The following is a 57,671-nucleotide window of genomic DNA, read 5'->3' as shown; positions in this document are numbered from 1 at the left end:
TATATGGAGATAGCTGATTCCAGCCTTGTAACTGTTGGGTGATTTGAGTAACTAAGGGCGAAATCTCCCAGCTAGTTAATTGGGGTGCGATCGCTGTATCCTGACAGAAGATAAAATAACCTTCCCGTAAACTCAGCAAGTCAAACAATGTCTCACAAATCAAGCGGTAGCCTATATTCTCGGCTATTTTCGGGCTGATGAAATTCTCCTCTAACAATAACCATAGATATTCATATTCTGAAGGATTATGTTCACCTAAGCTAGCAAGTTGCTGCTGCTCTAAACCCGTATCTACGCGATGATGGCGTAAATAATCATCAATTCGTGACAAACTATCCCCAGCTTGACAGTAGATAATTCGACCATTGAGAAAAAAGACCAACCAATAATGTTGCTGGTATTTCCCCGAATAATTAACCTCTGCATCTTCCCCCTCAGCCCTGTTACTCCCGTAAAAACTAGGAGCTTCAATCAAAAGTTGCCCAGTTCGCTGACCTAATTCAATCAATTGCAGAATACTGCGAATGTCAATTTCATTTAAATTTCCTTGCATTTAAGTTAGTCCAGAGTCAATAGTCAATAGTCATTAATTTTTCTCCCCTGCTTCCCCATTTCCCCATTTTTTCCACAACCTAGAGAATATATTTACCCTGAAGCTGTAAATTTCCTTAATAAAATTGAGATAAAGTTAGTGATAACACGGAAGTCATCGTAACCGCCACAAGTACACAATATTAAAGACAACAAGCTATTACCTGTTATAAAAATGAAGACGTTAGCATAACGTCTATAATTAGTTTTGTTTGTCTAATTTCGCTCATTTGTGGCGAAATTAGACAATTTAGCAGATTATATAAGGTATATCTCAAAACACAGACTTTTAAGTACACAAGAGGAAAAGCGGTGTGCTGTATTTAGCAGAAGTACAAAAGCAGAAGGGCGGCTTACTAGGTGGTAGTTCTAAAACTGAATTGAAACTCCTGGCTTGTCAGCGAACCGACCAGAATTGGAGTACTGTGTCGGAAGAAGTAATTGCAGCTGATGAAGCTAGTAAATTAAATGATGGCGCACTGGTTTTGGTGGAACTAACACCAAATCGCCAAGTGCAGAGGCTACAAGAAGCAGGTAGACCTCTGGTCAACATTTTGCAGAACTTTTCCCGACAATTAGAAAAATATAAGCTAAAAGAAGACGAAATTGACCAGTGGAAAGAGTCGCTGACATTCCAGGCCCAGGAATTGAACCGCCGGGAAATGGATATGGAGGCTCGGCTGGAACAGTTACACGAAATGGAAGATGAGTTCCAACGCCTAGAAGCGCAAAAACAGGAAGTGGACTCATCCCGCGAGCAAATTGAAAAGTTGCAAGCAGAAATTGAACGCAACCGCCAAGAATTAGAAGGTGCTTGGGAGCATTTACGGGGTGAACAGCGTCGCCTAGAGGAGCGTCTGCAAGAAGGGAATGTTTTGGATGCAGAGCAAACTAAGGAGATGAGCGAATTACTTGAGCGCTTGTCTAGTCGTATTGCTCCTACGGAAACTGTCAGAGAACACTTGCAGCAAGCTTTTGAATTAGTCGAAAAACAGCAAGCTACTCTTAATCCTCATTGGCAAAATCTCGAACAACAAAAAACTGTAGTTAATCAAAAGCAAGAGGAAGTTAGTCAACTAGAGCAAACATATAGCGATCGCCAAAATTCATTCAAACAAGCACAAGATTCTTTACACCAGCAAACTGCTCAATTAAAAGTAAATACAGCTTCTCTTGCAGGCAAACAAGAAAACCAGCGCATTCTCAAAGAGCAGTTACAATCTCAAGAAGCGTTATATCAACAGATTAACTCTTTGGCTGCCAGTTCTGGTAATATGATGCCTTTCCAAAAAGTTGATGTGCAAGCGCTGGAAAAAATGTCTTTGGATGAATTACAAAAGACAATTCAAGACTTAACAGATAAATTGCAAATAGATTCCAGCTTTGTCCATGACCAAGAACAAGAACTGACATATAAACAACAAACCATAGAAGAATTACAACAAAAAATTAAACAAGCATCTGCACAAGATTTGGTTAATTTGCAAACGGAATTGGCAGAGGAACAAGACTTGTATCAGATGCTCAATGAAACTTTAGTCGGACAACGGCGTAGTTTGTTAGCTAGGCAAAAGTATATTCAGCAACACCAAAATGTACTGCTACGGCGGCAAGGAAAACCTGTTGCAAGTAGCGAAGAAGATAATAGCATTGATTTTAGCCCGATTCTGTTACAAATCGAAACTCAGCGACAAAAACAATCCCAGGAATTACAGCAACTGGAACGAGAAATTGAACAGATGCGTGCGGCGATCGAGCTAGATCAAGGAATGCTGGATAATCAAGTTCATGACCTCGAAGAAAAGCAACAAGAACTGAAAAAGATAGAGTCTGATTTACTGTCTTTAAAAACAGCAACGGCTGAATGTTGGTGTCGGATCAATCTTTATCAAGAAGCACTACAACCAGTCCAAGATGGTGTAGATAAGTTACGCCAAAAATTGCAAGGAATTAGCGAATCTCTAGCTCAAGTTCAAGAGACAGGTGACTATCAATTACAAACTATTGCCGAGATTCGTCAGACTATTAATAGTTTAATACCTCAGCCTGAGTTGGTAGCATAAGAAGTAGAAGGAACTAGGGGCAATTCTCTAATTTTGAATTTTGAATGCGCGAATTTTGAATTATTTTGTCCCCAGTCCCTAATATTATCCAGTCGCCTTGGACTTGTGCGATCGCACCACCGGGAAAAGGATCAGTTTGTGAACGGTTGGGTGCGGTAATTAACGCTGTTAATTTCTCGATATGTTCAAAATTAGGCGCATCAGGCAGTATTTCCTGTAATACCTGCCGCATTACGCGCCGTTGCAACGCCAACGGTGCTTTTTGTAATACCCGACGGTTGAGGCGGAGTGGAGGAGATGGGGGAGATGAGGTAGGATTTTTGAATTTTGAATTTTGAATTTTGAATTTTGAATTGATTTGTCCCCAGTCCATCGCCTCTTCCTTCAACTGCTGCGCTAGTTGTTCTAAATACTCAACCTCTGCTTGCAATAATTCGGCGGTTTGGGCTATGGCTAATTCGGCTTGGGGGTTAAAATTTGTTTGTAGGTAAGGGATTAATTCTTGACGAATGCGATTACGGGCGTATTTTAAATCTTGGTTAGTGGAGTCTTCCCAGATGGGTAATTGAAACTCTTGGCAAAATTGTGCTGTTTGTTGGCGTGTAATTTCTAATAATGGACGCACTAACCAAATATTTCCAGTTATGAGACGTTGCCAAGTCAAGGCTTGTAAGCCATCTGCACCAGTACCACGCATTAAGTTATGTAGCAGAGTTTCGGCGCGATCGCTAGCTGTGTGTCCTGTAACTATATATTGGTAATTGTGGGCTTGAGCGATCGCACTTAAGGCTTGATACCGCCACTCACGAGCTGTAGCTTCACTATTAACAGGTTTATTTGCTGTTTCTAAATAAAAAGATACACCCCAGTTCTCAGCTAAATTTTTTACATGATGAGCATTAGCCTGGGAGTCATCACGCCAGCGATGATCACAATGGGCAATACCTAATTCCCATCCCCATTTGGGTTGTAAATCTAACAGCAATTTAATTAGACACAGAGAATCCTGACCACCGGAAACCGCCACTAATAGCCGTTGCTCAGGTTCAAATAACCGCCGCGATCGGATGGTACGATGTATCTTTGCATGAAGGTTAGTCCATACCATAATCTGGGGACTGGGGACTGGGGACTGGGGACTGGGGAAAGGAAGAAGCTTTTAATCTCTGTCAACTGTCAACTGATAACTGTCAACTGTCAACTGTCAACTGACAACTGCCTTCTTTCTTGACACTCCCCTGCCTAACCAAGTTTCGCTTTCGCTCACTTGCTTAAAAAGGCAGGGGATTCTTGGTTCAATGAGTCCACTTAGCGCCCGATTCCTTGCGGTATCTTGTGCTAGAGGTGGTTCTCTCCCCAAGCGTTAACTTTTGGTCTGCCCGACCATAGTTGCATTGCTGCAATATTTGTTTGGTAGAGACGCGATTAATCGCGTCTGCACAATGCTGTTCGTCTAGTACCTGTAAATCTTTTACCTACTTCCAGGTGATACTAGAACTACGAAGTAGAACCCCCTAGATTCATTTGTCAAGGTTCAGCGTCTGCTTATTAGGCAGCAATAGGGTTTTTTCAGTGGTTGATTACCCTTCCACAACCATATTCTACCAAAAGCCGTCCTATAAGGACGGGGTTTTCAACCCAAATTTTCGATAAGATATCAAACTGTGCCAATTTATCATTAATTTCCTCTAAGGGTGATTCGGGTTCGTCAGGACAAAATTCTAAAGCTAGCCTGACTTTGCCTTTTTTCCATCCTTGTGCGGTGAATTTTAACACTTCACAATTAATACCTTGAGTATATAAATTTGCTTCAGGTGTGCCATCTGCACCGATATATTCTTTAATTGCTGTAATTAAATCCCGGACTTTAAAGGTTTTAGCAATATCTAACTTATTAAAAGTGTCTGGTTCTATAGACACGACTTCATCGTGGTTTAATCTCTCGAATCCATCTACCATAATTATCTCCGTCCACTAAATTTACAATTTCTCCAGACTTAGTGGTTCATCCGTAATAAAATTATGATTTTGCTGTGTCTGTATAGACGCATCTCAACACTTGTTAAAGTTATTTGATTGTATTTTCTTTAGCGTTAGTTAAGCTTACCGTTCGCGATAGCGTGTCGTAGACAGACGCTATCGCGTTCGCGTAGGAGAAGGTATCGCAACACCAATTTCATTAAACTTTTGTCAAATTTAACACTTATTCTCTTAACATCATATATTTTTTTGCTTATCATATATTTAAAATATTGTCTACTATCAAAGTATGAGTTTTTACTTATGATTGTTAATCCATATAGGATAAATTACCAATGAAAATACGATATATTTTGTTTTTCATCTGTAAAAAGATAGAGATTTAGTCTATTACAATAGGGAAAATAATTCTTAAATATACTCTTACCATTTAATTAAATACTTAGATAGTGGCTATAGCTACTATCTATAAAGGGCGTAGAGTCAAGAAATAATCAAGAAAGAACTCAAGACTAAAGGCGCTTAGAGTAGTAATTTTTACTTAAGCCATCCTACACAGACGAGAGCAGCTTTCCTTGGACAACACCAAGGCTTAACAGCAGATAATTGAGAATTTAACCAGGATGAATCAATAGCAGTGATTCTACTAATACGAGCTAAATAAATGTCTTTTAACTTACCTGCAAATTTACACAATATAAAAGCTCAATGGGCTAGCCCTTTACCAGTAGAAGAGGGTATGTTGCTTCATCTGGCTGATGGTAGTATCTGCGCCTGTAACCATGAGGCTGAAATCATTTTGGGATACACCGCATCTCAAATACAAGGGCGAAATTTAAGCAATTTCCCTTGGCGAACGATTTATCCAGATGGGTTGCCTTTTTCTGCTCAAACGCATCCAGGGATGATAGCTTTACAAACAGGTCAGCCTTACCATCACGTTGTTATGGGCTTTTATAAACCACAAGGTAAATTAATCAGGTTATTACTTAACTCAACACCTTTATTTCAGACAGAATCTACCACAGCTTATGCTGTTGTTACTACCTTTAAGGAAATAGCCGAGGATTTTCCAGAACTTAATGATCATTCTGCCGCCAAGGCAGATAATGATGGATTGAGTCTACTTTCTTGTGATAATTACTTTTTTAACTGCTCAGTTGACTTATTGTGTGTTGCAGAATTGGATGGATACTTTAAACGGTTAAATCCTGCTTTTACGCAAATTTTAGGTTATTCGGCTGAGGAACTTCTAGGTTATTCCTTCATTCATTTGGTTCATCCCGATGACCGCGCTGCAACCGTGGCAGAATTGGAGACCCTGAAGAGGGGAAAAGCCACAGCTTATTTTAAAAATCGCTACCGTTGTCAAGATGGGTCTTATAAATGGTTGGAATGGACAGCCATACCGATTGTAGAAGCAAAATTAATGTATGCGATCGCTAAAGATATCACCCATCTTAAACAGATACAAGAGGCATTACGAGAACAGCAAAAACGAGTAGAAGCTGAACTACGTCGTAGTCAAAAAATCACCCAGATACAACTGGCAGAAATCGAAACCATCTATGCTTCAGCACCCATAGGACTTTGTTTTGTAGATACAAACTTAAGGTTTGTCCGCATCAACGAATATCTAGCGCAAATAAACGGCCGCCCTGTATCTGAACATATAGGGCGCACCATTCGAGATATCTTGCCAGAATTAGCAGACCAATTAGAGCCACATTATTGGCAAGTTATTGAATCTGGTGAACCAATTATGAATCAAGAAGTGTACGGATTCACTCATAGCCAGCCGAGTGTGAAACGTTGTTGTTCAATTAGTTATTACCCACTCAAACAGGAAGACGGGCAAATTCTCGGCATCAATGTCATGGTGCAGGAAATTACAGAACGCAAACAAAACGAGAATGCACTACGCCAAAGCGAGGAACGGTTTCGTTTAGCGATTAATCATATCCCCGATATATTTGTAATTTATGATGCTCAAGGTCGCATACAATACGTAAATCAAGCGGGAATTATTACCAGTGGAAAATCATTAGATGACTTTATCGGTCGTACAGATGATGAAGTTTTCCCACCAGAAATTACCAAAGCTTACTTACCCGTCCTCAAGCGGACAATAGAAACAAAAACTAGCCAAACTCAAGAGTGTACAATTACTTTACCAAGTAAACAACCTTACACAATTATTGTTCAGTATGTACCTTTGCTCGATAGTCAAGGGGAAATTCAGCAGATTCTCGGCATTACTTACGATATCACCGAGCGTAAACAGGCAGAAACAGCACTGCAAGAACTTATGCAACGGGAACAAGTAGCCCGCCAAGAAGCAGAAAAAGCAAACCGCATTAAAGATGAATTTCTCGCCGTCCTCTCTCATGAACTACGCACCCCACTAAATCCTATTTTGGGTTGGGCTAGGTTACTCAAAAGCGGCAAGTTAGATACAGCCAAAAGTGCTGAAGCTGTAGATATTATTGAACGCAATGCCAAATTACAAGTTGAATTAATTGACGACTTACTCGATATTTCTCGCATTTTGCGGGGTAAGTTGACTTTGAACATTACTAATGTCAATCTTAAATCGGCAATTTCCGCCGCTTTGCAAACAGTTCATTTAGCCAGCCAAGCCAAAGAAATTTATATAGAAACAGTATTGCCAGAAGAAATTGCTCCAGTTGTCGGTGATGCAGCACGCATACAACAAGTTCTTTGGAATCTTCTTTCTAATGCAATTAAATTTACTCCACCGTCGGGAAGGGTAGAAGTTCGGCTAGAGCAAGTCGGTTCAATGGCTCAGATCACAGTCAGCGATACGGGCAAAGGCATTAACCCAGATTTTTTACCATACATATTTGAACACTTTCGTCAAGAAGATAGTACTACTACGAGAAAATTTGGTGGCTTAGGATTGGGGCTGGCAATTGTCCGTCACTTAGTAGAATTACATGGTGGTAATATTGAGGCTAATAGTTTGGGTGTTGGACTAGGAGCAAGTTTCACCGTCAAACTACCTTTAATAACTGCTCATTCAGCAAATACCGATGATGAGGATAAAACAGATATACCCTTAGATTTAAGCGGAATTAAGGTTTTAGTCGTGGATGATGAGCCTGACTCGCTGGATTTTGTTAGCTTTGTGCTGGAACTATATAATGCAGAAGTTCAGACAGCATCATCACCTTTGGTAGCAATTCAAATATTACTCGCCTCAAAACTAGATGTTTTAGTCAGCGATATTGGTATGCCGGGAATGGATGGTTATGAATTTTTACGACAAGTGAGAACTTGGACTCCAGAGAATGGGGGGCAAATTCCCGCCATAGCACTAACAGCCTACGCGGGAGAATTTAATCGGCAACAGGCCATAACGGCTGGTTTCCAAATGCACATACCCAAACCGATAGAATCAAAAACTCTAGCAGCTGCGATCGCTCATCTTATCAGGAAGGAACAGGGTAAAGGTTACAGGGAACAGAGTTAGAAGCCTTTTCAAATAAATATTTTGATAATTAGATGAGGAAGGGGCTTTTGAGCCTGTCCCCTGTCTCCTACTCCAGATATTAGAAAAACCACCCATAAGAATGTAAACCTTTACCCAAAAGATTTACACCAAGGTAACAAATCCAAACAACAACGAAACCACTAGCGGCTAAAATCGCTGGACGACGACCTTGCCAACCGCGAGTAATTCTGGCGTGGAGGTAAGCGGCGAATACTAACCAAGTAATTAACGCCCAAGTTTCTTTAGGGTCCCAACTCCAGTATGAACCCCATGCTTCGTTTGCCCAAACTGCGCCAGCAATAATGCCAATTGTCAGCAGAGGAAATCCTAAACCGATGATGCGATAGCTGATGTTGTCTAGGGTTTCGGCAAGGCTCAGGCGTTGGGGTGAGAGGGTTTCGCTCTTTGTTAAGGTGGAAGATTGAGAAGTAGTAGCTAAATTTAATACAGCTGTGTTACCGTTGCCGTTGTTTTGGCTTTCCACACGAGCAAAACCATTACTTTCTACTGGTGGTGTTGGTTGGGTAACGAGTTCACCTGCTTTCAGCAAGCGGTAGCCGTTGGTGCGATAGCCACCGTTACCTACAGAACTGCCTTGTAATTGTATATTGTTACCACGAGTGACGACCAGAAATGCGATCGCCAGCAATGATCCCACCATCAAAGCCGCGTAACTCAACATCATGACACTGACGTGCATCATCAGCCAGTTGGACTTGAGCGCTGGCACTAAAGGTTCTGCCGCCTGCATCTCTGATGGTAGGGTCAACGTAGCAAAGGCAACAATGCACATAGCGACAGGGGCAGTAAATACACCTACTAAGCGACTGCGGCTAGAATTTTCAGCAATGAGATGAACTGTAGTAATTCCCCAAACCAGGAAAAACAGGGACTCATACAAATTACTCAAAGGAAAATACCCAGCCTCGATCCAGCGTGCGCCCAAGAGAGTAGCGATAGATAAATTGGCGATCGCCATTCCCGCCGTTCCCAAAGCATTGATAGCTGACAAACCAGGAAACGCCGCCCCTATCCAATAAAGCAGCATCGTCACAAACAAGACAGCAAACGAAGCATTATCCAACCAGTTCTGGAGTAAAACCAGATTCATAAAGTGTTCTCCGCAGTGGATTGTTGAAAATCATTTATTTTGACTGTTATGATCCTATCCGCTTAGTGAGTCATCACGCATGAATCAGTTATCAGTTATCAGTTATGAGTTGACAGTTGACAGTTGACAGCTATTAATTATCCTCCTCTGCTCCTCTGCTCCTCTGCTCCCCTGCTCCTCTGCTCCCCTGCTCCGTTCCCCTCCTGGGAGGGGCTAGGGGTGGGTTGCTCCCCATCTCCCCCCACTCCCCCACTCCCCCATCTCCCCCCACTCCCCACTTCCTCACCTCGAACTAGTTACAGCAGCCGAGTTATCACCTTTTTTCAGTGTTAGAAGAATATCGTAGCGGGTGCTGCGATTATCGCTCACAGCTGATGTTACTCCTATAGAACGTGTTGCTTGTAACAGAGTTTGTTGCTGAGGTATCAAAGCAGGTAAAGGAAAGTTTTTTGCTGTCTGTTCTACATCCAAATAAAATTGACCGTTTGTAGGATTAGGTTCATCTGGTACTGATTGTTGAAAAGCCGAACTGTCGGCGAGTGTGTTGTTGGGTTTGGGCAAAATTTTCTCGGTGATGGGTGCGCCTATTGATAAAAAAGCAACATCATCATCCAGCCAACCACGAGTAGCGGTGAGAGTCCCAAAGGGACTAATCCAATTGACAACGGGTTTACCCGCAACCGTAGCAGGTTGAATCTGGAACTGATATTGATTTTTCATCACATCATCTAGCTGTTTGATTGATGCTTCAGCCTGTTGGCGATCTTTGGCTTGAATCATCAATACTAAAGCAGCCCGAAAATTATCAGGTGAGTTTGGTTTAGGAGTTCCCGGAATCAGGGATACAGCATATTCTCCCTTCATCCATTTGAGTAAATCTTGTTCTAAATCCAGATTAGTTAGGGATTTTACGCCACTACGCAGTTGTTCTGGCGGAATGGGTGCTAGGGGATTACCTTTGGATGTTAAAACATAATCGCTCCACAGGCGTTGTAAATTCCCCCCAGACAGCATCATGATCGTTTCGACAGGGACACGATTTTGCATAGTCCCGGCGTTATTTTCTACCGTCAACACCCTTTGGCTGCGGGGATTGAGCCAAGAAACGCCTTTAATGCGTATCCCCTCTGGTTCTAAAGTTAAAGTCCCTGCTAGACCTTGATTGTTTTGCAGTTGCGCTAAAACTTGTGCAGGTAAAGCGCGGTTGGGTGCTACAGATGCTATTTTGGCAGCGTTGGGGACATTTAAGTAAAACTGAGCAAGAGGTTTATAACTGGCAATTTTAGAGAAATTATCGGCAAAACCTCCAGTATTCACCAATGTAGTTTTACTTTTATAAGCATCTATTGTTTTTTCAGCAACTTTAGAACTATCTGTAATTACGAGGAAACGGTTATCTATCAAAGCTGCGGAGAAATTTCCTCCGGTCTGTCCCTGACTTTGTTTGATAGTAATACCTTGATAATTATACTCGCTCCATTTACCTGAGTTGGTTGACTTTGGTTGTGTCAAAATACTCTTGGCTTTCTCCAGGTTATCTACTGGCAAAACCATCACCATCGACTGTTGGCTAGTGACAGCCTCTGCTGTCGATACTGGTTTAGCGGCGGATTTACTGAAATCTGGGGTTAAAATTGCTAAGGTGACTTCATCCCCCACCCACGGTTGAATGTCTTTCTCGAAGTTGTAACCGTGATTCGTTAAGAAGCGATCGCGTAACTGTAATAAATTTTGATTAACTAACGTTTGAGTTTCTTTTGTGCCAAATTCCTGCAATTTCTGCCATTGTTTGGGATCTGTAGTCAGAGAAACTGCAAATAAAGCATCTTGCGGAATAATATTTGCACCTACTAACAAATTTCTAGAGAATGGTTGTACTTGGTTAAACAACCAATAAGCTACTGCACCACCACCAATTAATAACCCAGCAGCCGAGAGTGTCAGTGCTAAGGATGGTTTCTTGATTTTCTTCATGGGAACAGACGAAATAGGCAATGTCATCAAACCCTACATCTCTTGGTTGCAAATTTTCTACTTGCTTGATTAATTAATTAAGCTAAAAGATTTTTCTGTTGATATATATATCGTTAGTTAACTTTTTTAGCACTATTGCTCCAATATTTGGGCAGATTATCTAGACATAGGTTTCTATCCTCATAGAGTCATAAGTGATAAATTAGTCATTATAATCACTTTGACAATATCAGGACTTACGCAACTGGCACATATAGTAGGGTGCGTCAGATGTGGAAATTCCCTTCATTTGTAAGAAATTATTGTGTCTGACGCACCCTACAGTTAGTTTGATTATGACACTTGCGTAAGTCCTAAATATAACTAACTGCCGAAAGCTGCAAGTTACAAGTATCTTGATTTACAGTTCATCTTTACACACAGACACAAAGTATATATTGTATTTAATTTTCCCTATTTTGACTTATAGCAAGAAACAGGGAACAGGAGACAGACTTAAAAGCCTCTTATTGTCTAGGTTTGATGATTAGTTAATTTCCTAACCTATATGGTGAAGGCGATATTATCTTTTGAGTTAAAAATTCAAATTGTCTATAGGTTTGGTAATTAGTTTAATTTAACGTTCTTGCTGCTTAACAGAAAATCGTTTTTTCCATCAGCATAGTTACTTAGATAAATGTTATAGTTTTGCTCTAATTTACCAAAGCATCACATCGATTATTTGTAGTGGCGCACATCTGTGCGCCACTACATCTGGTATCTGTCCGTCGCTCACTGTTCCTAGTGTGTAGGGCGTTACACTGCCCACCAAAACAATGATACGGTGAGCAATGCCCAACGCCACTTGCTTTAGGGCTTGCAAATAAAAAACATCCCCAATTGTCTTGTAAGATGGGTAGAACAGCCCGTTAGGGACTTCCATCTGTATTTGTTCAATCAGCCTCATTTTTATACTTTGCCATTGCCAGAACTCAACTGCATCGGCCCCAAGTATTTAGTTAAATAAGGTGAAAAAACTTCATAAATCAAGGTTAAAGGTTGCCCATGATGCCAAAACAGGTAATGACGACCCCAAAAAGGCCCATCCACACCAAATCCTGATTGCAAAGCATCTGAGTATCCATAATAAACCCCCCGCACATCTCGATATAACTCTGTACGAAGACGTGCTAGACTTGCCCAAATCGGTAGTGAACGATTTTGCAAATACTCATCCACATGACTAGCTTCCCACCAAGAGGTGGCATAAGCCAATCTCTGACCAGAAGCAGTACGTAGCCACACTTGCCGTCTTAGTCTTGGCCCTGGCACAGATTGGATTAAATCCGGTGCGCTATCTAAGTCCGTCCCAATTAACGACATATCAATGACATCGACCTCTGTCGGCTCACCTGTGAGTAATTCTAAATGCCTTGTGGGTGAGCCATCACCTAAAAGTAGCAATTGCCAAGCCGGAGCAAGTTGAGTATGAGGCAAACTATGCTTGATTACTTCCTCCCCACCTTGCCAAATAGGAGTGAGGCAATGCCATCCGGTCGGCAGTGTTGAGTTGTTGGTTGCAGTAAAAATCGCAGTCAATGTTCTTTACAAAAGTTCACCTATTACTATAAAAGCATAAATAGTCATTTGTTAGTTGTCATTAGTCATTAGTCATTAGTCATTAGTCATTAGTCATTAGTCATTAGTCACTGGTCAATAGTTATTCTCCCCTGCTCCGTTCCCCTCCTGGGAGGGGTCAGGGGTGGGTTACTCCTCTGCTCCTCTGCTCCTCTGCTCCGTTCCCCTCCTCTTAGGGGCTAGGGGTGGGTTGCTCCCCCATCTCCCCCCACTCCCTCATCTCCCTCATCCCCCTAATCCCCAGTCCCTAATACCCCAAAAGGTCAACAGCCAAGAGCATTTGCTTTTGGCTGTTGACCTTTTACTGTATTAACTAAAAATGCGGATGGCGAGACTCGAACTCGCAAGGCAAAGCCACACGCACCTCAAGCGTGCGCGTATACCAATTCCGCCACATCCGCGCGAGTTGTACAGTAAAACATGGTAACACATAAATAAGGGATAAAGCAATGTAAAACTAAAATTAATTAAACTTTATAAAGATTTAATCTTCCTAGTTCACAAATTCCCGAAGGAGGATACCAGACTAACAGAAATGTAATATTGCCACAAGTGATATTGAGAGGGGATTGGGGGAGATGGGGGAGATGGGGGAGATGAGGGAGATGAGGGAGTGGGGGGAGATGGGGGAGCAGAGGAGCAGAGGAGAATAACTATTGACAACTGACAACTGACAACTGAACTAAGTGCAATTTATTAAAGATGAGCTTGGGGTATCTCCTGTCATAATTTGAGATGATGCGGGCTGTGCCTACGCACTAAAGCCACTGAGATGGGGGACAATTTTTATCTACTGGTACTTGATATCAAAAACTAGAAAATGAAGTTTGACAAAATATTGATTGCTAATCGGGGAGAAATCGCGCTGCGTATTCTCCGCGCCTGTGAGGAGATGGGGATTGCGACGATCGCCGTTCACTCGACTGTTGACCGGAATGCGCTGCACGTCCAGCTTGCTGATGAAGCGGTTTGTATTGGCGAACCTGCTAGCGCCAAAAGTTATTTGAATATTCCTAACATTATTGCTGCGGCTTTGACGCGCAATGCTAGTGCGATCCATCCAGGTTACGGCTTTTTGTCGGAAAATGCTAAGTTTGCTGAGATTTGTGCCGACCATCATATCGCCTTCATCGGCCCCACTCCCGAAGCTATTCGTTTGATGGGGGATAAATCCACAGCCAAGGAAACCATGCAAAAAGCTGGTGTACCGACGGTTCCGGGTAGTGATGGGTTGGTAGAAACTGAGCAAGAAGGTTTAGCACTGGCAAAAGATATCGGCTACCCGGTGATGATTAAAGCTACGGCTGGGGGTGGTGGCCGGGGTATGCGGCTGGTGCGATCGCCAGATGAATTTGTCAAACTATTCTTAGCCGCCCAAGGTGAAGCAGGCGCAGCCTTTGGTAACGCTGGGGTTTATATCGAAAAATTTATTGAACGTCCCCGCCACATCGAATTTCAAATATTGGCAGACAATTACGGCAATGTCATTCACTTAGGAGAACGGGATTGCTCAATTCAACGCCGCAACCAAAAGTTACTCGAAGAAGCCCCCAGCCCAGCCCTTGACCCAGACTTGCGTAAGAAAATGGGTGAAGCTGCTGTGAAAGCTGCCCAGTTCATTAACTACACTGGGGCTGGAACTATCGAGTTTCTTTTAGATAGATCCGGTAACTTTTACTTCATGGAAATGAACACCCGGATTCAAGTAGAGCATCCTGTAACTGAAATGATTACAGGGGTGGACTTGCTAGTAGAACAAATCAGAATCGCCCAAGGGGAAAGATTGAGGCTGACTCAAGACCAAGTAGTATTACGGGGTCATGCGATCGAATGCCGCATCAACGCCGAAGACCCAGACCATGATTTCCGCCCAGCCCCTGGACGCATCAGTGGTTATCTTCCCCCTGGCGGCCCTGGTGTACGCATTGATTCCCACGTTTACACCGACTACCAAATACCCCCCTACTACGACTCTCTCATCGGTAAATTAATCGTCTGGGGGCCAGATCGTCAGACTGCTATTAACCGCATGAAACGCGCCCTCAGAGAGTGTGCCATTACTGGATTACCTACAACTATTGGGTTTCATCAAAAAATCATGGAACACCCTCAATTCTTACAAGGTCAGGTGTACACCAATTTTGTGCAGGAGATGAATATATAGGGGACTGGGGACTGGGGGCTGGGGACTGGGAAATGGAAAGATTTTTTCACAACTCAGCACTCAGCACTCAGCACTCCAAACTCATCGAGACAACATTGTTAGCAATCCTTGCTGACCTAACAGAACTTCTCTTAGCAGACTAAAGATACCTACCCAAATAATGGGGGTGATGTCAACACCGCCGATGGGTGGTACTAGTTTGCGTAGGGGGATGAGAAATGGCTCAGTAGGCCAGGCAATTAAATTCCAGGGTAAACGGTTGAGATCGACTTGCGGATACCAGGTGAGAATGATACGGAAAATAAACAGGAAAGTCATCACTCCCAACACCGGGCCGAGAATCCAAACAGTTAGGTCAACACCAGTCATCGATCTAAGCTCTATTGATAAATGAACAAAAACTTTTACCAGAAGCTGAAAACTTTAAGCTTTGTAAAGTATTTTCTCTTTAATTTTAACTAAATGCTGACACTTAATTGCTGGGCAGATGAGGAAGATGGGGGAGATGGGGGGATGAAAGAGAAGGAGAGCGTTACAACTGTCAAGTGACTAACGACTTCTCAAGGATTTGACACTCCCACGGCTATCAAAACATGGCTTACGCTCGTTTTGACATAAAGCCGTGGGATTCTTGGTTCATCCAGTCCACTTATCATAGTCAGTTACCCTTCTATGCCAGAGGTGGGTCTGTCCACAAGCTTTTTACTCCATTACAGAAGCCCGATCCGGTATGCCCTACCGTACGGTTTTGACCAATAAAATTTTGGTTTTCTGGTACTTGGTACTTGTTGGCGAAGCCTTCCCGAAAGGTAGATTTTACCTGTGCAGGAATGCTTGCACAGAACCCCCTATCTTCTCCCAAGGGGAGACGCTGCGCGAACAGTTTTCAAGGTGCGATGCCTCTCGGCTCTGGGTTTTTTAAGTGGTTGAATACCCTACCCACTAAAACAATGATAACATATTTGTAGCGCATAATGCGACACATATGAAAGAAAAGCATTTAAGTATAAGAGTTCCAGACAATGAAATGAGGATTCTAGACAAGTATGTTAAGAAAACAAAACGAACCAAAACAGACTTAGTTCGTGAATGGATTCGTTCTCTTGAGAAGATGACTGACGGAAGCTAAAGCTCCTACGCATTCATGAGGGCAGTTCCGTGGGCGGGTTTCCCTACTTCAGGAAACTACCCGTCCCACGGCTAAAAGCCGATGGGCTTTCTGCTCCCGAATCTGTAATACACTATTAGAATTATGATGAAGAGTGTAAAAAAAGGTATAGTTCTATGACTCCTTCTTTATCAAATTTCCTTTGGAGTTTGGCTTGGGGTACTTTGATTGTCGTTATCCCCGCTACAGTTGGTTTGATTTTCATCAGCCAAAAAGATAAAATCCAGCGTTCATAGTGTTTGTGGGAGTTATTTGACTCTCTGTAGTGTTGGTCTGTTAGCGTAGGCAAAGCCCGCCGAAGGCATCGCCTGCATCCTTATACCGGGAGCAAGCTATACTAAGCTGACAGGCTAAGCTTTTTTGGCTTTTGATTAACGGCTTCAAAGCTTCTTTGTCAGATGCTTTGAAGCTTAAATATTATATTGTGATGTTTACCGTAGTGATTTTAATTGTGACTCGCTAACATAGATTTGATATCGGGAAAAGAACAATGCTAAATTTTGGGCTGAACTCAGCCAGTGTTCTGGCTCAGGTAAATTTTGGAACGAACTCAGCCAGTATTCTAGGAATTTTCCTGGCTGTGGCTGGGGCAGCGCTGTATTTTCTCCGCACTGTGCGACCAGAACTGTCAAGAGACCAAGATATCTTTTTTGCAGCCGTGGGCTTACTGTGCGGATTTATTCTTGTTTTCCAAGGATGGCGGTTAGACCCAATTTTGCAATTTGGTCAGCTACTTTTGGTCGGGACAACGGTATTTTTCGCGGTTGAAAGCATTCGTCTGCGGAGTATAGCCACGCAACAAGCGAAACGCAACACTCCGATTGTGGATGATGAGCGACCAGTCAGTAAAAATTATTCTTATAACCGCAGAAAGTATGAGGCTGAGGTAGAAGACGATTATGCGCCTCTACCTTATGAAGACGAGGAAGAAGAAGAACGTCCAGTACGTGCTAGGATTCGTCCCGGTAAAGATGACCGTTCCTCCCGTGATAACTATTACGAGGAACAACCACCCCGGAGGGAACGCCGCAACACCACTGACAGAACAGAGTCAACAGATAGACCACGCCGCCGTCCTGCTAACCGAACCACAAGCCGAACCTCGGAAAGTTACGAACAGGAGGACTGGGGTTCACCTTCCAAGCCTGTAGATGATTGGGAAAGTTCTAGTAGTGAAGTAAGAAGACCTTCTCGCCGCAGTAATAACGTTTCTCCTCGCCCAGAAGTAGAGGAGGATACCCCACCACGTAGACCAAGAAAGCGCCGTCCACCTGCTGATACAAGTTCTTCTCGTAGAGATATTCAAGATGATGAAGCTATCCCAACTGATTATGTACCTTACAAACCCTTAGATGATTCAGATGAGGATTCGGGTAGCTCCACAAATTTTGACGATGTTTAAGGCGCTATGGATGTAAGCTTAAAGGCGGATAGAAACAAGTAAATATCTGAGGTGAAAAAATTTACTTCTCTGTTTCGGCTCCAGAATACAGTATATTGGAGCCTGATTTTTGGCTTGACTAGTTTGCTTGGCTCTTGCGGGTCTGGTGAGATTCCCCTTAGTCCTACTTCCCTGAATAGTCGCTACACAGAAGAGCAACCAGCCTTGAGTGGGAATGGTCGCTTTTTGGCGTTTATTTCTAGTCGCAATGGTGTTCATCAGTTACTGGTGTACGATTTACAACAGCAAAGTTTTATTCGTACACCAGGGTTAAACCGACCAGAGACAATTACTGAACGCCCAAGTTTAAGCTACACCGGACGCTACATTGTTTACATGACTAGTGACCAAGGTAGACCAGTAGTAGCACTGTACGATCGCGCCATCCAACAGTCACAAATCGTTACACCTACCTATCGCGGTTGGGTACGCAATCCCAGTATCAGCCCAGATGGACGTTATATCGTCTTTGAAACCGCCGCCCGTGGTCAATGGGATATCGAAGTTCTAGACAGGGGGCCGACTATTGAGTTAGATATTCCCAATGGGGCGACAGTACAGGAGTAGGGATTGGGGATTGGGGACTGGGGACTGGGGACTGGGGAGATGAGGAGGAAAGGGGAAAGGGGAAGGGGGAAAGCTTTTGCCTTTTCTATGGACTAATGACTAATGACTAATGACTAATGACCAAACGTTTTATTCCGATAATTGCTTGTTTGGGTTTAACTGGCTGTTTTGGCTATCCTCGGTTGGTGAGTTACCCTTTTGATCCGGGGGGGAGGAGTCTGAATAGTCTGGCTTCGGAACAGAATCCCCAGAGTTCGGGGAGGTATATTGTGTTTACTAGCGATCGCCGGGGTAGTCAGGATGTTTACTTGTTCGATACGCTGACGCAAAATTTGGTTGATTTACCTGGGTTAAATGCGCTAGATACTATCGCCTCTCATCCTAGCGTTTCCCAGGATGGGCGTTATGTGGTGTTTGCAGCTAGTCGTCAAGGGCGTTCGGCTATTTTTCTCTATGACCGCGAAACGCGACAATCACGCAATTTGACAAATAATCTCCAAGCGGAAGTCCGTAACCCCACTATTAGCGCGGATGGGACGACAATTGCTTTTGAGTCTAGCAATAATGGGCAGTGGGATATTTTAGTTTATAACCGTTCTGGGCAACCTGTGAATGTGCCGCAAGATCCAAGGTGAGGGATAGTTGACAGTTGACAGTTGACAGTTGACAGTTATCAGGTCACTAACACTGTTCACTGTCAATTGTCAATTGTCAATTGTCAATTGTTCACTGTCCCTACTCCGCAGTCGCGTTTTGTACGGCTTCAATGAGCGATCGCACTTCGGCTACACCTTCGGATGGTTCAAAGGATAGGGGGAATTTACCTTTGGCTATCATACGCAAACCTAGAGGGGCGATGCCGAGTAAGCCTCGCAGGTCTTTGAAGTAGTTACCGACTACTTGTAAACCAAATTGTCTCTCGTCTATCCACCCGCCTTCCTTGACTAACTCTACTAATACTTTGCGGTGGCGGATGGAACGACTGTCGCTGGCTTGTTTTTGGTCGAGGATTTCTTGTTTGATTTTGGTGATTTGCTCTAATGGGGCTACTTCCATTGGGCATACTGAATCGCAGTATAAGCAACGGGTACAGCCCCAAACGCCTTTTGTGCCTTCGTTGTAGTCTTCTAGACGTTGGGCGGTGTTGGTGTCGCGGGAGTCTGCGACCATGCGGTAGGCTTTGGCTAGGGCGTGGGGGCCGACGAAATCGGGGTTGACTTCACGGGCGTTGCATTCTGAGTAGCAAGCACCGCACATTATACAATTACCAGTTTGATCGAGGAGCGATCGCTCTGCTGGTGTTTGTAGAAATTCGCGTTCTGGTACTTGACGAGCTGCTGTACTCACATAAGGTGCTACTGCTTCTAAATTATTCCAGAAACTACTCATATCTACGACTAAATCCTTAATGACTGGCATATTGCCTAAAGGGGCGATCGTAATTTCAGGAATAGTATTTGCTGAGGATGAGATTTTTTCTAATCTGGCAAGTTCACTACCAACATTTTCCTTACAAGCTAAAGCCGAACGACCATTTATTCGCATTGCACAGCTACCACAAATGGTATTGCGGCAATTTTTGCGAAATGCTAATGTGCCATCTTGCTCCCATTTGATGCGATTGAGACAATCTAATATTGTATTGCCTGGTTCTGTCTCGATGCGGTAGGTTTGTACAACCGGGGCAGAATTTTGTTTTTGTCGAATGATTTTAAATAGAACTTCCATTTCCACCAACCAAAATCTAAAAATTCTCTCACCAACCTGGAAAATCTTCAGCCAAGGTTGGCGATCGCCAAAATTGAGCTATACTCTTGTTACTCTAATTCCTAGTCTACTGTTAACAGCCGTTAGGCAAAGAGTGACTGATTCTAGTTCCAGCATAACCATTAAAATTTTAATTGCAGCAGTACGGTAGATGATATTTTTGAGATTCTCACTAGCTGTATGCAAAAAAGTTAATTCTCTGCTTCTAATTGCATTTGCTGATTTGAGGCGATCGCCTCAAAGAGGTTCACTACATACTAGCTCAAGCTTCGTCCGCTTTTTAGGCAAAATATCCCATCTTAATGCTTTAATACTTATTGATAAATCTTGATGTCACAATCTGCAAGAGTGGTGAGCAAAAAAATCTTCACCTACAAATAGCCATGATCAAGTGCTTATATGATCATAGGCTTCCAGGCTGCTTTGCTCACTCATGGACTTTGTAATCAGGACTAGCAGCTAATAGCCTACACTTTGGACTCAGCCATCTATTAACTTCCTATACAAATAAGGATAATTATCAGTTGACAATTGACAATTGACAGTTGACAGTTGTTGATTAAAGGTTTAAGACTCCTCCTTTTAACGAGAAAAAGAAAAAAATTTCCATTTTTCCATCCTCTCAGGAGCGAGGGGGGGTAACTGCCAACTGTCCACTGTCCACTATTGAACCATCTTCCCTAATTCCTAGCCTTTCACCTCTGTCCACATTAGCTGAACAAAGTAAAAAAATTTCTGCCACTGCCTACGCCCCACTCCTTACTTTCATCAGATCCAATAAAATTACATTTTATTGTGTAGAAGCGTTAAAGCTGATAATAAACATCTAGTGCTGGCAAGAAACTGCTGGACAGATGTACAAGCATTATTCTTCCCACAGACAGACGTACAAAAACACAATCGTTTTTGCCTGGGGATAATAAACTAGGCTTTTCATCCTCCTGAATTTTTGTCCGCTCTCAATCGAGTAAATCTCAATTTATAACTCACTTGTCAAAACTACTCATCTAAATTTAGATTAATTTTTATAAAAGCCATAGTGCAATCATCACTCTCGCTCATAAACCCTAAATAAAATCGTCTCGGCTTTTTATTTTCATCCACTTGGCATTTTAGCTGAAAATTTATCTGCAAGTTATATTTAAAAATAAACAAATATTTTGCTATTATGAGTCCATGCTAGTATTTAATATAAAATTACGAAGTAACAAAACCAGAATCAACAGCTGTTATATCTGCTGCTACTACTGCTCTGTTTCTTCGTAACATAGAGACATGAAATTTCTTGTCTCTAGAGGCAGGACACAGCGAAAAAGGGTGTATGTCCATACCAAATTCCTAGACAATGCTGTCTAGAGCTGAAGAGGAAAAGTAGGGAAAACCTTACAACTCAAAAGCAACAAAGGCAAGCGCTAAAAGTGGAAAAACTGCAATTTCTTTGGTCTACGACTAGATTGTAGTAGAACCTGCACAATTTGTTATGGTGGCGCAAAGTTACACCAATACAGTAGTGCCAAAAGAGAAAAAAATTGCATTTCCGATGGCGAATTATGGTTAAAAGTGCCGTAAAATCACTGAAATTAGCGCCTCGGAAACTCATAGCCTCCTAGTCTGTTGTGGTTAAACACAATAGAGGCATTTGAGGCTAATGTCAGCAAGATTCACCCTTGACATTTAAAGTCCCCAGTAGGTTTTAGCAGATGCTAAAAATTTGAATACTGGCATGGGACGACATAATTTATCAGTTTGGAGAGAGTAAGGAAAATTTGAGCGTAATGACTGAAACTGCAACCGCCCCTTTAACTGGAAAAGCACTGCTAGCTAAGGTAAAAGAACTTTCTAATTTACCACGAAGAGAAAGAGCTAAACAGTGCGGCTACTATACCGTTACTAAGAACAACCAAGTCCGGGTTAATCTCACAGATTTTTATGATGCTTTGCTATCTGCTAGAGGTATTCCTCTGAGTCCAGAAGCACCAAAAGATGGTCGTGGTCGCGAACCGACATATCGGGTTAGCGTTCATCAAAATGGTCAAATTGTCATTGGTGCTACTTACACCAAAGCAATGGGGCTAAAACCTGGTGATGAATTTGAAATCAGACTAGGATACAAGCACATTCACTTGATCCAACTTGGTGAAACTGATAAGAAGCTGTCCCCGGACTTAGATATTGACGATACTGATGAGGAAGAGGAAGACGAGGAGTAATACCAATTCAAAATTCGTCTTGGAAAGTTTCCTACGGCGGGAAACCCGCCTACAGAACTTTCCGCAAAATTAAGCAAATTCAGATATAGGCTGATTTGAATGAGTGAGTGAATTTTGGAGAATTGGTGTAAATTCCATGAGTTGGGGATAAGTTAAAGTTATGCTTTTTACCCTATCCCTGATTAAATAATCATAGCGATCGCAAAAATTACGAATCGTGATGCGTAAAGCCGCTTTTTTCTAAAAGGGGGATATAAGCGGATGACCGAATAAATTCGGTCGTGATACCATAAGTATATGGGTAGGGCGTTGTCCACCGATGCTCGCTGATGTAAGACGGGCAAAGCCTGCAATCACTGTTTGAATCCAGAATCCCCGCAATTAAATTGCTGGGAGTGCGTCAAGATTAAGTCCTTGCAGAAATGCCTACTCTTAGTAGAGGCTTGAATCAGCCAAAAATTTATTCTGCAAGTAGTCTGTCGTGATTTTTGTGTTAAATTTGATGAATTTCGCTACGCCATCCCTCAACAATCTGCTGGCTTTAATGAAAGATGCTTCAGCAATAGTTGTGGTGATGGCGTTTTTTGTTAGCTGGTTAGGGTGCTGGTTGCCAATTGCCGCAATATCATTAAAATTACTGAATTGGCAACCGATAAAACCGCTACAACCAGAGCAAAAATTACCATTGATGGTGTCACTGTACTTATTAGCACCTCTGGTACTTTGGGGAATCATTTGGTTAACTAATAGTTCTTTTGCCAATTACGGCTTAGTAAGTAATATTGCTTTTTTGCGTTCCTTATTGCTGGGTTTTGGCTTAGGGGTGCTAAGTATAGCTATTTTATTTACCTGTCAAGTATCGTTGGGTTGGTGCTACTTTAAAGAGTTAAATATCCAGCAATTAGCATCAATCTCAATACCCATCTTATTGATAGCGTTGTTGGTAGGAGGGATAGAAGAATTAGTTTTTCGTGGTTTCCTGTTGACGGAATTGGCGCGAGATTATCCAATATGGACAGCAGCGATAATTTGTAGCTTGATATTTGCTGTTCTACATTTAGTTTGGGAACAAAGGGAAACTTTACCCCAAATACCGGGATTATGGTTACTGGGGATGATGCTGGTGTTGGCGAGGATGAGCGATCGCGGTAATTTAGGTATAGCCTGGGGATTACATTCGGCTTTGGTGTGGGCGATCGCTACTATAGATACAGCCCAATTAGTAACTTACACTGGTAAAGCCTCCGAATGGTGGACGGGGAAAAATCAAAAACCCCTAGCTGGGGTTGCAGGAATTATCTGTGTTTTGGGAACTAGCTTCATACTCTGGTTATTTTCTATGTTATGAGCCAGAAAACTTATGCTTTGTTTAAAGTCGTATATTTTTGATATCGAAAAAACCATTTTTCGATAGTAGATTGTAAGTCAGGCATTCATTACAAATTGCGGTTGACATATGTAACCCTATGGGTTACAGTAAAGTTAATCAACACCTAAATTAGCTTATCTACACTACACAAATCAGAATATCAACTTGTATATTCGATGCCATGTTAGAAAGCTTAAAATCTTTGGATTCTAAAAACTAGGCTTTTGTGTAGGTACAAATAACTATTTTTAATACAGGTGTTGATTATGATTCAAAGTTTTAAGCACAAGGGTATAAAAAAACTTTTTGAAGATGATGATAGAAAAGGTGTTAACCCGCAACACGCTGAAAAGCTACTAGATTTGTTGGATAGGCTGGATGCTGCGGCTGTGGCTGAAGATATGAGATTTCCTGGTTCTGGATTTCACCCTTTAATGGGAGATAGAAAAGGTGAGTATTCTGTCAGCGTTTCAGGGAATTGGCGTTTAACCTTTGAGTTTAAAAACGGTGATGCTTACAACGTAAATTACGAAGATTATCACTAGGAGTAATTCACGATGACCACGAAGAGAAAACCTAGACATCCGGGAGGTTTAATCAAGCGTCAGTATTTAGAGCCATTAAACATGACCAATACTGAGCTTGCAAATATTCTTCGTGTGTCTCGCAAGACAATTTCTGAGATAGTCAACGAGAAAGCAAGCGTCACACCTAATATTGCCTTAAGGCTGGCTGCTGCTTTCCAGACTACCCCAGAGCTTTGGTTAAACCTCCAGCAAAAATATGATTTATGGTGTGCTACCAATGAATCAGAGGATTGGAAAGATATATCTCCGATAAACTTCGCTTCTGTTTAGTCGTAAGTAAAGTTGCGGCTCTTTACTTGACGTATAAATACTTATATCTTAAGTAATGTAAACATTTTCTATACCTATCTTAATTAAAGTTAAATAATTTTTTATTGCCATACACAATTATTTAATTAATACTAGTATTTGATTGCTTTTAGTAAGCAAAGGCTAAAATGAGCATTTATAGTAATCAAGCTATCCGTTGGGATATTGGAACATTCAAAAATTTTAATAGTATTGTTACTTGGTGGAAGAATCAAAACAATCAAAAATTTAAAATTTATCATGTGACAGAATACAAACGAGTTTTTAATGAAAATACTCTCCAAGTAGCTTGGGAGCCAGTAAAATACAATGAAAAAGAAAACAAGATTGTTATTAATCCAAATTTAGAGCTAAATAATGGCTGGGCTTCTTTAACTTATAACGGAGAAGAGTCAATCAATGCCCACAGTATTGATTTGGATATGGAAAGAGATAATCTTTTTGTTTGGTTTGGAGAGCCACAGCAAGTAATTATTTTTGTTAAAGATAAACACTAACATTATAGATAAATACAAATATTACCTATTTAAAATTCCATTATTTAGCTTTAATATACTCAAGTGTATTTTAAAGCTAAATTGTGGTATCATTCTATAAAATAGTAAAATAAGTCAAAAAATATTTGTTTAGTTAAATACCTCTAATTCATGTTTTCGGCAACAGTTGTATTTAATGGATCTGCGATAAAGTAAATGTGTTAATTCAATAATTTGATATTTTTGCTTATGTTTAATTGTTATGTATGTGGATGCAATATCACCAAAAACAATACTTATAAAGAACACATAATACTCAACTCATTAGGTGGTAAATTAATTTCTCCTTCGATTATTTGTAACTCATGCGCTCCAAAGTTTGATCCTATAGACACAGCCCTTTCAAGTCAATTCAACTTATATGGATTGATGCTTAATATTGAAAGAGATAGAGGTAAAAATCCTCCGATTAAAGTAAAAGTTACTGGAACAGATAATCAAATTTCTTTAGATGCAGGAGGCAAGCCTGTTTTAATTAGTCCTATTATTCAAGAAAAGTCAGATGGTAACATATCAATTACTGTAAGAGATAAGAAAGGATTAAGAAAAATACTTAATGGACTTCAAAGAAAATTCTCTTTTACAGAAGATATTGAATCGATTATTAATCGAGCAAATAAGAGCGAAGAATATTTGGGTAAACCTGTAGATATTAATGTAGAAATAGGAGGAGAAGAATTATTTCGAGCTATATGTAAGATGATAGTTAGCTTCTATATGCAGAATGGTGGAAGCAGGCAAGAAATATTACACCTTCTCCCTTATATTTTACATGGAACCAATGAAGCCTTTGTGTCGTACTATTATCCTGACAAGGAAATTAATACTAAAAGTAAAATTTCCCAAATACTCCATCGCCTTTTTATAAAAGCAGTTGCAAACGAAAAAGTAATGTATGGCTATGTCGAACTTTTTAGTACATTTAAGTTTTTAATTTTAATGTCTGATAATTATACTGGCAAAGATTTTCAACATTCTTATGAATTTGACGTATTAAATAGAAATAAAGTTGAATCATCTATAAATATTAATTTGCCAAAAGACATTGTTATAGAAACTGTAAAAAATCAGAAAATTAATTTAAATAATTTCCATGATGCAATCCAAAAATTATGGCTATTTATAGTAGAAAAGCAAAGCAACGATTGCCTAAATGATATAATTCAAAATAGTATGAAAACTGCTTTTGAAGGTGTTACAGAAGGAGAAGTTGTCAATAATGAAGACTTTTACCTATTAATTGAAACACTTTCAGAAAATCTTGCTAAATTTTTGTCCTCAAGAAATCAAGGGTTGGAAGATTATCCAGATAAAAATATTGATTAGCAATCATTATAAACTTTTGTAGTAATTTACATATATCTACCAATTTGAAATAATCTCACCGCTTTAAATTTTTTCATTGGCGTAATATTTAGCCTTGTCCGTTGCCGTCTACTTTTATTTTTGCGCTCTCTAGGTCATTACACTAAAACGTTGGCTGATGCTGACCAGTAAATATAGTTTTTTCAATAATGAAAAATACGATCGCGCCACAATATACTACCAGCGCGATCGCTTTACTCTTAACATTAAACCTCTTGCCCCTATCAATTTATTCTCATTAAATATAATTAACAGTTAATTATTTTATATATATAAACTAATAACTTTAACAGATTTAGATTTACAAATAGGTTTCTCAGGCTTTTCTGCCGTGATTAATTCATCTACATTTCCGATTATCGCTGCGGACACATGAATTGCATCTATTCCACTTAATCCATTATTTATAAGCATTTCATTATACGCACATTCCAATAATGCTTGATTGCATTCTACCCATTCATTGACATTATCAAAAAATGTTTCGTAAAATTTAGCTTCTGCATTACTTTTATTTCTTATTGCATGGGTAAGGATTTCAAGCTTGACATAATAACTACATACAAAATAGCGATCTGAGCTTGTTAAGACGTTTAAAGCTTTTTGGCATATATCATTGTTATTATCTAATCTAGCCGCAGCTATTAATACACAGGAGTCTATGTAAGTCCGCTTCACTGGTTATTATGATCTTAATTTATACGGGTTCTTCTTCAATATATTTATTAAACTCATCTAAATTCATTAATGGTTCTCCAGATAGAATTATATCTTCTCTTATCTTTAATAAGCTTCTGCCTAATTCTGTTTCGCAATTTTTCCAATCCATTGCTCCCATAACAGAATTTATAAATCTTTGTATCGCCTTTTTGTTTTCTGATACTAATTCTTCAATTCCTTTCCACTCTTCAATGTTAATACTTTTGTTAAATTCTATAGCCTTTAAAGCAAAATCTTTTAAAAATTTGCGGGTATCTGAAGAATAAAAATCCCAACATTTTAATGTAGATTCTGCCATTAAATTTAAAGCATCAATACTTTTTTGAATACTGTTTGAATCCTCTAGGGATTCCAGCAGCAATTGTAGTGCTTTTGAAAAATTATTTTTTGCTATTATTAAATCCTGCTGTAATTCTTTAATTGATTTGCCTTTCCCATGAGCAATCTTTACATACTCATCAAATTTATTTTGCTCTTCTTTAGTTTTAGGACTGAAACCAGCATAACGATTTAGCATTTTTATGGTATTTTCAATGTCAGTTAATGTTTTATGTCTTGCTTCATCAGCATATTTTTTATCTAAAATGTTAATTGTCATAGCATTAATTTTAGAAAAATATAATATCAGTCTTATAACCAAATGCTTTTACTTCTGGTAAAAATTATCTTACATTAAAAATACGCAATTAGAAAAAACTTTTATAAAATAAAATCAAAGCTATGCCAATTGAAGAAAGTGAGAAACCTCTTGTGGTTAAGGTTAACGGTGCAGCCCAACTTGTTGTACAGGATGCCGAGGCTTATCAAAAGCTCTTGGATAGGTTAGAATATGCTGAAACGATCGCAGCTTTAAGTCAAGGGATTAAGGAAATCGAGCAAGGAAAAGGAGTCCCTGCAAAAGAAGCGTTAGAAGATTTAAAAAAAAGCATAAAATTTAACGTTAGCATCGCCCTTTGCATTGGCTGATGCTGACTAGCAAATATAGTTTTTTTAATAATGAAAAATACGATCGCGCCAAAATATACTACCAGCGCGATCGCTTGAGAATCCATGTTTAACTAAACTAGATGCAACTGATTGACAACAGCGTTAACTAAATGATGGGTGAGGGGGAGGCTATCAACTACCATTCCCAAACACAACAGCATCATGTAGGAGATGGAGAAGAGGAACAATTCTCTGGCTGTGGGGCGATCCTCTGGGTTATGCAGCAAGCGCCAGGATTTGCGGATGAATACTGCTCCTAGAGATAAGGCGATCGCAGCATAAACAACACCGCAAGATTGTAGAGGATACACCAATAATACAGTCGCGGCGACTGTAATCAGTGTGTAGTACCAGATTTGCTTGACTGTTGCCTGATTACCTTCAACAACAGGTAACATAGGGATGCCAACTTTGGCATAATCATCACGAATCATCAAAGCCAAAGCCCAGAAATGGGGAGGTGTCCATAAAAAGACGATGGCGAAAATTAACCATGCACTCCAACTGAGTGTACCTGTAACTGCTGCCCAACCAACTAAGGCGGGAATTGCCCCAGCAGCACCACCAATGACAATATTTTGGGTACTATGACGCTTTAACCAATGGGTATAGACTAAAACGTAAAAAATAATGCCTGATAATGCGAGTATAGCGGCAAGAAGATTAGCAAATACTGTTAGTAGAGTAAAGGATAGGACGGCGAGAGCGATCGCAAAAATTAGCGCATCACGAGGTTGCACCTTGCCGGATGGCATAGGACGATGACGAGTTCGTTCCATGTCATAATCAATATCCCGGTCATAAATGCAGTTAATCGTTTGGGCGCTAGCAGCCGCCAAAGTACCACCCGCCATAGTCACTAACAATAACACAGGGTCTACTTGTCCCTGAGCAGCAATCCACATACTCCCAGCCGTAGTAATCAACAACAAGGGAATAATGCGGGGTTTAGTTAGCTGGTAATAGCTTTGAATTACCTGGAGAAACGTTTCGTGGTGGCGACGAGAGACATTAGTCTCAATCATTTTGAGTATAATTCCTTATTTTCAACAACTTAGTTGCAGCCCAACTAATACCGAGTTGTAAGCAGTGGTGGTAACTATCGCTGGGGAGGTATGGGGGAATGTTAATTCGTAATTCGTAATTCGTAATTCGTAGTTAGGGAGCGCGGAGGGTGTTGAGTTGTCTTGTACCAGTTTCCTAAATTTTGAATTTTGAATTTTGAATTTTGAATTGATCCCCCACTCCCTCACTCTGCTTGAGTATTTGTAGCGGTGGCTGCTAAAGCAACTGGGTGGGTGTTGAGTTCCCGGTTTGCAGCCCAGTCGCGGAGGGCGAGAACGGTAAAAGCTACTAAAGTACCGAGCAAAGTAGCTCCTATCGCTTGGTGAGATACGGTTAGGGGTTCGACTTGGAGGTGTAAACGGAAAGTGGCAAATCCCACAAGGATTTGCAGAATTAACAATCCTCCAGCCATATTAGCCAATCGTCGCAAAGCTGGATGTAACGCTGGTGTCCGCCAGGAAATTAAAACCACTGCCAGAGTTGCTACTGTTGGGGGTACTAAGCCAAAAATATGGGTGTACATCACGCCGCAAAGTTGGGAACCTGCAAAGCATTGATGTAGCGCCCAGCGAGAGCCGACTAATGCACCTAAAAGACTTTGTACATAAACTAAAATCGCGGCGACTAAACCCACCCAAGGCAGCTTACCGACGGTTCCTGTGCCTTGATAGGGAGTGAGGGCTGTGCCGATGATTAGTAGAGTAGTAAAAAATAGCAACGCTGTTCCCAAGTGGGCGGTAACGATATCAAATCGTAATAATTCGGTGACGGTGAGTCCGCCCAGGATGCCTTGAAAGACGATGAGGAATAGGGCAAAAGTCGATGCCCAAGGCAACCAGGAAGGTAAATTACGCCGAGGCCACCAGGATAAACCAAATAAGGCGATCGCGGTTATGCCAATCAAAGCTGCATCTAGTCGGTGAAACCACTCCAAGAATACTTGCAGATTCATTTGCTTGGCTGGCACTAGTTCGCCGTAGCAGAGGGGCCAGTCTGGACAAGCTAACCCAGCATTCATCACACGGGTGGCAGAACCTATAGCCATTAAAATCAGAGTAGCTATAGCCATCTTCCACACCAAACGCCGAATCATATCCTTGGGCTTTTGTTGCTCTGCTGCCGTTTCATTTCGTTGTTCTAGAACAAATTCGCTCATTAACAATACCTTCTGCCCGCCCTTGGTAGAGCTTTAAATTTCTCTTTTCATAACCGACCCATCTCCACCCTAGCGTATACAACCGGATTTATTGATGGGTGTTTACTTATTACTTTTAACCACTACAGCGCTTGTTTGCCTCAAGCTTTAGGTATTTTTTAAGTTGTTATAAATTGATTAATCTTTAGTTAATTTGCAATTGCTAAATTTTCCTTAAAATTTTCCAAATATTGGCATCTACTCCCAGAAGTATCTAATAAATCTCTTTTACTCAAAATTTCTAATGTAGCCGAAAAAATTAATAAAGATTTCAGACCATTTATCCCCATATTTCATAGCCTAGACTACCTTAGTAAGTGAGATGCTTCGAGATAACGTAACCAATTGAGTTAAGTGAGCCGTGAAAATTCCAAGTTCAATCTGGACATTACTAATAGGCATCGGGTTAACCCTGGTCAGCCTTTGGTATGGTCAAAATCATGGATTATTACCTGTCGCCGCTTCTGATGAAGCCGATTTGGTTGATGGTCTTTTTAATACAATGATGACCGTTTCCGCAGGTATCTTTTTACTTGTTGAAGGTGTATTAATTTACTGTGCAATTAAATATCGGCGGCGGGCTGGTGATAATGAAGACGGCCCTCCAATCGAGGGTAATGTCCCATTAGAAATACTCTGGACAGCGATCCCCGCCATTATAGTGATCGGTATTTCTGTCTATAGCTTTGAAGTGTATAACGACATCGGTGGCTTTGATCCCCACGCCGTCCACGAAGCACCGATAACTCAGAGTTCGATGACAATGCCTGGAGCGGCGATCGCGGCAACTCTCAACGATACTCCCCCCAGCAATGCGCCCAACCTCAATCAAGAAAAATCTGATGAGGCTATGCAAGACCCAGCGACAGCCGCAGTCCGCAACGCCGACCAAATTCCCCAAAAGCAGGATGCCCCAGGTGTAGGTAGTGTAGCTCCCACCATTGGCCCAAGTCCTGACAAAGTAGGTCAAGCCCCCGGACTGAAGATTAACGTTACTGGGCTACAATACGCTTGGATTTTCACCTATCCAGAAACAGGCGTAACCACTGGCGAACTGCACGTTCCCATTGGGCGAGAAGTGGAAATCAATATGACAGCCAACGATGTCATCCATGCCTTTTGGGTTCCTGAATTTCGCCTCAAACAAGATGCGATCCCCGGTAGACAAAGCGAAATCCGCTTCACCCCAAACAAAGCAGGTGACTATACACTCATTTGTGCTGAACTATGCGGCCCCTACCACGGCGCAATGAGAAGCCAAGTAGTTGTGGAATCGGAAGAAGCTTTTAACAAGTGGATGCAGGAACAGGTAGCGGCTAACACGGAAACGCTCAATCAAGCCGTAGCTGTCAATCCCGCAAACCTTACCCCAGACGAATTTCTCGCTCCTTACACCAAGGACATGGGCATACAACCGGAAATGTTACATCACATTCACAAATAGTTAGTCCATAGTCCACAGTCCAAAGTCCACAGCTATAACCAGTGACTATTCGTCCATAGTCCACAGTCCACAGCTATAACCAATGACTATTGACTATTGACTCTTGACTCCTAACCATGACACAAGCACAGTTACAAGAAACAGCCAATATCCCCGCTCGCATTGACGAGCCTGGGGTGCGACCTTGGCGAGATTACTTTAGTTTTAATACCGACCATAAGGTGATCGGGATTCAATACCTTGTCACCTCGTTCATTTTTTACTGCATTGGCGGCGTGATGGCTGACTTGGTGCGTACAGAACTACGGACACCAGAGGTAGATTTTGTCACGCCAGAAGTTTACAACAGCTTATTTACCCTGCATGCCACAATCATGATTTTCTTGTGGATTGTGCCGGCTGGTGCGGGTTTTGCTAACTATCTGATTCCCCTGATGATTGGGGCTAAAGATATGGCATTTCCTAGATTAAATGCTGTAGCTTTTTGGATGATTCCCCCGGCTGGACTGTTGCTGATTGCCAGTTTGGTGGTAGGGGATGCACCCGATGCAGGCTGGACTTCCTACCCTCCTTTGAGCTTGGTGACAGGACAAGTAGGCGAGGCTATATGGATTATTAGTGTCCTGCTGTTGGGTACGTCATCAATTTTGGGGGCGATTAATTTCCTCGTCACCATTTATAAGATGCGTATCCCCAGTATGGGCTTCCATCAAATGCCTTTGTTCTGCTGGGCGATGTTTGCTACTTCCGCACTGGTTTTGCTTTCCACACCAGTTTTAGCCGCAGGTTTGATTCTGCTGGCTTTTGACTTGTTGGCAGGTACGACATTTTTCAATCCTACAGGCGGCGGCGACCCGGTGGTTTACCAGCATATGTTCTGGTTTTACTCCCACCCGGCGGTATACATCATGATTTTGCCCTTCTTTGGCGTAATTTCTGAGATTATCCCCGTGCATTCGCGTAAACCAATTTTCGGTTATAAAGCGATCGCCTACTCATCCTTAGCCATCAGTTTCTTAGGGTTAATCGTCTGGGCGCACCATATGTTCACCAGTGGTATCCCCGGTTGGTTGCGGATGTTCTTTATGATCACTACGATGATCATCGCTGTACCCACAGGGATCAAAATCTTTAGCTGGTTGGGTACAATGTGGGGCGGTAAAATCCAGTTCAACTCCGCCATGTTATTTGCGATGGGCTTCGTCGGTACATTCGTGATTGGCGGTGTTAGTGGTGTCATGTTGGCAGCAGTGCCTTTTGATATCCACGTCCACGATACCTATTTTGTTGTTGCTCACTTGCACTACGTCCTATTTGGTGGTAGCGTCCTGGGTATTTTCGCCGCCATATATCATTGGTTCCCGAAAATCACGGGACGGATGGTCAACGAATTTTGGGGTAAAGTTCACTTCGTCTTGACAATTGTTGGTTTAAACATGACCTTCTTACCCATGCACAAACTTGGTTTGATGGGTATGAATCGCCGTGTAGCTCAATACGACCCCAAATTTACTTTATTAAACGAAATTTGTACCTACGGTTCTTACATCCTCGCTGTCTCCACCTTCCCCTTCATCTTTAATGCGATTTGGAGTTGGTTATATGGTGAGAAAGCCGGAAATAATCCTTGGCGCGGACTCACCCTAGAGTGGATGACCACCTCACCACCTGCAATTGAAAATTTTGATGAACTCCCAGTCCTAGCTACAGGGCCTTATGATTACGGCTTGGAAAAGGCGAACGAAGGCGTACCCCTATCCGATGCCAATCCCGTCTTATCTGCTGGCCCCAACTCAGTGCTAAGGGCTGCACCAGATGAGCCAGTATAAGGGTGTAAGGGTATAGGGGTGTAGGGGTGTAGGGGTGAGAGGTTAGTAACCAAATCTATTAGCTAAACCCCTTTCCCCTTTCCCCCTTCCCCTTTCCCCCTTCCCCTTTCCCCCTTCCCCTTTCCCCCTTCCCCTTCCCCCATTTACCATTTTTAAGATTCATGCAAAGTCAAACTATTGACCCAGCGAAAACGCAACTAAATCACCACCACACAGCCGAAGCAGCAGGTCATCACGAAGAACACCCTGATCATCGGCTGTTTGGATTATTTGTCTTCCTTGTCGCTGAGGGAATGATATTCTTGGGCTTGTTCGGAGCTTATTTAGCTTTCCGTTCAACTTTACCTGTCTGGCCGCCAGCAGGTACACCAGAATTAGAACTGTTGCTTCCTGGTGTGAACACTGTCAATCTGATTGCTAGTAGCTTTGTGATGCACAATGCTGATACAGCAATTAAAAAGAATGATACTAAGGGTATGCGTACCTGGTTAGCAATTACTGCGGCAATGGGTGCAATATTCTTAGTTGGTCAGGTGTATGAATATACACATTTGGAATTTGGACTGACCACTAATTTATTTGCCAGTGCGTTCTATGTATTGACTGGCTTTCACGGACTGCACGTAACTATCGGCGTTTTGGCGATTTTGGCTGTATTGTGGCGATCGCGCACTCCCGGTCACTACACTAAAGAAAAACGCTTCGGTATCGAAGCTGCGGAAATATACTGGCACTTCGTAGACGTAATTTGGATTATTTTATTCGGATTACTGTATTTGCTGTAGGTATTAATTATGTAGTTGTTCACTCCACGCGGACAACCTAACAATTCAGCCCCCTCTGGGGGTTTTTTTGTTGATAGGTGACAGGTAACAGGTGACAGGTGACAGGTGACAGGTGACAGGTGACAGGTGACAGGTGACAGTTGACCGTTGACTATTGACTATTGACTATTGACTATTGACCATTGACATTCCGCTTTAATTCGGTTTCATCTCTGCTTGTAAGAAATAGATAATGTAAATTAGTTTGCAGATTCTTACGCATGATGAAGTGGTTAAAGCTATTTTTTTTACTAGCTATTCTTAGCATCATCGGCTTTGCTGTCTCACTGGGATTAATGAGAACAGTGACAGCGCAACAGCCATCTATTTCCCATCCTCTAACGGCTTTGACAGCAGCAGAAATTAAAACGGCAGTTGCTGTAATTAAAAAGGAAAAAGCTTTAACTGATATGGCGGCTTTCCCTTTAATTGCTTTGGCGGAACCAGATAAACAAGAAGTTACGAATTTTACACAAGGTCAACCATTTGAGCGTAAAGCTTTTATGGTAGTGTATGAGAGACAGCAAAATAAAACCTACGAGGCTATTGTTGACCTGAAAACGCCAAAAATCGCCTCCTGGCAAGAAAAGCCCAACGTCCAACCAGCCATTTTCAACGCAGAGTATAGGTTAGCACGGCAGGTAGTCACATCAGATCCCCGATGGCAGGAAGCCATGAAGAAGCGGGGAATTGCAGATTTTGACAAGGTGGTAGTTAGTTGCTGGGGGGCGGGAATTTTAAGTCAAGAAGAAGTAGCCACAGGTAGCCGTTTGTGTCGGACTTTATTATTTTACAAAGGCGAACATTGGAATCATTACGGCAGCCCTATCGAAGGCGTAATAGCCACAGTCGATTTAAATAAAGGTACTGTCACCAATTTTATCGACCAAGGGATAGTCCCCATCTCCCAAGAAAATTGGGACTATGATTTACAGTCCTTGGGTAGATTACTGACACCGCCTAAACTCCTACAAACACTGCAACCCCAAGGTAAAAGTTTCCAAATCAAAGGCAATGAAATTAGCTGGCAAGGTTGGAAGTTTCGTTATCTCATGCACCCCCGTGATGGGTTGGTATTATATCAAGTAACTTACCAAGATGGTGAAAATATCCGACCAATATTGTATCGCGCTAGTCTATCGGAAATGGTAGTACCATACGGCGACCCTGATCCAACTTGGTCATTTAGAAATGCCTTTGATGTAGGTGAATATAACATTGGTTTATTAGCCAGCACAATGGAGTTAGGCAAGGAAATTCCCCAAAATGGGATTTTACTTGATGCCGTATTTGCCAATGAAGAGGGAGAACCCTATACTATGCCTGGAGTTGTCGGCATTTACGAACGCGATAACGGCATACTCTGGAAACATTATGAATACAAAACCCAACGCAACGATGTCCGGCGGAACCGAGAATTAGTTATTACCATCACGGCGGCGGTTGATAACTATGATTACAGTATTAACTGGATTTTCCACCAAGATGGCACTTTAGAAGTACAAAATGATTTAACAGGTATAGTCTTAGTGCAGGGAACAGCAGCACAAACCCAGTCTCAAGATGATGCTTTTGGGCGGTTGTTAGCGAAAAACCTCTTTGGTGTAAATCATCAACACTTCTTTAACTATCGCTTAGATATGGATGTTGATGGACAAGCTAATACTGTGATGGAAATGAATGTACAAAGTTTGCCGATGAGTAAGAATAATCCTGTAGGTAATGCAATTACAGTAGAAGATACCCCACTCAAAACTGAAAAAGCAGCTGTCCGTGATTTGGATATCAAACACAGTCGAGAATGGATGATAGCCAGTGCAGAGAAAAAGAATGCTTTAGGAGTTGCGCCTGCATATATGTTAATGCCTGGAGGTAACACAGTATTTTTCCCAGTGGAGGGCGCGAAAATTCGGCAGAAAGCTGAGTTTGCCACCCATCATGTTTGGGTGACTAAATATAAAGCCGATGAATTATATGCGGCTGGTGATTATCCTAATCAAGCAACATCAGCAAAAGGTTTACCTCAATATATTGCCGATGATGAATCTTTGGTTAATCAAGATATTGTTTTGTGGTACACAATGGGTATTACTCATGTACCCAAGCCAGAAGATTGGCCTGTGATGCCTGTTCACAAACTAGGGTTTAAACTATCACCCAGAGGCTTTTTTAGTCGTAACCCGGCGATTAACTTAGCTGAGTAATTGCTAACCATGTTGTGGAGACGTTGCCATGCAATGTCTCTATCATTACCGAAAAACTGGGTTTAAAGCCCCGCCCTTCTAGGGCGGCTTTTGTGGTAGTATAACTAATAGCGGTAAAGCGCACAAATAAAAGACGAAGTAGGTCAAGCGGACTGCTCCTGATCCGGAAAGACAGGTAGTATAAATCCACGCATCTTGTACCGCCACTTGCTTTATGCCGGGAAACCCGTCCAACGCAGTGGCTGACAAATGTGGGAGTAAACGCAGAAATTAAAAACCTTTTCAAACGCGGTCGGGCAGTCCGTGTGAGCTTGTGGACGTATCCAAACGGAGAAAGTTGAATACTAGTATTCAGATTTCTAGAGAGGACGGATGAAGCAAGAATCCTCCCTCCGGGACGCTAACGCGAACGTCTCTTTAGAGCGAGGAGTGTCAAGAATCACTCAAAATAAATAACTTATATCAATTCAAAATTCAAAGTTAGTACCTGTAGGGTGGGCAATGCCCACCAAATCATGGTTTTGGTGGGCATTGCCCACCCTACAAATACTTTAAAATAATATGTCTAAATCTACTGCTAAATAGGTGTCGCCAAATCCGCCACTGCCCAGGATATGCTTGATTTTATAGTGGTTACGCAGAACTTGACCAGGCGTTAGCATAATTTATTGCTTGGTAGTGGAAAGCTTGGGTTTATTGTGGCAAATTTCCAGGGCTTGGGCAAGTTATTTACACCACAGCAGAATATTCGGTGTTATACCAATTCAAAATTCGGCGTTGCTGAATCAAGATATGAATTTGTCTCACGCATTCGCGCAGCGTCTCGTAGAGAAGGCGCATTCGCGTAGCGTCTCGTAGAGAAGGCGCTAAGTTACAAAGAAAAAGGAAGGTCATTTTGCGATTTCATATTCCAATTCAGCAACGCCCAAAATTCGCTGATTGAGAAAGCAAGATGTAGCATAGGTTTGGGAGGTGGCATCTGGAGCAGATTTTTTGTGAAATGATATTATAATCAGGTCTTCATCAATTAATTCCCCGAAAGGGGACGACATCGCAGATCCAACCATTACTCTCAAGACGCACCGACCGACGGCGCAATTAAAATAATCATTATGCAAAATCAAAAAAGTTTTAAATGGACTTTTTATTGATTAATTTTCTTCTGAAATAAGGATAAAATCTTCCTTTTGGTTTCAGGTTTTGTGTCAACATGACTTTAGTCACGCTTATATTTATGACTTTTTTCTCTTTCAGAATTAAATTTTTTAGATTATATTTGTCTTAACCCAAAAATTACTCTTTTAGAAATTATTAATTAGTGAGCTTATTCTAAAAACTAATTCTTAAGATAATTTTAGGGAACTGAATCCTGTTTGTTCAGATCGTAAGCTAAATAGAATGTATTCATTTTGTGCTTGATGAACTTTAGCCTCACTATTAAGTATCGAGACTGCTAGTTAACTCACACAATTTACCTAATAGCTAAAATGAATAAAACAAATAATCATCAGCAAACACAGACTGCTCTTATTACTGGCGCAGCTAATGGCATTGGGTATGAATTAGCGTATATTTTTGCACAGAACGATTACAATCTTGTACTAATAGATAGAATAGAGACAAAGCTGCAACGAGTTGCACTATATTTCCAAGAGCAATTCAGTATTTCTGTTAAATACATTGTCAAAGACCTATCTAAAATAACTTCACCTGACGAAATTTTTCAGGAATTACAACGGGAAAATATTCAAGTAGATGTGTTAGTGAATAACGCTGGTTTTGGTACATACGGTTTTTTTCATGAAACTAATCTTACTGATGAATTGGAAATGTTACAGGTAAATTTAGTCTGTACAACTCATTTGACTAAACTATTTCTCAAAAGTATGATTCAGCAAGGTCGAGGCAAAATATTAAATGTCTCTTCAGCTGCTGCTTTTCAGCCAGGGCCTTTGATGGCAGTTTATTTTGCTACTAAGGCATATATTTTATCTTTCTCAGAGGCACTAGCTAATGAATTAGAGAATACAGGTGTGACCGTGACAGTTCTTTGCCCTGGAACAACACAATCTGCTTTTCATGAAAGAACAGGTATGGCAGATTCTAAACTGCTTAAATCAAAGAGAATGATGAACGCAGCAACTGTTGCACAGATTGGTTATCGTGGTTTAATGGAGGGCAAAACAATTGTTATTCCTGGTCTAATCAATAAATTAATGGCAAAAAGTGTAAGATTTATTCCTAGAAATCTAGTGACTAAAATTGTCAGAAGTATGCAGGAAAATAAATGATTGTTTTCATATTCTAATTCTGCACAAAGTCTTGCCAGCGCAGCACATAGCGGGGGACAGGGGACAGGGGACAGGGGACGGGTGATAGGTTCAAAACCTGTTTACTATAAAGATTTTGTGATTCATCAATGTCCTCACCTATGTGGCTACTGCTATATTTGTGGGATGATTTAACAAGTGAAAAATTTCTACCGTAGAATCCCCCAAAATAATTTTTAGGGGATTCTGTCAATTAACAGTCTCATGTAATTCGCGGCTACACAGGCGAAGTCCCTCCGGGTTCGCCAGTTCCCAGGGCGCGGGAAACCCGCCTACAGGACTGGTCTCACCGCCTTCGCGGAAAGCGCGAAAAATTAAGGGTTTGAAACCCACGTTCGGCTTTACCCTTGCCGCAGGCTAGGTGGGTTTTGTTTGTATAGACGCGGTTTCTAACCGCCCATTTCCCCTTAAGTTGACACTGTCGGTTTCCAGTGTTTTCCCAGTCCCCTGTTTCCTCCAACAACGGCATTTAGCGGAATCTATCGGGGTTAAGGCGAGTAGGGGCTTGATTGGTAGACCGATTTGGGGTTTGGCGACGAATAGCTATGCCATTTCTGAGGTTCCTAGCTGTTCCCCCATCTCTGTTATCGAGGAAAGGCTTCAAGTTAATCCCCTGTCTGGATGAACTGAGGCGATTATTACCATTACCTAAAAGTCCACCCAAGTTGTACAGATTGTTGTTTCCTCGGAAGGTGTTGACGGCTGTGGTTTGCTGACCGTTATCAGCAGTTACTAGGTTTTGGAAAACGTTATTACGTACTGTGTAGGGGTCTTGGTTGCGAGGTACTGTGAAGACGATACGACAACGTTGATTTGCATCGGTGGTGACACAGACGATGTTTTCGTTATTTTCTACGGATACCTGAAGTTCTTGTAAGCCATCTGGACGATAGTTTTCTAGACGACTGGCGATCGCTTGACATCTTCTTTGTGCATCCCAACCACCGCCTAAATTTCTCGGTGCTGCCCAGGGAAAGAATTGACCCGGCTGACTTTGGGGTTGATATACCACAGTGTGCTGTCCGTTGATATACTGACAGCTAAACCGGACGTTACCATCAATATTTGTGGAAGGATATGTATTTGTTGATGTATCTACCGGATAGGGATAGTTTGAATCTGTTGATGTTGATGAACCTGGTACAGTTGGCACAACAACACTATCATCATATTGAGCCAATGCGACAGAATTACCCAGGGCAAAAGATAAACCTAAACTTCCCAACAAAACAAATTTCCAGCTTTTAGATAACATGATTGCTCCTCTAGTAACCAAACGGTAGATTAGTCATTAGTCATTAGTCCATAGTTCAAAGATCATGGCTTTGAATTGATGGACTGTTCTGACTTTTCACGGTATCTGGAAGACCTCTCTCCAAACCTCTCTCCTACAAGGAGAGAGGCTTTGATTTCTCCCCCTTCCCTAGTAGGGAAGGGGGCTGGGGGGTTAGGTCTGTCGTTAGCTTTTCCACATGACGTGAAAAGTCAGATGGACTATGGACTGTTGACTGTTGACTATAGACTAGCCCAACGAGAAATTTATGACACACAACTTGAGTTCTAATTTAGTTGACGAAAAAGTTTACTTTTAGTTCGTTCCGTAGGCTGCTTTTTTTGTTCTCTTTCTTTTTTCTCTTTGAGGAGTTTGTTGACTCTGGCTTGAATTTCTGTATGGCGTTGTACACCTTCGTAAGCGTAACGATTATAATTGCTGCGAGCAATTAAATTTTCTAGATAACTAACTCGCTCGTTACCGCCTGGGTGGGAAGATAGCCAAGTGGGAATGTCATATTTCCTTTGTTTGTCTAATGTCACCATCAAGTTACGCAAGCCGTCAGCAGCATAACCACCAGCAACAATTAACCTTGTACCGAGAAAATCTGCTTGTCGTTCCATATCACGGCTGTAATTGAGGGCGAAAAGTTGCCCAACAGTGCCACCAAAGGGGAGATATTGAGTTACGTTAGAGATGAGGTTGCCTTGGGTAACTAGTTGAAAGCCGTGGGATAAGACGACGTGCGCTAATTCATGTCCAATTAAGCCGGCTAATTCTGCTTCGGAGTTGGCTTTGGCGATCGCACCTGCATTCAGAAAAATTTTCCCTCCAGGTAGGGCGAATGCGTTTAATTCTTCTTCGGGAATGACGAAAAATTCGTATTTAAATTCATTTCTGCCAGAAACTTTGGCTAATTTCTGCCCAATATCATTGACGTAGGCTAAAATTTCATCATCAATAATTAAAGGTAACTGTTTTTTCGCCTGTTTAGCTACCGAATCACCGATCGATTTTTCACCTTGTAGTAACAAAATGGTAGAATCAAGGGCAGAAAATGGCCCTAGTAAACTGCCAGTTACTGCATAACCCAAAGCACCAGTAATGATGTTACTAATGACATTACCTCTAATCTCTGATCGGATGTGGGACTGATAGCTTTTGAGATTGTCATCGGCTAATTTGGTAAATTCTGGTGCTTGTGGGTTATTGGGGTTGAGAATGGCAAACTGCCTAGCAGCTAAGGATGCTTCCATCCATTTTTTCGACTCAGCCAAGGCTTTGACTTTAGCTTTAATCAATTCTGGTTGATTAGGATAAAGGGAAGATGCCCGTTCTAAAACTTCTAGTGCTTCTGGGGTGCGATCGTATTTTGTCAGAACCTCAGCATAGCGAATCTGCCCAGGGATAAATTCGGGATATTGTTCCACCAATAATTTTAGAGGCACTAAAGTTCTGGTTTGCAGCTTGCTGGCTATTCCCGCCTCGGCTTCTCGCCAATATACTTTCCCGCCTGGTGTCAGTTGCGTAGGATCAAGGATTGCTGGTTTGCGTTCTTGGGTTGTACCTGTCTGAGTAAATGGTGTTTTGACTTCGCGGTAAATTTTTTCTGCTTCAGCAATTTGTCCTGCTAGGTAAAGTTTATCTGCTTGGATGAGTTTTTGCTGACGGGCAAGTTCTTCTGGGCTGAGTGGCGGGGCTGATGAAGATGAGCGTTTTAGGGCATCTCTAAGCTTTTGGTCATTGGGATTTTCTGGCTTGGGTGTGCTAGTTTGTTCGGTAGGGGCTGGAGGTTCTTGGGCTGGGACTGCTATCGGTTGGGTGAAAATAATTAAAAGCGTTGTGCCGAATGATAATAATACCCAGTTCAAGGCTAGCAGCAGAGACTTACTGATCCGCTTCATGCTGTGTTCCACCTAATACAAGAGGCTCTTATATTTAGGTTATGTGCAATCATGCCACTTCGACTAGAGCGATCGCTACTCCTTTACAGTAACTACTAAAAAGTAGTCAACATCCGTCTGGAACCTTATCAGGCAAACAGTGTCACAGAATTTGATGTCCACCAATCATTCTGGAGTGATTTGATATGAGGCACAAGCCACTTATGCTGTTTATCTTCATCACTATTATCAGTTCTGGCACTGCCTCAGCAAATATTATCTCAGCACAAGCCAATCAAGTAGTGAGTAACCCTCAAGTCACTGTGAAATCGATTACACAGCAAATTATCGACTTAGAATTGCAGCAAGCAGTGCTAGATGTCACATTTACGCCACAAAATCCTGTCATGCAAAACACTAACAGGAAACTACAAAGTTTACGTAAAAATTTAGCCCAGTTACAGCCACAGGGTGGGAAAACTGCTGTAGATATTGCTGTCTCTCAAGCTATCAAAGCAAGAATCGGCAAATTGGCAGTAGAACGAGCATTATTGAATGTAACCTACACCCCAACCTCTCCGGTGATTCAAGATAGAGAACGGAAAATTAAAAGTCTTAATAAACGCTTTTTACAGCTACAGCCCAATAATCAAACTGCTTTAAATGTGGCGATTTCGCAAGCTATCAAAGCGAAGATGGAAGAACTCAAGATAGAACGTGCATTACTACAAACTAAATATTCTGCAACCCATCCCAATATTGTGCAGATTAATTCTCAACTTCGCAGTTTAGAAACTCATCTTGTCAGTAGAAGGTGATTTTTAATATGGTGGAGAATGGTAATTGGCAATCGGTCATGGTAACACAATTACCTATTAGCGATTACCAATTACCCAGAAAACCAACCATACCTTCAGTAATTAGCCAGACCGATTAATTACTTGAAACGTCGTTTAGACTGTCTGTGCTTGGCGATTTCTTTACGCTTGCGTTTTTCTATAGGCGTTTCAAAGTGACGATGCTTCTTAATATCAGGCATGATCCCTGCTTTAGAAACTTCTCGCTTAAATCGGCGCAAGGCTGACTCGATACCTTCATTTTCGCCAACTTTGATTTGTGTCATGATATCTCCTATTCAATTGATAAATTCTTGGCTCAATAGGGGTCAATAATTGAGTTAACTAATGGGAAAAAAAAAGGCAGACATATTGTCTGACTTTAAGAATTTAGACAAATTCTTCTTGTTAAACCTTAATAACGAGAACGTCCACCGCCGTTATATCCTCCCCGGTTTCCACCAAAGGAACCTCTATCTTCTTTGGGCTTGGCTTTATTGACTTTTAAATCACGTCCCATCCACTCCGCACCATCAAGTCCTTCGATCGCAGATGTTTCTTCTGCATCTGAACTCATTTCTACAAAGGCAAAACCGCGCAGACGACCTGTCTCACGGTCAGTAGGTAGCACAACACGTTTCACAGAACCATATTCTGCAAAAACATTGCTGATATCCTCTTGCGTAACTGCGTAAGAGAGGTTCCCTACATAAATTGACATTATCTTCTCTCCAAAATCATCACTGTGTAGAGATTTAAGTTTCGGAGAGAAGTCTGTGAATACCAAAAGGAAAAGCCAATTAATACTAAAAACAAAGACTATCACCGATTTAATTCTCACTCACTATGATGACATAAAAGTTAGTTCTTTGCATGAGTAGATACGGTAATAACGATAACTATCCTACGAGGTAAATTGATGGTGAAAGCTCAAATTAGCTTTTTACAAGGCTTTTGCTATTTTTGATTAAATATTTCCAAATATTACAGTTAAAATTTACAGCTTTGTTTAATAAATGTTATTCATACAACTTTCAATTCTCATCTTAAGAACTATACTCAAGATAGATGGCATAATCCGAAGATTATTATATGTATCTTTAATACGATTAGCTTTGTTTGGTGGATAGCGATCGCTCTTTGAAAGCCCTGTGATCTGAAAGGCGATCGCCCACTGGAAAATTTAAGCTGATTGTCGTTGAGACAAATCCATTAAATTCGCCAATTTATAGACAACCCTTGCCCCTACATTACCATCCCACTCCCCATCCCCAACTTCGCACACATCAAAGCCAATAATTTTTCTACCACTATTCACCAATTCACGGAATAGACAAAAAACTTGTTCCAATTCCAAACCACCAGGAACAGGTGTACCCGTACTGGGGCAAAGTTTAGGATCTAAACCATCCACATCAAAACTAATGTGGACTTGTGCCGGTAAATTATTAATAATTTCCCGGCATAATTCAATCCAAGTTGTCCCAGCGTATAGTTTTTGTTTAATAATGGGGTCATAATATGCCACAATGCGCCCTTGCGATTGGTCAATCATTTGTATTTCATCATGACTGATATCGCGTAAACCCACCTGCACCAACTTAGAAATTTGCGGTAATTTCAATCCATTAAACATAATTGACGCATGAGAAAATGCAAATCCCTCATAAGCGTCGCGTAAATCTGCGTGTGCATCAATGTGCAGAATCCCAAACTTCGGGTATTTAGCTGCTAATGCTTGGAAGTAACCCAAAGGTGAACTGTGATCCCCGCCAATGACAGCAACTTGCTTACCTTGATTCATTGCAGCTTGACATTGGGTAAACAACCATTGATTTACTTGTTGAGAAGCCTGATTAATTTCTGTGAGTACAGGGGTTAAATCTGGTGTGTCTGTCAGCAATTTACCTTGCGCTAACCGTTCAATAATTTGCGCTGCTAAATCCCGATAGTAATTGTTCTTCTCTAAAATTTCTTGAGGAATTTCTACTAAATAAATTCCTTGTTTCCAGCCTTCAGGGTTATCAAAGTCGAATAAATCCAGTTGTACCGAAGCATCAAGGATTCTCTGCGGGCCGTTAGCTGTACCTGCACCATAGGAAACAGTAACTTCCCAAGGGACTGCAAAGACAATTAAGTTTGCAGAATCATAATCACATGGCAAACCTAAGAGATTGCCATTGATTTCACCCACACCGCTAGGGTTATAGTCTTGGAGTTGATTAATCATTGATTACCTGATGGATTTACCTGGGTAGAAAATATGCTTAGGACTTACGCATGAAAACGAAAAATCAAGGGTTTGGACAAGGGTATAGGGGTGTAGGGGGGTAAGCCTTCAAAACCTACACCCTTACACCCTTACACCCTTACACCCAGTCTTAACAGATAACATTGGTGCGTAAGTCCTGATGCTGTCTTAGACATCTGTATTTTAATTCACATTTTCTTGCCAGCGACAAACACAAAACAAGGGAGCAATGACCTACAAAGCCATTTCCCTTGTGAAAATCATGATAATTATTTGTGATTAAGACTTATAAATGGGTGATAACAGGTACGTATTCGGTTGAGTGTGAATCAATTTGCGGCAATACTAGCACTTAACTTGTTGCTTTTGATGACGTTTGAGCTTAGTGACACCAAAAGCACCCAGACCTAATAAACCAATCAGAGTAGCAGGTTCGGGAACAGAATAAGGAGTACGATATGTCACGTTATCCATAACTGTGTAGCCGTTGTACCAATTTACACGAACTTCATCAACCAACCCTGCGAAACCTGACGAGAGAAAAGTGGGTATGGAAGAAGGTGTTAGCGATGCAGATGTCGCCTTTAATATTCCTCCTTTGTAAAGTGAGAAGCTCACTGGAACAGAAAAATCAAAGCCAGAGAAGTAAGCTCCCTCAAAAATTACAGGTGATGCAAAATAGAAGGGAATACTTGATGGTGCAAGTTCCCATTTGGTGTAGCTTCCGTAAACTCGATTTGGCTCTGACTCTGGATAATAGGGATCTTGTTCAAAACCGTAGTATTCAAAATTACTATCCCAGTTGATGCCACTGTATCCATCCGGTACAATGCCTTGTCCAACAAGATCATCAAATGTTACTGTTACAATCACGGGACTAGCGTTAGCACTGGTAGATATAGCTAAAGCTGAGACAGTACCAGCAAATAATGTGAATGATGCCTGAAAAAGGTGATGATTTTTCATGAATTCAACCAGTTGGATCAAAATTATCAAAATTGAAGAAACAGGATGAAGTTGTTCACAAATTGATTCTCCAAGAGGCTTGAATTAGCTTCTTGCAGCGATCGCACACAGTTATGCAGGTAAGTAAAATTATCATATTCAGTAATTTCTCTTACCTTTGTGCAGCTATTAGTGAAATTTTTACCGTGTTTTCTTTATGTTGTTATTTTATACACTAAAGTAAATAAGTTTAATCCGCTAGGAGTAATTCAATATATTCACCTAAAAAATATATTGTTTACCTTGCCTATATATTCCCCCAAAGTTAGAATATACAAGGATTACAAGACTTTTTTAGCCTCTATATGTGGTTTGTAAAAGGTAAAATATTTATGTAATTACAGCAGATTGTTTATATAAATTTTACAAAAAAATAACGGTTTTTAAGTGTAATTGGTTAGTAAGCGCTAAGTATGCTGTTTGTAACATCTAGTTTGAAAAATATTTTGTTCTATAGGAAAATACTTAAAAAGTTTGGCGATGGGCTAGTCGTTAATTTGGGCGATCGCTTTCACAAATTCCGCCGTAGACTCGTAAGGTAGAACATTTCGCCCCGGTATTTTCACACCACGACCTTGTGGTAAAATATCCAAATAATCGGCTAAAGTGTCGTCAGCCGTTGCTGTCTTCCCTTCTTTGCTAATACTTGACGCTGATTCCCCTAAAACTACCAGTGTTGGTTGTTTGATGGTTGCAATTAAGCTGCTGTAATCTTTTCGCCAGAACCCAGCGAGAAAGGAAAATACAGCGTGGCGACTGGCTGAATTTGCTGCACCTGCAACTAATGTATTTAACCACTCTGCGTCCACAGTATCGGCTGATGCAAATAATTGCTTCGTGGAAAAAGAACTCAGAAACTTTGGTGTACGTGCATAACGATAAAAAGCATTACCAACAGGCGAATCAAAAATGTTCCAAGCCAATTTTTTGCGCCAGTCTGGGGATTTTTTAGTAATTACAGGCCAAGTTGGCGGCCCAGAAAGTATGAGTTTAGCAATCAAGTTTGATTCCAACTGCACTAATTCTATAGCAACGGGAAACAAAGCACCTTGTACTACCAAAATCACAGGTGTTTGTACTACAGTTTGGAGAAAATATTGTAACTGTTCTGCCCAATCTTTAGGTGTATAAGCCACATGGGGTTTATCACTATCACCGCAGCCTAGTAAATCGGGATTGTAAATTAAATTGCGTTGACCGCTACCATACCATTCACGCACAAAACGTTGCCAGAATTTACCAGATAAACCTACGCCAATAGGATGAATTAATAGTAAGGGTATGCCTTGAGGTTGAGAATTTTCTGGTTGATAAACTTGATATGCACAGCGATAATTTTGCCAATTGTAAAACTGTGTAGGTGTGGGATTTGTTTGCATAAAATTAGATTTTAAAATTAAAATATTATTTGGGGATGAATTAACTGATATCCAGCTTGTTTAATTTTTTGATTGGAAACCTTGGCGTTATATGGACGATTACTGCTAACTGTAGCATCCCAAATGACCTTGGGTAAATTATGTTGAGCGAATAGAGTATCCAACAATATTTTACTTGGTAGATGTGCATCATCCACTAAATTATAAATACCTTGTAATGGGTGTTGACGCACAAACTCCATAGCACCAACAATGTCATCTAAATGAATCCAGTTGGTAATATCGCCGCCATCACCGGGACGAGTTGTCCCAGGAACTCGGCTAAATATTTTCACCAATTCTCTACCAGGGCCATAAATGCCCCCTAATCGCCAGATGCAAACGCTCAGTTTGTTACTAGAAGCTGATAATAAAATATCTTCTGTTTCTTTGAGGATTTCTCCATTACGACTCTTAGGCATAGGTGGTGTTTCTTCATCTACCCAATCGCCGTTTCTGTCGCCATAAACTGAATAACTACCTGTATATATTACTTGTTTGACAGTAGAATTTTGCTGTAAAGCTGAAACCAAAGTTTTGGCAGTATCTAGATATGCAGATTCATATAAATCAGCACCTTTTGCCCCAACATTTAATAAGACAAAATCTTGATTTTCTAATACATTGACGATTCTTTCTAGGTCATTGCCTTGAGTAACTATAACCTTGTTGGCTAATTTTTGTAATTGTGAAACACGTTCAGGTGTGGTAGTTGTGGCAGTTACAATTAAGTTGGGATTTTGCTGCCAATATTTGGCGATCGCACAACCAACATAGCCACAGCCAATAATTGCGATGTTCATATTTTGTTGACGGTTGACGGTTGACGGTTAACGGTTGACAATCAACAATTATCATTTAACTACAATTAAGTAAGCTATAGACAGCTTTTACCAAAGCTTTTAGCTTGATTAGCTGAAAAATGTGCATCTAAAAGCTTGCTTTGAGTGCTTGTTGCTGATTCACCTCCTCAGTCAACTGTCAACTGTCAACTAACTATGCACCGCCCCATCAGGCATAATTGCACCGCTTAAATTTGCGCCTATTAATTTTACCAGTAAGCGATCGCCTGAACGAATCCGCGCTCCTGTTAAGTCTGCTCCCCGCAAGTCAGCGCCACTGAGATCCGCACCAATTAAGTTAGCCGAGCGTAAATTGGCTTCTCTTAAGTCAGCTAAGAGTAAATTAGCTCTAAATAAATTCGCCTCTGATAAGTCAGCACCCCGGAGAATTACTTTGTGCATAAAAGTATCACTGAGATTTGCGCCGCTTAAATTAGCGTAACTGAGATTTCTGCCCGATAAATCCTTGTTGCTTAAATTTGCCCGACTGAAATCTTTACCACTCAAGTCAGGATTTTGTTTCTGTGGCTGATGGGTTTCTTGGTATGATTTTCTCGGTTGCCTTGGAGCATGATGGTAATTGTGGTGCTGCTTACCATTGCCATTGGTATTGGTATTGGAACTGCCATTACCATTATTGCCATTGCTATGCTCGTTACCATTGCCATTACCATTTAAAGAGCGCAACTTTTCACGAGCCTCGTTAATTGCTTTGAGTTTGTCTTGCGCCTTTTGTTGCAAGCGGGTATTATCTTTGGGAAGTCGGTCAGGATGCCACACAAACACCAAATCTTTATACGCTTGGTTAACTTCCTCAAGGGTGGCCCCTGGTTCCAATTCCAATACCCTATAATACCGCTCCAGCTCGCTCATAAGATGTTTTAGTGGAGAATCAACTTAGTTATGAGAGATATAGCCCTCCATATTTACCAATAGGGACTGGGCAATTCCATAGTATCGTTTACATAGTTGGGATACTACAGAAAAAAATTAGCACTCAGACATTATATAAGCCTATCGCAGCAGAATCAGTCTATCAATAACTTTTTTGCTGGCAACGTCTAAGATACTACATTTTATATATTTATCCACACCCGCCGAGCGATCGCCGTACTCATTTTGATTTAAATGTAGAGCAAATTACCCGTTGCCACTCTCCTAAGTTATAGAAATTTACAGTTGACAGGTGACAGGTGACAGGTGACAGTTGACAGGTGACAGTTGTTAATTATTTTTCCCTAATTTCCCCTTTCCCCTTTCCCCTTTCCCCTTTCCCCTTCCCCCTTCCCCCTTTCCCCTTTCCCCTTTCCCCTTTCCCCTTCCCCCTCTTTCTAGTTAGAAGTCCCTTGATGATTTCTCAAATTAGCAATAGCACGTAAATAGGCAGCTACCGGGATTTGATATACTTCGATGAAAATCCAAATAATAATTGATAAATGCGACAAAAAAGTTAATATCGTCCAAATATATGGCAACCAACTTACAATGTCATTGGGACTAGGTGGAAAATAATAAGCCACAATGCCAATTAAAGTTGTCGGCAGCAGGACAAAAGTAATCGCAGCTAACCCATAACCCCAACCCAACTCCACACCTTCTAATTGAGCCTCTGTCCAATTAAAACCATTCCAGCGCCAAATCAAAGGAGGTTGTCGCGAAGGCATCTTGATTTGCTGTTGTTCTAGATTCACAGTAAAAATTTCGTGGCAAAAATCACAACCCATTGCTTCCATCAATGATATGTGAGAAATCTTACCAACTCGACAGACAGGGCAGGGATAAACACCATGTGTATCAAAAGGTTTAGTGAAGAGTTTAGACCTGGGCATAATCAAACTAGGTTGTGACTAACGTTCGGGAACATATAGAGCATTTCTTACTTAGATGCAGTACAGCTTGACAAAGGTGCTGAAGCGCTGAGGCTAGCATTATCTACCTTATCCAGATGAAAACTGCTATAAGAAAAGCTGTGCAATAAAATACCTCTTTAGGCTTATTATCTGACTTGATTTGTTAATACTTTCTATCATTGATTACTTATTACCTAAAAAATAAAAGTTACCAAAATCGGGGGATGTATGTTGATACTAAACACCCTTTTGTGTGCTTACCAGCAACAAATTGTTATTCCTAGATTTGTACTGAGTTTATCGTTTTTTTGAGATATCTTGCTGGTCTTGACGCTACAGAATTCTTCTGTTATCTTTGTTTTAGGATAGGGTATACATATATTATTTAGCTTACTATCGTGCAAATGTTCAGCAGCAGTCGCTACTTTTATTTTTGGCGTAAGGCGGTTCACCGGGAGTGAATTAAGTTTCCATATGGAAGCCGCCCGATGAACCGCAGAGCAAACTCTGCGGTTTTTGTTTTTTCAGGAGCAAATTTCATCTCATGACCTATTTTATTAGCTGGTTTTATGGCTTTTACTTTTGGCCCAGAGCAAGTTCCGGGTAGATAGCGTCATGCTGATAAATCATACGCGCCCGGAACTGAAAGGTTCTGGGCTTTTTTGTTTTTAGGGGTGTAGGGATGTAAGGGTGTAGGGGTGTAGGGGTGTAGGGGGATGAGGGAGTGGGGGAGCAGAGGAGCAGGGGAGCAACCCACCCCTAACCCCTCCCAAGAGGGGAACGGAGCAGGGGAGATAGTCTTTTCCCTTTCCCCTTTCCCCCTTCCCCTTTCCCCAGTCCCCAGTCCCCAGTCCCCAGTCCCCAGTCCCCAGTCCCCAGTCCCCAATTTACTAGGAGAATCAAACCATGATTAACGCTAAACTTGTCGCTCAGTCTCATCCCCATCACCAGACAATTGTTAGACTCTCAAAAACAGTTGCTTTCGGTGGCGAAGAACTGGTAATTATTGGCGGGCCTTGTGCAGTTGAAAGTTTAGAGCAAATGGAGACTGTCGCCCAACAGTTAAAATTTGCACCTGTACAAGCTTTGCGGGGTGGTGTTTACAAACCGCGTACATCTCCTTACGCTTTCCAAGGTATGGGAGAAGCAGGATTAGAGGTTTTAGCCCAGGTGCGATCGCAATACAATATTCCTGTTGTGACTGAAGTCATGTCAATTTCGCAAATTGAAGCGATCGCCACTCACGCCGATATGTTACAAGTGGGTAGCCGCAATATGCAGAACTTCGACTTACTCAAAGCCTTGGGACAAGCAGGTAAACCCATACTACTCAAACGTGGTTTAGCAGCCACAATCGAAGAATTTGTCATGGCGGCGGAATACATTGTCAGCCACGGTAATCCAGATGTGGTAATGTGTGAAAGGGGTATACGCAGCTTCGATAATTATACTCGCAATGTCTTAGATTTAGGTGCAGTAGCAGCACTCAAGCAAATCACTCACTTACCTGTCATTGTCGATCCTTCCCATGCTGTAGGTAAACGGGAACTAGTCGCACCCGTAGCCAAGGCGGCGGTAGCTTGTGGTGCAGACGGATTAATTATTGAATGTCACCCAGAACCGGAAAAGTCCGTTTCTGATGCCCGTCAAGCCCTATCTTTAGAAGATATGGTGAATTTAGTTGCTAGTTTAAAGCCTGTAGCAGTGGCTGTGGGACGCAAAATATCAGAAGTAGAAGGGGTGGGTTTGAAACCTACCCCTATTTGTTGTGCGGCTTAAATTGTGAGGGACTGGGGAAAGGGGAAAGGGGGAAAGGGGAAAGGGGAAAGGGGAAGGGGGAAGGGGGAAAGGGGAAGGGGGAAAGGGGAAAGGGGAAGGGGGAAAGGGGAAAGACTATCTCCCCTGCTCCCCTGCTCCCCTGCTCCCCTGCTCCCCTGCTCCCCTGCTCCCCTGCTCCCCTGCTCCCTCATCTCCCTCATCTCCCCCACTCCCTACTCTCTACTCTCCGCTACCTTACTCTGTGATTCCAAACTCAAAGGGCCAGTGCCATAGGCTAAAATCAGCAACAGTCCACCGATAATGGATAAGTTTTTGAAGAAATTATTGAACTGACTAGGATCACTTAGGGGATTATGAAACACAATGGTAGCGGGAATCATGAAAATGATCAGTAGAATCGCACCGATTTGTGTTTTATAGCCGAGAATAATAGATAAAGCACCTAAAATCTGAAAGGCGATCGTAAAAACTAGTAAAACTTCTACTATTGGTAAGCCGACTTTAGCCATAGATGCACTTGTCCCAGCAAAGTTAAACACTTTGTTTAAGCCAGCATAAATAAAAATCACAGCCAAAAAGGAACGAGCTACCAAAGGGATGTATTTTTGCAACATCAGTAGATACCTTTTAATTGTTCTTTTTTACAGTCTAAAGCACTCTGTAATTTTTGAATTATGTAAGATAGGCAATGCCCATTAAAACCATAATAGAGTAGGCATTGCCTATCTTACAGATACTGTATTTCGATTATTTAATTTTCTGATTTACTTTCTTGAATAAAATGAATTACTGATGGCACTAGGGAGACAACAATACAGGACTTACGCAAGTGTCACAATTGGTGGTTGGTGCGTGACGCTACAAGTCTCATGACTACGTTCAAATATTTTCAGAGCGTCACACACCCTACAGAAAAAATATGCCAGTTGCGTAAGTCCTACAATAATTAATCCAATAATTGGTAATAAATACTTATCCACCTGCTCTGGTGGCAGAGATTTACCAAGAAAGAAACCTAAAATAGTAATACCGAATGTCCAAACCAAACCGCCATCTTAGCTTTAAGGATTTTAGTAAAATTATTATGATGATAAAGATTGAGTTAAGTAACTGAGTAGCAGGAATTAGGTTACGGGTGCAAGATGCAAAGATATTTGAAGGTACTAAGACTATTTTGGAGTGCGGCGATCGCAGCTGAGATGGAATATCGCCTCAACTTCCTCATCGCTACTCTCAGTAGTTTAGGTAATTTAGCTGGTAGTTTGTTTGGACTATTCTTGTTTTACCGTAATGGCTATACTTTTACTGGTTGGTCTTGGGACGCAGCTTTGATTGTATTGGGAATTTTTACTTTATTGCAAGGCTTTTCTGCCACTTTTCTCGCTCCCAACCTCAACAAAATCGTCAACCATGTTCAACAAGGGACTTTAGATTTTGTCCTACTCAAGCCTATCCGCAGTCAGTTTTGGCTTTCCACCCACACCGTATCCCCTTGGGGAGTCCCAGATATAATTTTTGGTGGGGTAATTATTGGCTACGCAGGTAAACGCCTGGGATTAAGTATCGCTAATTACCTACCCGCTATCTTGCCGTTATTGTGCGGTTTGATAATTCTCTACAGTTTATGGTTTATTTTAGGGGCGACTAGCATTTGGTTTGTGAAAATCTACAACGCCACTGAGGTATTACGAGGGTTATTGGAAGCAGGTAGATATCCGATGATAGCCTACCCCGCAGCTTACCGCTTTTTCTTCACTTTCGTCGTTCCAGTCACATTTTTAACTACTATACCAGCCGAAGTCATGTTAGGTAGAGTGCAGTTACCTTGGTTAATTGGTGCGTTGGTGTTGGCTGTGGCATTATTTTGGGTTTCCAGTTGGTTTTGGCGGTTTGCCTTGCGATTTTATACTAGTGCTTCGAGTTAATTGAAAAAGGTTATTTATAAAGTAAAAGTTACATTCAAAAGTACCATAAATACTTCTGAAGATTCATGCAATTGGCAATTAGCTTGCTAAAAATTGAGGTACAAATTCTTCTCTAGAGTTGCTGTGTATCTTTTTAACTAAAAAATCACCATGAATAACATAATTAACTACAATAATGATAAAGGACTCCTCGCCTACATAGAATTTTTAGCCGCTAGTAGCCTAAAACCCAGAAATGGTAATACTGACCCAGTATTTGACTTTGAGGATGCTCTTGACCAAACAGAAATGGCACAGTTAGCAGTTGATGAACTAAAAAAAATTCCCGAAGTTAACGCTTTATTCCAAGAACGCTGGTTGCCTGAACCTTTCAATTTAGATGACTTAGCCAAACTCCCAGAAGGGACTTTAGGACATATCTACGCCAGAGAAATGAAAGCTAGAGGTTTCGACCCTTATTTTTACAAAAAAGTTCCTGTAGTGGATGATATTTCCTATCTCAAAATGCTTTGGCGTTCTACTCATGATATTTATCATGTAGTCACTGGATTTGATACTGATGGTATTGGAGAAATTGGGCTACAAGCGTTTGTTTTAGCTCAAACCCCAATTCCCATTAGTGTGATGTTAGTAAGTTTTGGTATGGTTATCATCAGTCTTTATCAACCAACAAAATTCAATGATTTAATGAGAGAAATAGCTCGCGGCTATAGACTAGGTTCTCATACTCCAGGTAAATTAATATCCCAAAAATGGGATCAGTTTTGGAATGTACAACTCAGTGAAATTCGTGCGCGTTTAGGAATAATAACCGTAGACCAAGATTTACCTGCAATTGCCTAGAAAATACCTCATTTTTAACGTAACGCGAAAGTCCCTACATAGGTGCGAAGCAAGGTAGGGATGAATAGCGGGAAAAACTCAACTCTACTGGGGTGAATGTAGAAACTCACCCCTCAACGTTCGCGTAGCGTCACGAAGTGAAGTAGGGGTGAGTAGTTCATGCAAGCTGTTAGCCAGATAACCTCTGTAGGCGTTCATTCATGCCAAAGTTACCTTTTGACACTCCCATCGGCTAAAAGCCGATGGGATTCTTGTTTCAATCAGTCCACTTACCATAATTAGTTGCCCAATTATGCCAGAGGTGGGTCTGTCCGCAAGCTTTTGCTCCATTGCAGAAGCCAGATCCGGTATGCCCTACCGTACTGTTTCGACCAAAACCTTGGTTTTCTCTTCCTTGGGGAAGTGAAGATTTTACCAGGGCCGGGCATTAGAGCACAGAACCCTCTATCTTCTCCCAAGGGGAGACGCTGCGCGAACAGTTTTCCAGGTGCGATGCCTCTCGGCTCTGGGTTTTTTAAGTGGTTGAATACCCTAACCACTATAATCAGGATACCACATAAAGAGGTATTTTGATATGCCCAAGCCTGAGATTTTTATAACTTTTCGTGTCACAAAGGAAGAAAAAGAATTGCTCAAACAATATTGTGACCAAGAAGGCAGAACTCAAACTGACATTTTGCGGGAATTGATTAAAGGACTAAGACGGCGGCTAAAGCCGCAACGCATTCATGAGGGCAGTTAGTTAGTTGCGTGGGCGGGTTTCCCGACTTGTTCGCGGAGCGTCTCGGAGAGAGCAAACTGCCCGTCCCACCCCTTAAGGACGTAGCAGTCTGAAAATTTTTTGGGATTTTCAGACTGCTACTGGTGGGCTTTCTGCTTCAATACTTGTAAGCCGCCAGTGTGGATGAGTAATAAGCGATCGCCTTTACTAAAATACCCCTGCTTGAGCAAATCCATCACGCCATAAAACATCTTCGCGGTATATACGTAATCAAGCGGTATATTATAAGCTTGAGTAAACTGCTGGCTGAACAATAACAAATCATCTTTCACCTTAGCGTAACCGCCAAAATGGTAATCGCAAATCAGTTCCCAAGGTGCGGGAGAACCGTATGGTGTGGGTAAACCAGTAGCGAGATAATTCTGTATTAAATTTTCGATATCCTTAGCTAAAAAACCCCCTTTCAACACAGGAAAACCAAGCACGCGCTGTTTGGGGTTAAGTGACATGGCAATACCTGCTAAAGTTGTTGCAGTACCACAAGCTACACAGACAGTATCAAATACTTGCATTGCTGCACTGACTATCTCTAGACAACCACGCACACCTTGCAAGTTACTACCACCTTCAGGAATGATAAACACTTCCCCAAAGCGTTTCCTCAAATCTGCTTGTACCTCAAAGCTGTGCTTTTGTCGGTAAGTTGCACGCTCAAGATAAACTAACTGCATCCCTTGTTGTGCAGCAAAACTCAACGTTGAATTTAAAGGTAGTGTTTCCTCCCCACGAATGACACCAATGGTTGGAAATCCTAATAATTTACCTGCGGCGGCGGTAGCATAAATGTGATTAGAATATGCACCACCAAAGGTAAGTAATTTTTTATAACCTTGTTCCTTGGCTTGGGCGAGATTGTATTTCAGCTTATACCACTTATTCCCATTTACCCACGGGTGCATTAAATCAAGGCGTAATACATACAGTTCCACACCAGCAAGTCTCGCAATATCGCTATCAATTTTCTGTGTAGGTGGAGGAATAAAATTCAACGACATATGGCGCTTTTGGCTTAGATTCAGTGCAGGTTTACAGAGGAGAGAGGTTTGTATCTGTAGTATCTGTAGGCCGATGCACTGCCCACCAAAACGATGATAAGGTGGGCAATGCTACGAAAGAGATAATTTATTTCTTGTAAATACCCAATGATTAACATCGATTATTTTCAATGCAATATCAATAATAACCAAGAATAAAGATTACTAATCATTACCTTCAGAAATTAACATTTTACCAAATAGGATTCTCGGTTCAATATAGGAAGAAGAATATTTAATTCCAGATAACAATCTTTTGGTAAAACCAATGGTCGCACTCACAGAAAACACTCAAGCTATTGCCAATATAGGACGTTTGACTGTGCAAACTGTAGAAATTGCACCGGAAACAACTGCTATTCGCTGTTTAGATTGGGATAGAGACCGTTTTGATATTGAATTTGGTTTACGCAATGGTACAACATATAACTCTTTCTTAATCCAAGGTGAAAAAAAAGCTTTAGTTGATACTTCACACCGCAAATTTGAGCAATTATACCTGGAGATAGTTACAGGGATAATTGACCCAAACACAATAGACTATTTGATTGTTAGTCACACAGAGCCAGACCATAGCGGCTTAGTTAGAGATATTCTACAACTAGCTCCTGCTATCACCGTTGTTGGTGCGAAGGTGGCAATTCAATTCTTAGAAAATCTGATTCACCAACCCTTTAAATCTTTACTGGTGAAAAGTGGTGAAACTTTAGATTTAGGTAATGGTCACAAACTAGAATTTATTTCTGCACCTAACTTACATTGGCCTGACACAATTCTTACTTATGACCACAAAACAGGCATCCTCTATACCTGTGATGTGTTTGGTATGCACTATTGTGATGACCATACTTGTGATGAAAACTTCTCAGCTATTGAAGAAGATTTTAAATATTACTATGACTGTCTGATGGGGCCGAATGCTCGGTCTGTATTGGCTGCTTTAAAACGTATAGAAAATTTAAGTATAAATACCGTCGCTACAGGACACGGGCCTCTACTACAGCATCATATTTCCGAATG

The 57,671-nt window shown here is 41.4% G+C and carries 54 protein-coding genes, 1 tRNA gene and 1 pseudogene (2 of these 56 running past the window's edge); 27 read left to right on the top strand and 29 right to left on the bottom strand.

From position 1 onward, the window contains the following. Nucleotides 1-553 carry the 5' end (the start) of a response regulator gene (locus H6G83_RS10435; RefSeq protein WP_190470962.1) on the bottom strand. It extends 641 nt beyond the left edge of the window, so 553 of the gene's 1,194 nt are visible here — the first part of the coding sequence; its start codon is at nucleotides 551-553; its stop codon lies beyond the left edge, outside the window. 352 nt (nucleotides 554-905) lie between these two features. On the opposite strand from H6G83_RS10435, the gene hmpF reads away from it, so the two are divergent. Further along, entirely contained in the window at nucleotides 906-2,654 is a 1,749-nt protein-coding gene (gene hmpF / locus H6G83_RS10430; RefSeq protein WP_190470958.1) for a pilus motility taxis protein HmpF, read from the top strand. 13 nt (nucleotides 2,655-2,667) lie between these two features. Here the strand turns inward: hmpF and tilS are convergent, their stop codons facing one another. Together tilS and H6G83_RS10420 are read right to left on the bottom strand one after the other, a co-directional pair. After that, nucleotides 2,668-3,762 (bottom strand): tRNA lysidine(34) synthetase TilS, encoded by a 1,095-nt coding sequence (tilS, locus tag H6G83_RS10425; protein ID WP_190470953.1) that lies wholly within the window; start codon nucleotides 3,760-3,762, stop codon nucleotides 2,668-2,670. 461 nt (nucleotides 3,763-4,223) lie between these two features. Further along, nucleotides 4,224-4,613: a KGK domain-containing protein gene (locus H6G83_RS10420; protein WP_242044519.1), complete on the bottom strand. Its 390-nt coding sequence runs from the start codon at nucleotides 4,611-4,613 to the stop codon at nucleotides 4,224-4,226. A gap of 685 nt (nucleotides 4,614-5,298) precedes the next feature. Between H6G83_RS10420 and H6G83_RS10415 the strand changes: the two genes are divergently transcribed. Beyond that, nucleotides 5,299-8,127: a PAS domain-containing hybrid sensor histidine kinase/response regulator gene (locus H6G83_RS10415; protein WP_190470950.1), complete on the top strand. Its 2,829-nt coding sequence runs from the start codon at nucleotides 5,299-5,301 to the stop codon at nucleotides 8,125-8,127. Nucleotides 8,128-8,206: 79 nt separating this feature from the next. On the opposite strand, the gene ccsB is transcribed toward H6G83_RS10415, so the two are convergent. From ccsB to H6G83_RS10390, 5 genes are all read right to left on the bottom strand, one after another. After that, entirely contained in the window at nucleotides 8,207-9,259 is a 1,053-nt protein-coding gene (gene ccsB / locus H6G83_RS10410) for a c-type cytochrome biogenesis protein CcsB (RefSeq protein WP_190470947.1), read from the bottom strand. Between the two features lie 282 nt (nucleotides 9,260-9,541). Next, nucleotides 9,542-11,260, bottom strand: a complete 1,719-nt coding sequence (locus H6G83_RS10405; RefSeq protein WP_190470944.1) for a DUF3352 domain-containing protein — start codon at nucleotides 11,258-11,260, stop codon at nucleotides 9,542-9,544. Nucleotides 11,261-11,930: 670 nt separating this feature from the next. Beyond that, the gene (locus H6G83_RS10400; protein ID WP_190470942.1) at nucleotides 11,931-12,179 is read right to left on the bottom strand and encodes a hypothetical protein; all 249 of its coding nucleotides are present in this window, start codon (nucleotides 12,177-12,179) and stop codon (nucleotides 11,931-11,933) included. Nucleotides 12,180-12,181: 2 nt separating this feature from the next. Next, on the bottom strand, nucleotides 12,182-12,811 hold the full coding sequence (locus tag H6G83_RS10395) for a chorismate lyase (RefSeq protein ID WP_190470939.1): 630 nt from the start codon (nucleotides 12,809-12,811) through the stop codon (nucleotides 12,182-12,184). A gap of 359 nt (nucleotides 12,812-13,170) precedes the next feature. After that, nucleotides 13,171-13,251 (bottom strand) — tRNA-Leu (locus H6G83_RS10390). A gap of 419 nt (nucleotides 13,252-13,670) precedes the next feature. Between H6G83_RS10390 and accC the strand changes: the two genes are divergently transcribed. Further along, on the top strand, nucleotides 13,671-15,014 hold the full coding sequence (gene accC / locus H6G83_RS10385; protein ID WP_190470936.1) for an acetyl-CoA carboxylase biotin carboxylase subunit: 1,344 nt from the start codon (nucleotides 13,671-13,673) through the stop codon (nucleotides 15,012-15,014). An 81-nt stretch (nucleotides 15,015-15,095) separates the two neighbouring features. On the opposite strand, the gene H6G83_RS10380 is transcribed toward accC, so the two are convergent. Further along, complete coding sequence (locus tag H6G83_RS10380) at nucleotides 15,096-15,383, bottom strand: YggT family protein (protein WP_190470934.1); 288 nt, start codon at nucleotides 15,381-15,383, stop codon at nucleotides 15,096-15,098. A 616-nt stretch (nucleotides 15,384-15,999) separates the two neighbouring features. On the opposite strand from H6G83_RS10380, the gene H6G83_RS35885 reads away from it, so the two are divergent. The 5 genes from H6G83_RS35885 (at nucleotide 16,000) to H6G83_RS10355 (ending at nucleotide 18,825) form a co-directional block, all read left to right on the top strand. Then, nucleotides 16,000-16,143 (top strand): ribbon-helix-helix protein, CopG family, encoded by a 144-nt coding sequence (locus tag H6G83_RS35885; protein ID WP_190470932.1) that lies wholly within the window; start codon nucleotides 16,000-16,002, stop codon nucleotides 16,141-16,143. A gap of 155 nt (nucleotides 16,144-16,298) precedes the next feature. Next, entirely contained in the window at nucleotides 16,299-16,418 is a 120-nt protein-coding gene (gene psbX, locus H6G83_RS10370) for a photosystem II reaction center X protein (protein ID WP_010995115.1), read from the top strand. A 254-nt stretch (nucleotides 16,419-16,672) separates the two neighbouring features. Then, complete coding sequence (locus H6G83_RS10365; protein ID WP_190470929.1) at nucleotides 16,673-17,584, top strand: Ycf66 family protein; 912 nt, start codon at nucleotides 16,673-16,675, stop codon at nucleotides 17,582-17,584. A 51-nt stretch (nucleotides 17,585-17,635) separates the two neighbouring features. Further along, nucleotides 17,636-18,190 (top strand): TolB-like translocation protein, encoded by a 555-nt coding sequence (locus H6G83_RS10360; RefSeq protein WP_190470926.1) that lies wholly within the window; start codon nucleotides 17,636-17,638, stop codon nucleotides 18,188-18,190. A 116-nt stretch (nucleotides 18,191-18,306) separates the two neighbouring features. Continuing rightward, nucleotides 18,307-18,825, top strand: a complete 519-nt coding sequence (locus tag H6G83_RS10355) for a TolB family protein (protein WP_190470924.1) — start codon at nucleotides 18,307-18,309, stop codon at nucleotides 18,823-18,825. A gap of 100 nt (nucleotides 18,826-18,925) precedes the next feature. Here the strand turns inward: H6G83_RS10355 and H6G83_RS10350 are convergent, their stop codons facing one another. After that, entirely contained in the window at nucleotides 18,926-19,918 is a 993-nt protein-coding gene (locus H6G83_RS10350; RefSeq protein ID WP_190470921.1) for a succinate dehydrogenase/fumarate reductase iron-sulfur subunit, read from the bottom strand. Here H6G83_RS10350 and H6G83_RS10345 point away from each other — a divergent pair. From H6G83_RS10345 to H6G83_RS10315, 7 genes are all read left to right on the top strand, one after another. Beyond that, nucleotides 19,896-20,108: a hypothetical protein gene (locus tag H6G83_RS10345; protein ID WP_190470918.1), complete on the top strand. Its 213-nt coding sequence runs from the start codon at nucleotides 19,896-19,898 to the stop codon at nucleotides 20,106-20,108. The genes H6G83_RS10350 and H6G83_RS10345 overlap by 23 nt on opposite strands. A gap of 1,624 nt (nucleotides 20,109-21,732) precedes the next feature. Then, entirely contained in the window at nucleotides 21,733-22,167 is a 435-nt protein-coding gene (locus H6G83_RS10340) for an AbrB family transcriptional regulator (RefSeq protein ID WP_190470914.1), read from the top strand. Between the two features lie 502 nt (nucleotides 22,168-22,669). Beyond that, the gene (locus tag H6G83_RS10335; protein WP_390821633.1) at nucleotides 22,670-23,515 is read left to right on the top strand and encodes a CPBP family intramembrane glutamic endopeptidase; all 846 of its coding nucleotides are present in this window, start codon (nucleotides 22,670-22,672) and stop codon (nucleotides 23,513-23,515) included. Between the two features lie 287 nt (nucleotides 23,516-23,802). Beyond that, nucleotides 23,803-24,081 (top strand): type II toxin-antitoxin system RelE/ParE family toxin, encoded by a 279-nt coding sequence (locus H6G83_RS10330; RefSeq protein ID WP_190470911.1) that lies wholly within the window; start codon nucleotides 23,803-23,805, stop codon nucleotides 24,079-24,081. A 12-nt stretch (nucleotides 24,082-24,093) separates the two neighbouring features. Further along, on the top strand, nucleotides 24,094-24,393 hold the full coding sequence (locus H6G83_RS10325; RefSeq protein ID WP_190470908.1) for a HigA family addiction module antitoxin: 300 nt from the start codon (nucleotides 24,094-24,096) through the stop codon (nucleotides 24,391-24,393). 167 nt (nucleotides 24,394-24,560) lie between these two features. Next, complete coding sequence (locus tag H6G83_RS10320) at nucleotides 24,561-24,929, top strand: hypothetical protein (RefSeq protein WP_190470905.1); 369 nt, start codon at nucleotides 24,561-24,563, stop codon at nucleotides 24,927-24,929. A 228-nt stretch (nucleotides 24,930-25,157) separates the two neighbouring features. After that, nucleotides 25,158-26,294, top strand: a complete 1,137-nt coding sequence (locus H6G83_RS10315) for an HNH endonuclease (protein ID WP_190470902.1) — start codon at nucleotides 25,158-25,160, stop codon at nucleotides 26,292-26,294. A 303-nt stretch (nucleotides 26,295-26,597) separates the two neighbouring features. On the opposite strand, the gene H6G83_RS10310 is transcribed toward H6G83_RS10315, so the two are convergent. Beyond that, the gene (locus H6G83_RS10310) at nucleotides 26,598-27,011 is read right to left on the bottom strand and encodes a type II toxin-antitoxin system VapC family toxin (protein WP_190470900.1); all 414 of its coding nucleotides are present in this window, start codon (nucleotides 27,009-27,011) and stop codon (nucleotides 26,598-26,600) included. Between the two features lie 19 nt (nucleotides 27,012-27,030). Then, nucleotides 27,031-27,651 carry a hypothetical protein gene (locus tag H6G83_RS10305; RefSeq protein ID WP_190470897.1) on the bottom strand — a complete coding sequence of 207 codons (621 nt, stop codon included), beginning with the start codon at nucleotides 27,649-27,651 and terminating at the stop codon, nucleotides 27,031-27,033. 122 nt (nucleotides 27,652-27,773) lie between these two features. Here H6G83_RS10305 and H6G83_RS10300 point away from each other — a divergent pair, with 122 nt between their 5' ends. After that, entirely contained in the window at nucleotides 27,774-28,019 is a 246-nt protein-coding gene (locus tag H6G83_RS10300) for a type II toxin-antitoxin system Phd/YefM family antitoxin (RefSeq protein ID WP_190470894.1), read from the top strand. Between the two features lie 92 nt (nucleotides 28,020-28,111). Here the strand turns inward: H6G83_RS10300 and H6G83_RS10295 are convergent, their stop codons facing one another. Together H6G83_RS10295 and H6G83_RS10290 are read right to left on the bottom strand one after the other, a co-directional pair. Continuing rightward, nucleotides 28,112-29,065, bottom strand: a complete 954-nt coding sequence (locus tag H6G83_RS10295; RefSeq protein ID WP_190470891.1) for a heme o synthase — start codon at nucleotides 29,063-29,065, stop codon at nucleotides 28,112-28,114. Between the two features lie 224 nt (nucleotides 29,066-29,289). Further along, entirely contained in the window at nucleotides 29,290-30,261 is a 972-nt protein-coding gene (locus tag H6G83_RS10290; protein ID WP_190470887.1) for a COX15/CtaA family protein, read from the bottom strand. A gap of 400 nt (nucleotides 30,262-30,661) precedes the next feature. On the opposite strand from H6G83_RS10290, the gene H6G83_RS10285 reads away from it, so the two are divergent. The 4 genes from H6G83_RS10285 to H6G83_RS10270 all read left to right on the top strand — a co-directional run bounded on the left by H6G83_RS10285 (nucleotide 30,662) and on the right by H6G83_RS10270 (nucleotide 36,601). Continuing rightward, a complete protein-coding gene (locus H6G83_RS10285; protein WP_190470884.1) occupies nucleotides 30,662-31,744 on the top strand; it encodes a cytochrome c oxidase subunit II in 1,083 nt (360 codons plus the stop codon). 116 nt (nucleotides 31,745-31,860) lie between these two features. Beyond that, nucleotides 31,861-33,573, top strand: coding sequence for a cytochrome c oxidase subunit I (gene ctaD, locus H6G83_RS10280; protein ID WP_190470879.1), 1,713 nt, complete (start codon nucleotides 31,861-31,863; stop codon nucleotides 33,571-33,573). 161 nt (nucleotides 33,574-33,734) lie between these two features. Beyond that, entirely contained in the window at nucleotides 33,735-34,358 is a 624-nt protein-coding gene (locus H6G83_RS10275; RefSeq protein ID WP_190470876.1) for a cytochrome c oxidase subunit 3, read from the top strand. 260 nt (nucleotides 34,359-34,618) lie between these two features. Then, nucleotides 34,619-36,601, top strand: coding sequence for a primary-amine oxidase (locus tag H6G83_RS10270; protein WP_190470873.1), 1,983 nt, complete (start codon nucleotides 34,619-34,621; stop codon nucleotides 36,599-36,601). On the opposite strand, the gene H6G83_RS10265 is transcribed toward H6G83_RS10270, so the two are convergent. Together H6G83_RS10265 and H6G83_RS10260 are read right to left on the bottom strand one after the other, a co-directional pair. Further along, nucleotides 36,585-36,887, bottom strand: coding sequence for a hypothetical protein (locus tag H6G83_RS10265; protein WP_190470870.1), 303 nt, complete (start codon nucleotides 36,885-36,887; stop codon nucleotides 36,585-36,587). The two genes, H6G83_RS10270 and H6G83_RS10265, sit on opposite strands and share 17 nt — an antisense overlap. 443 nt (nucleotides 36,888-37,330) lie before the next feature. After that, nucleotides 37,331-37,495, bottom strand: a complete 165-nt coding sequence (locus tag H6G83_RS10260; protein ID WP_190470869.1) for a hypothetical protein — start codon at nucleotides 37,493-37,495, stop codon at nucleotides 37,331-37,333. Between the two features lie 593 nt (nucleotides 37,496-38,088). Between H6G83_RS10260 and H6G83_RS10255 the strand changes: the two genes are divergently transcribed. Next, a complete protein-coding gene (locus tag H6G83_RS10255; protein WP_190470866.1) occupies nucleotides 38,089-38,892 on the top strand; it encodes an SDR family NAD(P)-dependent oxidoreductase in 804 nt (267 codons plus the stop codon). 508 nt (nucleotides 38,893-39,400) lie between these two features. Here H6G83_RS10255 and H6G83_RS10250 read toward each other — a convergent pair. After that, nucleotides 39,401-40,186 carry a COP23 domain-containing protein gene (locus H6G83_RS10250; RefSeq protein WP_190470864.1) on the bottom strand — a complete coding sequence of 262 codons (786 nt, stop codon included), beginning with the start codon at nucleotides 40,184-40,186 and terminating at the stop codon, nucleotides 39,401-39,403. 305 nt (nucleotides 40,187-40,491) lie between these two features. Continuing rightward, the gene (locus tag H6G83_RS10245; protein ID WP_190470861.1) at nucleotides 40,492-42,108 is read right to left on the bottom strand and encodes a M48 family metallopeptidase; all 1,617 of its coding nucleotides are present in this window, start codon (nucleotides 42,106-42,108) and stop codon (nucleotides 40,492-40,494) included. Between the two features lie 185 nt (nucleotides 42,109-42,293). Between H6G83_RS10245 and H6G83_RS10240 the strand changes: the two genes are divergently transcribed. Then, complete coding sequence (locus H6G83_RS10240; protein WP_190470858.1) at nucleotides 42,294-42,905, top strand: hypothetical protein; 612 nt, start codon at nucleotides 42,294-42,296, stop codon at nucleotides 42,903-42,905. 119 nt (nucleotides 42,906-43,024) lie between these two features. Here the strand turns inward: H6G83_RS10240 and rpsU are convergent, their stop codons facing one another. The 8 genes and pseudogenes from rpsU to H6G83_RS10200 all read right to left on the bottom strand — a co-directional run bounded on the left by rpsU (nucleotide 43,025) and on the right by H6G83_RS10200 (nucleotide 50,268). Then, nucleotides 43,025-43,210: a 30S ribosomal protein S21 gene (gene rpsU / locus H6G83_RS10235; protein WP_190470855.1), complete on the bottom strand. Its 186-nt coding sequence runs from the start codon at nucleotides 43,208-43,210 to the stop codon at nucleotides 43,025-43,027. Between the two features lie 128 nt (nucleotides 43,211-43,338). Next, entirely contained in the window at nucleotides 43,339-43,644 is a 306-nt protein-coding gene (locus H6G83_RS10230; RefSeq protein ID WP_190470851.1) for an RNA recognition motif domain-containing protein, read from the bottom strand. A 462-nt stretch (nucleotides 43,645-44,106) separates the two neighbouring features. Continuing rightward, a complete protein-coding gene (speB, locus tag H6G83_RS10225) occupies nucleotides 44,107-45,153 on the bottom strand; it encodes an agmatinase SpeB (protein WP_190470848.1) in 1,047 nt (348 codons plus the stop codon). A gap of 366 nt (nucleotides 45,154-45,519) precedes the next feature. Further along, nucleotides 45,520-45,624, bottom strand: a pseudogene (locus H6G83_RS36360) (PEP-CTERM sorting domain-containing protein); the annotation flags it as partial. 1,040 nt (nucleotides 45,625-46,664) lie between these two features. Further along, nucleotides 46,665-47,558: an alpha/beta fold hydrolase gene (locus H6G83_RS10215; RefSeq protein WP_190470841.1), complete on the bottom strand. Its 894-nt coding sequence runs from the start codon at nucleotides 47,556-47,558 to the stop codon at nucleotides 46,665-46,667. Between the two features lie 17 nt (nucleotides 47,559-47,575). Next, the gene (locus H6G83_RS10210) at nucleotides 47,576-48,400 is read right to left on the bottom strand and encodes an SDR family oxidoreductase (RefSeq protein WP_190470834.1); all 825 of its coding nucleotides are present in this window, start codon (nucleotides 48,398-48,400) and stop codon (nucleotides 47,576-47,578) included. Nucleotides 48,401-48,589: 189 nt separating this feature from the next. Beyond that, nucleotides 48,590-49,312, bottom strand: coding sequence for a pentapeptide repeat-containing protein (locus tag H6G83_RS10205; RefSeq protein ID WP_190470831.1), 723 nt, complete (start codon nucleotides 49,310-49,312; stop codon nucleotides 48,590-48,592). Nucleotides 49,313-49,770: 458 nt separating this feature from the next. Beyond that, nucleotides 49,771-50,268 (bottom strand): hypothetical protein, encoded by a 498-nt coding sequence (locus H6G83_RS10200; RefSeq protein WP_190470827.1) that lies wholly within the window; start codon nucleotides 50,266-50,268, stop codon nucleotides 49,771-49,773. Nucleotides 50,269-51,195: 927 nt separating this feature from the next. On the opposite strand from H6G83_RS10200, the gene aroF reads away from it, so the two are divergent. Then, nucleotides 51,196-52,068, top strand: a complete 873-nt coding sequence (aroF, locus tag H6G83_RS10195) for a 3-deoxy-7-phosphoheptulonate synthase (RefSeq protein WP_190470824.1) — start codon at nucleotides 51,196-51,198, stop codon at nucleotides 52,066-52,068. A 212-nt stretch (nucleotides 52,069-52,280) separates the two neighbouring features. Here the strand turns inward: aroF and H6G83_RS10190 are convergent, their stop codons facing one another. Further along, nucleotides 52,281-52,682 (bottom strand): DoxX family protein, encoded by a 402-nt coding sequence (locus H6G83_RS10190; protein ID WP_190470821.1) that lies wholly within the window; start codon nucleotides 52,680-52,682, stop codon nucleotides 52,281-52,283. A gap of 528 nt (nucleotides 52,683-53,210) precedes the next feature. Between H6G83_RS10190 and H6G83_RS10185 the strand changes: the two genes are divergently transcribed. Then, nucleotides 53,211-53,993, top strand: a complete 783-nt coding sequence (locus H6G83_RS10185) for an ABC transporter permease (protein WP_190470819.1) — start codon at nucleotides 53,211-53,213, stop codon at nucleotides 53,991-53,993. A gap of 150 nt (nucleotides 53,994-54,143) precedes the next feature. Next, nucleotides 54,144-54,836, top strand: a complete 693-nt coding sequence (locus tag H6G83_RS10180) for a Coq4 family protein (protein ID WP_190470816.1) — start codon at nucleotides 54,144-54,146, stop codon at nucleotides 54,834-54,836. 198 nt (nucleotides 54,837-55,034) lie between these two features. On the opposite strand, the gene H6G83_RS35880 is transcribed toward H6G83_RS10180, so the two are convergent. Next, on the bottom strand, nucleotides 55,035-55,166 hold the full coding sequence (locus H6G83_RS35880; protein WP_277876307.1) for a hypothetical protein: 132 nt from the start codon (nucleotides 55,164-55,166) through the stop codon (nucleotides 55,035-55,037). Between the two features lie 244 nt (nucleotides 55,167-55,410). Here H6G83_RS35880 and H6G83_RS10175 point away from each other — a divergent pair, with 244 nt between their 5' ends. Beyond that, nucleotides 55,411-55,578, top strand: coding sequence for a RepB family protein (locus H6G83_RS10175; RefSeq protein WP_190470813.1), 168 nt, complete (start codon nucleotides 55,411-55,413; stop codon nucleotides 55,576-55,578). A 116-nt stretch (nucleotides 55,579-55,694) separates the two neighbouring features. Here the strand turns inward: H6G83_RS10175 and H6G83_RS10170 are convergent, their stop codons facing one another. Next, on the bottom strand, nucleotides 55,695-56,612 hold the full coding sequence (locus tag H6G83_RS10170) for a 1-aminocyclopropane-1-carboxylate deaminase/D-cysteine desulfhydrase (protein WP_190470810.1): 918 nt from the start codon (nucleotides 56,610-56,612) through the stop codon (nucleotides 55,695-55,697). Nucleotides 56,613-56,919: 307 nt separating this feature from the next. On the opposite strand from H6G83_RS10170, the gene H6G83_RS10165 reads away from it, so the two are divergent. Further along, a protein-coding gene (locus H6G83_RS10165) for a diflavin flavoprotein (protein WP_190470807.1) crosses the window boundary here: on the top strand, nucleotides 56,920-57,671 show its 5' end (the start). It continues 979 nt past the right edge of the window; the window shows 752 of its 1,731 coding nt (coding positions 1-752); the start codon lies at nucleotides 56,920-56,922; its stop codon lies beyond the right edge, outside the window.

It is taken from the genome of Anabaena azotica FACHB-119, assembly GCF_014697625.1.
Lineage (GTDB): Bacteria > Cyanobacteriota > Cyanobacteriia > Cyanobacteriales > Nostocaceae > Trichormus > Trichormus azoticus_A.
The sequence above is the reverse complement of the archived record's forward strand: the minus strand, read 5'-3'. Positions and strand labels throughout refer to the sequence as shown.

Bases quoted from the DNA above. Each gene is read 5' to 3' on its own strand.
- tilS (WP_190470953.1), bottom strand. From the start codon at position 3,762: ATGGTATGGACTAACCTTCATGCAAAGATACATCGTACCATCCGATCG.
- H6G83_RS10420 (WP_242044519.1), bottom strand. From the start codon at position 4,613: ATGGTAGATGGATTCGAGAGATTAAACCACGATGAAGTCGTGTCTATA.
- H6G83_RS10415 (WP_190470950.1), top strand. From the start codon at position 5,299: ATGTCTTTTAACTTACCTGCAAATTTACACAATATAAAAGCTCAATGG.
- ccsB (WP_190470947.1), bottom strand. From the start codon at position 9,259: ATGAATCTGGTTTTACTCCAGAACTGGTTGGATAATGCTTCGTTTGCT.
- H6G83_RS10405 (WP_190470944.1), bottom strand. From the start codon at position 11,260: ATGACATTGCCTATTTCGTCTGTTCCCATGAAGAAAATCAAGAAACCA.
- H6G83_RS10400 (WP_190470942.1), bottom strand. From the start codon at position 12,179: ATGAGGCTGATTGAACAAATACAGATGGAAGTCCCTAACGGGCTGTTC.
- accC (WP_190470936.1), top strand. From the start codon at position 13,671: ATGAAGTTTGACAAAATATTGATTGCTAATCGGGGAGAAATCGCGCTG.
- H6G83_RS10380 (WP_190470934.1), bottom strand. From the start codon at position 15,383: ATGACTGGTGTTGACCTAACTGTTTGGATTCTCGGCCCGGTGTTGGGA.
- H6G83_RS35885 (WP_190470932.1), top strand. From the start codon at position 16,000: ATGAAAGAAAAGCATTTAAGTATAAGAGTTCCAGACAATGAAATGAGG.
- psbX (WP_010995115.1), top strand. From the start codon at position 16,299: ATGACTCCTTCTTTATCAAATTTCCTTTGGAGTTTGGCTTGGGGTACT.
- H6G83_RS10365 (WP_190470929.1), top strand. From the start codon at position 16,673: ATGCTAAATTTTGGGCTGAACTCAGCCAGTGTTCTGGCTCAGGTAAAT.
- H6G83_RS10355 (WP_190470924.1), top strand. From the start codon at position 18,307: ATGACCAAACGTTTTATTCCGATAATTGCTTGTTTGGGTTTAACTGGC.
- H6G83_RS10345 (WP_190470918.1), top strand. From the start codon at position 19,896: ATGATTTTAAATAGAACTTCCATTTCCACCAACCAAAATCTAAAAATT.
- H6G83_RS10350 (WP_190470921.1), bottom strand. From the start codon at position 19,918: ATGGAAGTTCTATTTAAAATCATTCGACAAAAACAAAATTCTGCCCCG.
- H6G83_RS10340 (WP_190470914.1), top strand. From the start codon at position 21,733: ATGACTGAAACTGCAACCGCCCCTTTAACTGGAAAAGCACTGCTAGCT.
- H6G83_RS10335 (WP_390821633.1), top strand. From the start codon at position 22,670: ATGAATTTCGCTACGCCATCCCTCAACAATCTGCTGGCTTTAATGAAA.
- H6G83_RS10330 (WP_190470911.1), top strand. From the start codon at position 23,803: ATGATTCAAAGTTTTAAGCACAAGGGTATAAAAAAACTTTTTGAAGAT.
- H6G83_RS10325 (WP_190470908.1), top strand. From the start codon at position 24,094: ATGACCACGAAGAGAAAACCTAGACATCCGGGAGGTTTAATCAAGCGT.
- H6G83_RS10320 (WP_190470905.1), top strand. From the start codon at position 24,561: ATGAGCATTTATAGTAATCAAGCTATCCGTTGGGATATTGGAACATTC.
- H6G83_RS10315 (WP_190470902.1), top strand. From the start codon at position 25,158: ATGTTTAATTGTTATGTATGTGGATGCAATATCACCAAAAACAATACT.
- H6G83_RS10305 (WP_190470897.1), bottom strand. From the start codon at position 27,651: ATGACAATTAACATTTTAGATAAAAAATATGCTGATGAAGCAAGACAT.
- H6G83_RS10300 (WP_190470894.1), top strand. From the start codon at position 27,774: ATGCCAATTGAAGAAAGTGAGAAACCTCTTGTGGTTAAGGTTAACGGT.
- H6G83_RS10295 (WP_190470891.1), bottom strand. From the start codon at position 29,065: ATGATTGAGACTAATGTCTCTCGTCGCCACCACGAAACGTTTCTCCAG.
- H6G83_RS10290 (WP_190470887.1), bottom strand. From the start codon at position 30,261: ATGAGCGAATTTGTTCTAGAACAACGAAATGAAACGGCAGCAGAGCAA.
- ctaD (WP_190470879.1), top strand. From the start codon at position 31,861: ATGACACAAGCACAGTTACAAGAAACAGCCAATATCCCCGCTCGCATT.
- H6G83_RS10275 (WP_190470876.1), top strand. From the start codon at position 33,735: ATGCAAAGTCAAACTATTGACCCAGCGAAAACGCAACTAAATCACCAC.
- H6G83_RS10270 (WP_190470873.1), top strand. From the start codon at position 34,619: ATGATGAAGTGGTTAAAGCTATTTTTTTTACTAGCTATTCTTAGCATC.
- H6G83_RS10260 (WP_190470869.1), bottom strand. From the start codon at position 37,495: ATGACCTTCCTTTTTCTTTGTAACTTAGCGCCTTCTCTACGAGACGCT.
- H6G83_RS10255 (WP_190470866.1), top strand. From the start codon at position 38,089: ATGAATAAAACAAATAATCATCAGCAAACACAGACTGCTCTTATTACT.
- H6G83_RS10250 (WP_190470864.1), bottom strand. From the start codon at position 40,186: ATGTTATCTAAAAGCTGGAAATTTGTTTTGTTGGGAAGTTTAGGTTTA.
- H6G83_RS10245 (WP_190470861.1), bottom strand. From the start codon at position 42,108: ATGAAGCGGATCAGTAAGTCTCTGCTGCTAGCCTTGAACTGGGTATTA.
- H6G83_RS10240 (WP_190470858.1), top strand. From the start codon at position 42,294: ATGAGGCACAAGCCACTTATGCTGTTTATCTTCATCACTATTATCAGT.
- rpsU (WP_190470855.1), bottom strand. From the start codon at position 43,210: ATGACACAAATCAAAGTTGGCGAAAATGAAGGTATCGAGTCAGCCTTG.
- H6G83_RS10230 (WP_190470851.1), bottom strand. From the start codon at position 43,644: ATGTCAATTTATGTAGGGAACCTCTCTTACGCAGTTACGCAAGAGGAT.
- speB (WP_190470848.1), bottom strand. From the start codon at position 45,153: ATGATTAATCAACTCCAAGACTATAACCCTAGCGGTGTGGGTGAAATC.
- H6G83_RS10215 (WP_190470841.1), bottom strand. From the start codon at position 47,558: ATGCAAACAAATCCCACACCTACACAGTTTTACAATTGGCAAAATTAT.
- H6G83_RS10210 (WP_190470834.1), bottom strand. From the start codon at position 48,400: ATGAACATCGCAATTATTGGCTGTGGCTATGTTGGTTGTGCGATCGCC.
- H6G83_RS10205 (WP_190470831.1), bottom strand. From the start codon at position 49,312: ATGAGCGAGCTGGAGCGGTATTATAGGGTATTGGAATTGGAACCAGGG.
- H6G83_RS10200 (WP_190470827.1), bottom strand. From the start codon at position 50,268: ATGCCCAGGTCTAAACTCTTCACTAAACCTTTTGATACACATGGTGTT.
- aroF (WP_190470824.1), top strand. From the start codon at position 51,196: ATGATTAACGCTAAACTTGTCGCTCAGTCTCATCCCCATCACCAGACA.
- H6G83_RS10190 (WP_190470821.1), bottom strand. From the start codon at position 52,682: ATGTTGCAAAAATACATCCCTTTGGTAGCTCGTTCCTTTTTGGCTGTG.
- H6G83_RS10185 (WP_190470819.1), top strand. From the start codon at position 53,211: ATGCAAAGATATTTGAAGGTACTAAGACTATTTTGGAGTGCGGCGATC.
- H6G83_RS10180 (WP_190470816.1), top strand. From the start codon at position 54,144: ATGAATAACATAATTAACTACAATAATGATAAAGGACTCCTCGCCTAC.
- H6G83_RS35880 (WP_277876307.1), bottom strand. From the start codon at position 55,166: ATGGAGCAAAAGCTTGCGGACAGACCCACCTCTGGCATAATTGGGCAA.
- H6G83_RS10175 (WP_190470813.1), top strand. From the start codon at position 55,411: ATGCCCAAGCCTGAGATTTTTATAACTTTTCGTGTCACAAAGGAAGAA.
- H6G83_RS10170 (WP_190470810.1), bottom strand. From the start codon at position 56,612: ATGTCGTTGAATTTTATTCCTCCACCTACACAGAAAATTGATAGCGAT.